This window comes from Parageobacillus thermantarcticus (assembly GCF_900111865.1).
GTDB classification, from domain to species: Bacteria; Bacillota; Bacilli; order Bacillales; family Anoxybacillaceae; genus Parageobacillus; species Parageobacillus thermantarcticus.
In genome coordinates this window covers 1-55304 of record NZ_FOJS01000019.1, presented here as the reverse complement: position 1 = coordinate 55304, position 55304 = coordinate 1, and the positions used below count along the sequence as shown (strand labels likewise).

Below are 55304 nucleotides of genomic sequence, written 5' to 3'. Positions count from 1 at the left end.
CGAAAAATGGATGTCAGGGCGCAAATACTTGGATATGTCCGAATATTGGCAGTGGCGGAAAACGAAAGAGCAAGAAGCTCGATCGGTGAATCAGGAAGTTTCGGAGATGAAAAGAGTAGGGTAACCCCTTCGCTGTGTCAAGGAGAACGTGGAATACCGGAGCGAAGCGAGGATATGCCGCGAAAGCTCCTTGACACGCCTGTTCCTTGACAACATGATCGTTTGTCCGGGAAGGCGACTGGCAGGGAGACTTGCCGGACTTGCCTACCATACGTCAAGTCATCAGGTCCATGTTGTCTATCAAAGGGGAATTTACACAATAATTAGGACTTGACCCTAGCTTCAGAGGCGTGGGTATTATCCGTTGTCCAATTCCTCCACCTTTTTAGCCATTTTATCGTTAATTTTGGATTATTTGATCTAATCTTCGACAAAGCTCAAGAGACAGGCACTGTGGTACCATAGCTCCTATTTTTTATAGACTTACAGATTTAGTTGACGAAGTTGAATTTGCTTAGAAATATGTTCCCCATTAATGATACCCAATCCTTCGAATTTCAATCTTTTCAAATTTCTCTCAGAATTAGACGCATTTTTTTGAAAAGTTGCAAACAGTATAAAAAAATCTTTGCTGTCTTTAAAATATTCTAATAAAAGCTCCATGAGCGCGCTTTGCTTGCTCTCCACCCGGCATGAAAATAGCCGCTCCAAGCGCGCATTTTCATAGAAAAAAAGACGCTGCTAGAAGAAACACATCCTTCCAGCAGCCAAACCATTATTTACTCACAGAGAAGCAATTTGCTTCTACTTCTTCCCACGTCATATAAATGCGAACAATATCTTCCTCAATTAACTGTGTTCCTGTTTGCACTTCGATAAATTCTAAATCAGTAATCGCTTTAATTCCATGCTTTGCACCAACAGGAATTTCAAGCACATCACCCGGCTTCACGCGACGAATTTCTCCGTTAAAAGCAAATTCTCCTTCACCTTTAATAATGGTCCACACTTCACTGCGATGATGATGCATTTGGTAGCTTAAATTTTTCCCTGCGGTAACACCGATTCGTTTTATTAATACTTCTCGTCCATCCTCAAACTTGGTATAATCTAATACCCGATACCAACCCCAGCGGCGTTCTTCGTACATTGGACGCTGATCAAAATTGTTCACTAACTCTTTAATTTTTGGGCTCTTCGCTTTGTCAGCGACTAAAACACCATCTGGACTTACTGCAACAACCGCATTAGATATCCCTAATACAGCTACAGGAATATCAAGTTCGTTAATGAGATGGGTATTTTCACAATCATCACTAATAACACCTTTACCAATTTGATTTGTTGCCATTTCCTCTGTTAACGTATTCCATGTACCAAGATCTTTCCAATAACCGTCATACGGCAACACAACAATATTTTCTGTCTTTTCTACGACCTCATAGTCAAAGCTGATTTTCGGTAACTTATCATACTGTTTTAATAACTCATCATATTGAATTGGAAGTCCTTTTTCTTTCAACAATGAAATAATATAGTCAAGTTTAAAAGCAAACACACCACAGTTCCAAAGTGCGCCTTGTTCAATTAATTCCGCTGCTCTTTCTTCGGTCGGCTTCTCTGTAAAATGGCTTACTCTTAAATAACCGCTATCACTAGATTTAGAAGCGGGAACAATATAACCGTACTTCGCAGATGGATACGTTGGCTCAACACCGATTAACGCCAAATCAGCCCCACTTGCAAGTACAGTTTCTTCTAGATCTTTGACTCGATGAAAAAAGCGATCCTCTACATAAGGATCGACAGGTAACACCGCAATGACTTCATCTAAACGAATTCCTTCTACGCTATACAAATAAACCGATGCTAGAGCGATCGCTGGAAACGTATCGCGCCGCATCGGTTCAATAATAATCGGTACATCTTGACCTAATTGACTTTGAATCATATCGACTTGGGATTTGCTTGTAGCAATCACAGCGGAATCAGCTAAGCCAACATTTCCCAACTGACCCCATACACGCTGAACCATCGACTGCAGTTCACCATTTTTGTTTTCTAACACTTTTAAAAATTGTTTCGAACGAGCATCATTTGATAAAGGCCAAAGGCGTTTGCCGGAACCACCGGAAAGTAATACAAGTTTCATTGAAAACCTCCTAATTTTTTAATTACATATGTTGAAGTTTGTTATTTACATAGTCTTGAAACTCTTTTCTAAATCTTTCTGGTGAAAAACGCAATGCATTTTCACGACAGTCTTGATATTGAATATCTCCCGAGATATTCTCAAACAACTGAATAGACTGAATTAATGATGCCACAGTCTGTTCTTTAAAAAATAAACCTGTTGGATTCTCAGCTTGTCCATATCCTCGAATTGTTTCTAATGCCCCACCTTTTCCATAGGCAATAACTGGCGTACCACAAGCTTGCGCCTCAACAGGTGTGATTCCGAAATCTTCTTCTGCGGCAAATACAAACGCTTTTGCCCGTTGCATATAGTCTCTTAAAACTTCAAAAGGCTGATATCCGAGCAACTCCACATTAGAAGCAGCCTTTGCCTTAATTTTATGAAAATCCGGTCCGTCACCTATAACCACTAATTTTTTATCTGGCATCTGTGAGAAAGCCTCAACGATTAAGTCGATTTTTTTATATGGAACCATTCGAGATGCTGTAAGATAAAAATCTTCTTTTTTATCGTGGAAAGTAAAAGCGGACACATCTACCGGCGGATAGATGACATCCGCTTCCCTTCGATACACTTTCCAAATTCTCCGAGCGATAAATTTTGAATTCGATACAAAATAGTCGACACCATTTGCCGTACGATAATCCCAATTTCTTATGTAGTGTAAGATCGTCTTTGCGATCCAGCCTTTCATTCCTCGGTCTAATCTCGCCTCTTTTAAATATTGATGCTGCAAATCCCATGCGTAGCGGATTGGCGAATGAACATAAGAAATATGCAGTTGGTCAGGACCGGTTATCACTCCCTTCGCGACTGCATGAGAACTAGAAATGACAATATCGTATTTTGATACATCCAATTGCTCAATAGCTAACGGCATAAAAGGAAGGTAGCTGCGATATTTTTTCCGAGCAAACGGTAACTTTTGAATAAAAGACGTGTGAACATTTTTATTTAAAATAAAATCCCTTTTGTCTTCGTCTATAAAATCTACTAGACTAAACAAATCGGCATCAGGGTAAACCATTAGCAACTGCTCCAATACTTTCTCAGCGCCTGCATAGGTGACTAGCCAGTCGTGAATGATTGCGACTTTCACTTTGCTAGCACCTCCTCAATCACCTTGATCGTTTCCTCTGCACATTTCTCCCACGAGAACATCTTAGCTCTTTCTAACCCTTTTCTCCGTAATTCCTCTCTTAATTTATCATCCGATAATAGCAATTTGATTTTTTCAGCAATATCCTCTGAACTATACGGATCAATATACAATGCGGCATCACCACAAACCTCTGGCAAAGAAGCTACATTTGAAACAATTACAGGACAGCCGCAAGCCATTGCCTCTAAAGGCGGGAGGCCGAAGCCTTCGTATAAAGATGGGAAAACTAAAGCATGGGCATTTGCAATATACCGCTTTAATGTTTCATTATCAACAAATCCTGTAAACTTAATCCTATCTCCTAGTCTTTCAGCATATTTAATAACTTCTTGATCACCAGTAATAAAACCTTCTTTTTTACCTATAATAACTAAATTGTGAGGAATTTCGTTTTTGATTTTTTCAAAAGCTTTTACTAGAGAGATTAAATTTTTATGCGGTTTAACATTGCCTACATAGACAATATAAGATTTTGAATTATTTAAATCTGTATCTTCATCTCTAAATTCTCTCCAAAAATTATTTACCCCGTTATATATCGTATAAATATTATCTTGATTTTTATTAACAAATTTTAGAAATTCATTTTTTGTAAAATAGGATACTGAAATAATAGCATCCGCCTTTTTGCTAACAGCCTTGAACATTAATTTAGCATATAGCCTTTTGTGGAATCCATCTACAAATTCAGGTTTAGCAAGATGAAATACATCGTGTACTGTTACGAGTATTTTTCCTTTATAGAAAACAGGAATTATATAATGAGGGGACCAAAACAGCACACTATCTTTAGGAATTTTAGATACTAAATGCTGTTGCTCAGATAAAGAATATATCTTTGACTGTAAATTAATAATAGAAACATTAGATTTTTGAGTCCATTCATAATTAAGCAGTATATTTGGGTCACCTAGTAAATAAAAATGATAATTATCTAAGCTATTAATGATATTAGGTAATATATTTTGGATATATACTCCTATACCTGATGCATCTATCATTCTTACGTCTATCGCTATCTTATTTTTCATTATATATATGCACTCTTTCTTGTTTTTTGGTATTAGAGGGTGTTGCAAAACTAGAGTAAAAACTCGAAGTTATGCATAAGGATACAACATAACACATGCAGTACATATCGATGAAACCCATACCATCGCGGCTGTTCCACCCCGTCACTCTTGCAGTGGTGCAGAGATGGAGCTTATATCCTTTAAACCAGTGGTATCGGGTGGACACTCCCCACTTTGCTTGCGAATCGTAAAGACTGCTTCGAAGGGCCGTGCTGTCGATCAGCACGATTTGGTTTGGGGATACCGTACTTCTAAATCTTTGAGCAGTTGTGCATGAAAAACAGGAAATCCCTGTTCCCGGAACCACTTCGCCGCGCGGGAAAACGTAGAAAGAGGAGGAACTTCACTAAGCCCGCTGAAAACAGCGAAAATGCTACAGGACGCGCACTAATTTTCGCAAGGAACGAATGGGAAAAATAGGTTTTCAAAAAGAAACATTTCAACAACGATTTTTTCGACACTGGCGGCCTTTCTGTCACATACGGTGTTTCTGGCAACGATAGAGAGCCAATATATCGAAATAAGGATACTAAAAGTGGATCGATTTCATAAGACTATGCATGTTCACTGTTCCAATTGGAAATCATGATAGTATCCACCCCTTGGTTTTTTAGTCACTGTATATGATTTCCAAGGTGGTGGATTTTTTATATGCATTTATGCATTCGTTATGCGTTTTGCAACACGTTCTAAAAACTAAAAAACCGACAATAACCCTTTCCCAATAAAACCTATTCTCTCTATTTTCCGATCCTGATTCATAATAAATATTTTTAATAACTTCTTTAATGCCTTATAGTATGCATAACAGAAAGCTGTAAGAACTTTCAACCTCTCTTTTTGAGTACGCTTCACAAGCCAATATCCATTCCGAATATCATAAAAGGCTACAATTGGAGATAGATTTTTTTCTCCACCTGAGGACGCTGACACTTTATGATATATGACAGATTGAGGAATATATTTAATTTTCCATCCATGTAGCTTAGCTCGAACGTTCCAATCTGTTTCTTCATAATATAAAAAATAATCCTCATGCATATACCCTACAGTTTCCAATAACTCTCGTCTAAAAAACAAACTGCATCCTGTTATATAATCCACTTCTTTTACTTGATCATACTGCCCTATATCCTCTTCTTTAATTCCTATATGTTTTGTCGTACCAGTCCACGTATTCACCTTCCCGCCCGCAAACCAAATCTTATTCGTACCATAATAGTAAATCTTTGAGCCAACAATCCCTACCTGTTTATCTTTTTCTAAAACTTCCACTAATGGAGTTAAAGCATTTGGATCTACTACCGTATCATTATTTAACATCCAGAAATATTGATATCCTTGATTATAGGCTTCTCTGATTGCAATGTTGTTCCCACCAGCAAAACCTAGATTTGCTCCAGTTTGAATAAATGTAATTTGTATATTAAACTTGCCTTCATTATAATCTTGTTGTAGTTTGTCAAACGAATCATCCTGCGATGCATTGTCTACTAAAAATACATGAAAATAAGGATACGTTAAATGTTCTAGCGATTTTAAACATTCAAACGTATCATCATAAGCATTCCAGTTTAAAATAATAATCGCTACGTCTTTATCAATTACTTGTTTCAAATGTTCATCACTACCTTATAGTTTAATTTGTATTATAAACTCTTTCAACGCTTCTCTCCATTCCCTCATTTCACTAAACCCATTTAACTTTAATGCCATATGCTTAAACACAGAATAAGCTGGTCTTGGTGCTGGTCTTGGGAAGTCTTTTGTTGTACAAGGATTTACCTTAATTTCTATCCCCGCTTCCTCAAAAATTGCTTTCGCAAATTCGTACCAAGAACAATGTCCAGAATTGGAAACATGGTAAACTCCGTATTTTTCCGTTTGAATCAGCTCCAAAATACAATTCGCTAAATCAACTGCATACGTCGGACAACCGACTTGGTCATGGACGACCATTAACTCATCTCGTTCTTGGGCCAACTTTAACATTGTTTTAACGAAATTATTTCCATGCTTTCCATACACCCAAGAAGTTCTGACGATAAAAAACTTGGAATGTAAATCGCGAACAAACCGTTCCCCTGCTAATTTACTTTTACCGTATACACTAAGTGGATTTGTTGGAGCAAACTCGTTATATGGTACATTCGCTGTTCCATCAAAGACATAATCGGTACTGATATAGACAAGTTTAGCTTCCACTGCTTCCGATGCGACAGCAACATTTCTTGTTCCGTAGGCATTAACTAAAAACGCTTGATCCGGCTCAGATTCTGCTAAATCAACTTTTGTATACGCTGCGGCATGAATGACAACATCAGGGTTAAATTCGCTAATGACCTGTTTTACTTGGTCAAAGTTTGTTATATCTAACTCTTCTCGTCCATAACCATAAACTTCATACCCTCTATCAGCGAGTAAATGGACTAAATCTGTGCCAAGCTGACCCTTTGCACCTGTTACAACCACTTTCATAGCTTGTCACCATACTGCTTTTGATAGTAGTTCATATATTCGCCCGATTTAATATTTTTCCACCATTCTTGGTTGTCGATATACCATTGGATCGTTTCTACGATGCCCTTTTCAAAGGTATATTGTGGCTTCCAACCAAGCTCAGTCATAATTTTCGTTGGATCAATCGCATAACGACGATCATGCCCTGGACGATCGGCAACATATTTAATTAAATCTTTCGAAACCCCGAGTTTTTCAACGATTAGATGCACAATTTCATTATTGGTCCGTTCATTATGTCCGCCTATATTGTATACTTCCCCCGGTCTTCCTTTATGAATGACTAAATCAATCGCCGCGCAATGGTCTTTCACATGCAGCCAGTCGCGAATATTTTGGCCGTCACCGTAAATCGGAAGTTCTTTCCCTTCCAGCGCATTCGTGATCATTAACGGAATGAGTTTTTCAGGGAAGTGATATGGTCCATAGTTATTGGAACATCTCGTAATGTTCACATTGAGACCGTACGTTTCATGATACGCTCTTACAAGTAGGTCTCCACCAGCCTTACTTGCCGAATAAGGGCTATTTGGCGCCAATGGCGTCTCTTCTGTAAAATATCCCGTTTCTCCAAGTGTACCATACACTTCATCCGTTGAAATTTGCACATATTTCTTAATATGGTTGGCTTTCGCCACATCTAATAACGCTTGCGTGCCTAATACATTTGTTTTTACGAAAATATCAGGATCTGTAATACTGCGGTCTACATGCGATTCCGCCGCAAAGTTCACAATAACGTCAATCTCGTGCGTTTTAACAAGATAATCCACTAGCTCACGGTTATTGATATCACCTTTCACAAATGTATAGTTAGGATGATTTTCGACATCCTTTAAGTTTTCAAGATTACCAGCATAGGTTAATAAATCATAATTGACTACTTTATAATTTGGATATTTCTCAAGCATGTAACGAACAAAATTACTGCCAATAAAACCTGCTCCGCCTGTAACTAAAAGATTCATGACTGTCTCTCCCATTCAAAGTTGATTTCGGCATCTGCTAATAGTGGATGTTTTGTATCTTTGTCAGAAAGAATTGGATTGGCTGTCGGCCAGTCAATCCCTAACGCCGGATCATTCCAAAGAATCCCGCGATCATGTTCCGGAGAATAGTATTCATCCACTTTATACTGCACTTCCGTATTTTCCACCAACGTACAAAAACCGTGCGCAAACCCTTTCGGCACAAGCAATTGCCGTTTATTCTCCGCGCTTAAAATGAACCCTTGCCATTTGCCAAACGTCGGCGAACCTTTGCGGATATCAACGATAACATCATAAATGGCGCCTCTAGTGACTCGGACGAGTTTCGTTTGCGCTTTCGGGTTTAACTGATAATGAAGCCCGCGGATCGTTCCCGCTTGTTGCGACAACGAATGATTATCTTGAACAAAATCGAAATCAAGCCCGTATTCCACAAAAAGCTTTTTATTGTAGCTTTCCATAAAAAAGCCGCGGTGGTCGCCGAATACTTTCGGTTCAATCAACAACACACCGGGCAGTGAAGTCTCGATCACTTTCATAACAAGCACCCCGCCATTTTATAAATAGATTGGTTTCTTCTTCTGATTCGCGATATCTATTAAATATTGGCCGTACTGGTTCTTCTTTAACGGCTCCGCTAACTTTAACAATTGTTCCCGCGTAATATATCCTTTTACATAAGCGATTTCCTCAAGGCAAGCAACCTTTAAGCTTTGGCGTTTCTCGATTGTTTCGATAAATTGCGAAGCTTCAAGCAATGACTCATGTGTTCCTGAATCTAACCAAGAAAAACCACGACCTAAAATTTCAACATGCAATTCGCCAAGTTCCAAATATTTTTTATTCACATCCGTAATCTCTAATTCCCCACGTGCAGAAGGTTTAATGCTTTTAGCAATTTCAATAACACGATTATCATAAAAATATAACCCAGTTACCGCGTAATTGGACTTAGGATTTTGCGGTTTCTCTTCAATAGAAATTACTTTCCCATTCTCATCAAACTCCACAACACCAAAACGTTCAGGATCCTTGACATAATAGCCGAAAATCGTTGCCCCAGTTTTGCGCTCAACCGCTCTCTGCAACAACTGTGTCAAACCGTGACCGTAGAAAAGATTGTCACCTAAAATAAGCGCAACATTATCATCACCGATAAACTCTTCACCAATAATAAATGCCTGTGCCAAACCGTCTGGAGAAGGTTGCACGGCATAGGATAATGAGATTCCTAAGTTTGATCCATCTCCTAGCAATTCTTGAAAACGCGGCGTATCACTTGGAGTAGAGATAATCAAAATATCACGGATACCAGCTAACATTAAAACAGATAGTGGATAATAAATCATAGGTTTATCATAGATAGGCAATAACTGTTTAGATACAGCCTTTGTTAAAGGATAAAGGCGAGTACCACTGCCGCCTGCTAAGATAATACCTTTCAAATGAAATTCACATCCTTTTCTAAGTTATGGAGCAAAATTTTACATAAATAAACATAAGAAATCCGGTACGATTTTAAATCATATTTGCTTTTGCCTAACCGTAAAATTAGGTAGAAAACAAATAAAATTCCCTTAAAAATTAGAACGCTCATACAATAATTAGATTTTATTTACTATTATATTTTTATATTGTTAATACCGGTGGTGCTAGATAAAGATCGTTGAACATTAATTATACTGACATCAGTGTTTTTATTACAAAAGTAGAGATAATCAACCAATGCTAATAAAATAGGAAAACCTATAATTCTTTGAGGATCCATTATTATTAATGTCCACAAAGAAAAAACTACAAATAATAAAAGGGAAAGTATTTCGTAATTATCATTTATTGACTTTTTTTGTACAGATAAAATAATAATCCTAGTTACTCTCCCTAACATTAATATGAACCAAACCAAACCAATTAAGCCAAATGTATTCATAAATCCTATTATTCCGACATCGTCTCTGTAATAATTATCATAAGGTCCTCGTAGAATCATATCTGTAAAACTTGAAGCGTTGTAAGGAATAAAACTCATGCCGAACAACATGTTCTCACTAAATTGCTTTAGATAAAATGCAATTTCTGCTTGCCTTATTGTATATGAATTATCGTCGGTAGAAAAAGAACTTTTATATTCGCTAAAGAGAGAAGTATTTTGTACAATTCCAATTATAATAAGTAAAAAAAGTATAAATAAGTATAATCTCCCTATTCGTTTTATATTCTTTACCAAGTAAACTAAAACACAAGTTAAGATTATACATAAGAGTACCATTCTAGTTTTTTGTACAAAAATAGCTTCAAGCAATCCTATTATAAAAGTTAAATAAGGTAATACCCTAAACTTAAAATTCTTGTTTATTAAACTACCGAATGCTATTACTATCCCAATATTGATAAGTCCTTCACCTTCATAGATTCTTAATGACGAAAATCTAAAGCCATATCTCATTATATTAAGAAATAACCCATATTTCGGATATAAAAAGTATTGTAAAAGCATCACTATCGAACATATCAAAGAAAACAACATAACAATATTAACAAATTTATTTTTATCTTTCTTTCTAATATAAAAACTAAAAATATAATAAGCCATAATTATAAAAATGTATTTAGCTACCGCAAAAACACTTATAATACTTAGGCTGTATCTATAGACGCTAATTACTATCTCTACAAAGCTATATATTATAAAAAATAAAATAAACTTATTAAAAATAAATTTTTTCTCTTTTGAAAAAAAACATTTAATTAATAGTAATACACAAGTTATTAATGTTACACAGCTTAATAAAACCTTTAAAGCATTGTTCGTAGTTAAGTAAAAAAGATCTGCTTCTAACAAAAAAATACCAAACACTGATAAAATAGCAATTAATTTATAAAGATTAATCTTTTTCTTCAATGTTTTCCCTACTCTCCCCTATAAGAAGTGAATTTTTCTTATTTTCAAAATAAACACCTTTTTTATAAATAACTTAGCTGTTCGGTAATAATTCGGAAACAAAGATAACTTGTTCAACCAATAAACTTTAATGAAGAGGAGGGGGTGAGTTCTGCCATCCCACTTTTCCCAAAACTTTTACATTGTTTTTAATCAAAATAATAATCATTAACCCCTTTACTTTATAGTATTAGATTGGCTATCACTCATAAAATGCTAAACGAGATTAAGAAAGGTAATTGATACTTATCTAATAGTTAGTCCGTTCATTTTCCTCTATATATGTTACTATATAAATGTACCTTGAAAAGTTAACCATTGCATCACGCTACACACCCCAAGCGTCGAAGCACGTCTTTGGGGCGTTGGTCAATATAATTCATAAACCGGGCAATGGCCCCGTCAATATCCATTTGGTCTTTGTGAAACACATTCGCAATGACCGATCTTTGAGCCATTTCCACAAGCGTTCGATGGGATTCAGCTGTGGGGAATAAGGAGGTAAAAAGATCAAGTGAAACGATTCCCCTTCTTGGCGCAAGAAATCTCTCACCATTTTGGCATGGTGGATGCGAGCATTGTCAAGCCTGAGCACGATCAGCTTGTCTGAATAACGGCTCTTCGAGATCTTTAAAAAACCCAAAAACGTCGTGGCATTCGCGGCGGCCGCTCGATGAAGAACGGTGTCCCCATCGAGAAGATTCACCACCTCAAATACAGAAACGTGGGCATGGTGGCCATACATGGGCACCTGTTTTTGCCGGCCGATTTCCGACCAAGTAGCCCGCAGGATTTGATACGATCGGACGTGGGGCTCATCGGCATACAAAAGAACCGTATCGGGATTGATCAATTTTTTTATGAGCTCCATTTGTTTCTCAAACGCCTGCTGTTGTTCGGCATAGCCTTTCGCCAGGGTATAGGTGGGCCGAGTTCAAGAGAGTCTCATTCGATGTAAAAGTTTACGAATACCTTCCCGGGACATGGTCACCCCGTAGCGCTCGCGAATGTAAGACTGAATGATCCGAGTGTTCCAAGAAGAAGCGATATCTCAACCGAGTTCGGCCGAGGTGCGGGGCAAGATGGTCTGTTTCAGTTCCTGTTGCTGTTCCGGCGTCAAAGACGGCTCCCGGCCCGGCGGACGTTTCCGATCGAGCAGGAGATCGAGTCCTCCTTCGTTGAATAAGGATACATAAAACGCTACGCTTTGGCGGCACAGATTGAGCATGGAAGCGACCTCTTTGCAGATACCTTTCCATGACGAGGCGAACGGCCATGACGCGTTGACGAAGGGAAACATTTTTGATTTTTCGCTCTTCCTTACGAAGCTTTCGTGGCGTCCATTCATGGTCGTTGGTGATTTTCAATTGTTTCATTCCGTTTCCGCTCCTTTTCTTAGTGAAATACCTAGGAGCAGTATAACTAGGTGTTTTTTGCAAGGAAAAAGTGCAGAGTATTGCAGTATATAAATTCGTTTATATTGCATAAAAATTCAATCTGAATTCTCGCTATTGAGGGCTTGACATGGAGCCTCTGCAGCCATGATTCTTTTGCCAAGCGGCCAGCTGTAACAGATTTGGCAAACCCAAACAGGTTATCATGACTGCCCCTCCATGTAAAGCCCCTCTGCATAACCATTTGCATAAAAATTTTGCACATCTCTGCACTTTAATTTTGCAATAAACAACTAGGGTGGAAGCCACTTATACGGACGTTAACGTTTCGATGTACATCTATATAAATAAATCCCCCTGCATCACAATGCATCATTAAAATATTCTTTATGCTTTTACCTTTTGAAATACTTTTCTCAAAGAAATTCCTAATAAAATCGATAGTTTAGCTAAAGTAGAAATTGGGAACTTGTAATGCTTATAACAATACTTTATTCTATTCTCATGTAAATTTTTATTGTTAACCCATGCAACTCCCCCTTGGGATCCACCCCCAAAATGAATTATTGCATGGCGAGGGTCATAAATAATCCGATATCCTGCTTTCCTCACTCGCGCACATAAATCAATATCCTCTGCATTAAAATAATAATCTTCGTCGAACATACCTATATCCATAAATAGGCTTTTTTTAATAATCATAAATGCACCAATGACTGATTCTACTTCTGCTACATCATTAAACTGTTTTTTATAATGATTTGTTAATTTGCCGAACAAATATTCACTTACAATATCAATAAAACGCGGCAACTTAGCATATGAAATTTGTAGTGTTCTATCTTCATTTAAGAGTTTACATGCCGAAAGACCAATTGTGTTATCATTCTCCATTTTATTAATCAAACCTACAATAGCTTCCTTTTCTAGAATTAGTGTATCGCTATTAAGGAACAATAAATATTTTCCCTTAGCTAGTTTTGCTAACTCATTATTTCCACGTGAAAAGCCTAAATTTTCTGCATTAGAAACAACTAATATATTTTTATATTCACTATATTTGCTGCTTAAATATTCATAAGAGCCATCATCACTACAATTATCAGCAATTAACACCTCATAGGTTATGCTCCCATCTAAATGCTTTATTACACTATCAACACATTGAGAAGTTAAAAAAGGCGTTTTATAGTTTAATATAATTATGCTTAATTGCACACTTCCACCTCATTTTTAAATAAACATATATTGCCATTAAAGTAATAAACAACTCAATAATCACATATAAACATACTAGCGATGTTAAATTACCATTTCTCAATACAATCGGACCTGAGATTACATTAAGCAATCCTGCAGCAAAATATATATACATGCTGTACTTAATAATTCCTTCATTTAACATTAAAATATTTATAAAAATATAAGCAACCGTAGTAATAAGCGGCAATAAAGACATTAATTTCACATATTTAATCGTTTCTTTAGATACATCACCAAAAACCAGATTGACTGCTGGTTCTATAAACAATAGAATCCCTACAGTAATCAACAGATTAAATAATATAAGGAAAAAAGTTACCTTATATGTTAATTTTCTTCCTTCCTCTACAGATTTGTTAAAAACTGTGGACAAATAAGGAAGGAAAGCCTGCAATATTGGTTGTGTTAATGAAGTAAAAACTTGAATTAATTTTAATGAGATAGAAAATATCCCTACTTCTCTCGGCCCCAAAAATAAACCGATGATTATAGTATTATATGATGTATAAGATATAATTGAAATCCCAGACAAAAATATAGAAAATCCCTTTTTCAATTGGTCGATAATCATTTGCGGTTTAATCAATTTAAATTTAAAAATTCTCTTTGTAACCCAGAAGCTTATAATACCAGGTACTAGTGATCCAAAAGATTGTATTAATGCAGCTATCAAGTAATCGGATTGTTCATTTACAAAAATAAAAATTCCTAAAACGGACAGGGTACGCGCAACCAAATTAAATATTGTGATATACCTCATTTTTTCTATTCCTTGAAAAAACCAAATTGGAAATAAAACATTTCCTAATACTGTTATATAAGTAACAAGGTAAACAGGCCACTCTATTCGCACCTTTTCGATTGAACAAATAATTATTACCATTATAATAAATCCAAGAACCATAATAAAAAACTTTGTAAATATCACTGTACTAAAAATTTCCGATACTTTTTTCGGATTATCCCTATTAACAGCTATTTCACGTGTTGCAGTGATGTTAAAACCGTAATCACTACATACAATAAAATATCCAATAAAGGCTGAGGCAGCTGAAATAATTCCATAACTTTCTTCTCCGATTACGCGAACTAAATAAGGGAAAATAATAAGAGGAATTATATAATTGCTTCCCTGTAAAATTAATAAGGAAATAATATTTTCAATTAATTTTTTTTTATTCGTCATCCATCTGTCACAACCAATCGTTTTTTAAATCTTAAGATTGTAGATAATTTCGTTATACTCATTTCATCCATACATTGACCAAAGTCGATGAATAGAAACAACAAACCTTTCTACTACAAATGAACATGATAAAAAAACATCTATATAAGTTGAAATTTTGTTTTACATCCAACTGATTCCCCGCCATGCTACACCGTATCAGCTCGTATCGAGATGAAAACGGAAACGAAAAATTCGGAAATTCTTTATTGCAACTTATATAATATGTATTAGAAGAAAAATTTCATGTATCCATGACTCGGTTTGGCATCACAAAAATGCTTCATCGTTGGGGATTGAGTTATACATGCCCAACGTATGAAGCGTGCGGACCTTCGAAAACAACAAAAATTTCAAGAAAAAGCCAAGGATTAAAAAACGTCTCTAAAGAATGAAAGATTGAAATTTCCCTTGAAGATGCCGCCTATGACAGTGAAAAAGTCCGTCGAATAACAGAACAAACCAACAACTTTTTTCCGTTTTCCTTCATCCTCGAAATAGTGAAGATAGAAGAGATGGCTATAGTCGAGTGATGCCTCTATTTCTAAAAACACAATTTGGAAATAGTTGTTTCGTCTCTACAACTCGATTGAACAGACATTTAACCGCTTAAAGAATAATGGTTTAGAACTTCTACGTTGTTATCAGCGCTATTTACTACATGTACGATTATACATTCTTATGCAGAATTTTGAGTTTTTGCTCTAGCTTACAACACCATCATTAATATCTAAACTTTTGTATTTTTATATTTTTCTATTTCTCTATTTGCTATTATATCATACTGTCTTAATACTTCTTCTCTAACCTCTTTGCAGGAATATTTTTCAATTAAATAATGCTTTAAAGAAGCACTTAATCTGTAAGTTACCATAAGCATTGAAAGAGCAAAGCCTTGAAATCCATCCGCATAGCCTTTTCTCCTGATAAATCGATTAATGAACTCTTTAAGTATAATTATAAGAAGTTTCGTCACACTAAATTTTTCACCTGCATCAACAGCGTTTTTGGCTTCAATCGTTGTATATCTGTTTAACTTCTCTAAAAAATGTTCAACATCAATATAGTTAAAATGGATAAATCCCAACGATTCATCTTTTAATTTGTAGACACGCGCTGACGGATCGAGATTTGAAAAATTATGGATTCTAGTTCCATAGTTCATAAACTTTTTCTTGAAAAAACGTATATGCATATCCTGTAATGGTCCCCATCCGGTTCCTTTCATTTTGTATCCAAAAAAATAGTTGATGCTGGGGATTAAAACTGCATCATACTTACCTGATTCAGCAATTTCAATAAGCTTGTTCCTTAACCTAATCGGAACTATTTCATCTGCATCAACAACTAGCACCCATTCATTAGAAGCTTTTTCAAGAGCAAATTGTCTTGCAGGATCAGCATATCCCATACGTTCATACATATAAATTTTGTCTGTATACTCTCGTGCAATCTCCACCGTCCTGTCATCGCTATACATATCCACAATAATAATCTCATCTGCCCATTTGACAGATTCTAAACAGTTGCGAATGTTTTTTTCTTCATTAAATGTATTAATTAAAACCGAAATATTAGTATTCATTATGTCTCCCCTCTAAAATCATATTAGTTCTTCCACGACCACCTTATTTCTCTTTAATCTTAATAAGCACTATTCGGTTTAATCATTATTTTAATTGTTTTAAATATAATCTTTATATCATATAATAGTGATCTTTCACGAATATATTTCAAATCTAACTCAACCATTTCATCAAATCCTAAATCATTTCTCCCACTCACTTGCCAAAGTCCTGTACATCCCGGTGTCACAAGCAATCGCTGTTTATCATACTCCGTATACTGCGCTACTTCCCTTGGCAACGGTGGTCGTGGTCCGACTAAACTCATGTCCCCTTTTAATACATTCCATAATTGCGGAAGTTCGTCAATGCTCGTTTTGCGAATGAACTTCCCCACTTTCGTGATACGAGGGTCATCTTTCATTTTGAACATTGCACCGCTTACTTCATTTAAATGAAGCAGAGATTCTAGCAGTTCTTCCGCGTTGGTTACCATCGAGCGGAATTTGTACATATAAAACTCTTTTCCGTCTTTGCCAACGCGGACTTGTTTAAAAAATACCGGTCCTTTTGGGTCTTCTAATTTGATGAGAACCGCGACGATAAGAAACAGCCATGATAAACAAATTAGTCCTATTAGCGCTCCGCATATATCCATAATTCGCTTGGCGATTAAATATCCTTTTTTATCATTTACGATTACTCGATGGTGACGTTTGAGTTCGACGGTCGCGGTATTTCCCGGTTTCTCCAACTCCCAGTCCTCCCTTTATTCCTCTTCCACCTTCACATCATCGTTTAATATTTCTTTCATAAATTGAATAAGGTCGTCTCTTAATTCATCGTACTGCAACGCAAACTCAATCGTTGTTTTGATAAATCCAAGCTTTTCGCCAACGTCGTAGCGCTTGCCTTCGAATTCGTAGGCGAAGACACGTTGAATTTCGTTCAGTTTTTGAATCGCGTCGGTGAGCTGGATTTCGCCGCCGGCGCCGGCTTCTTGTTTTTCAAGGAATAAGAAGATTTCCGGCGTGAGTATGTATCGTCCCATAATCGCCAAGTTGGACGGCGCGGTGCCTGGCGCTGGTTTTTCGACGAATTGACGGACTTGGTAGCGGCGTCCTTGTTGTTCGAGTGGATCGATGATGCCGTAGCGGTGTGTTTCGTTTTCAGGTACTCGTTTGACGCCGATGACAGAGCTAAATGTTTGTTCATATTGGTCGATTAATTGTTTTAAGCATGGCGTTTCCGCTTGAACGATGTCGTCGCCTAAGAGAACCGCGAACGGTTCGTCGCCGATGAAGTTGCGGGCACACCAGACGGCGTGGCCGAGCCCTTTCGGTTCTTTTTGGCGGATGTAGTGAATGTCGACTTTCGACGGCTCTTTCACTTTTTCGAGCAAGTCCAGTTTCCCTTGTTTCATTAATATTTGTTCCAGTTCATAGGCGTTGTCGAAATGGTCTTCGATCGCGCGTTTTCCTTTCCCCGTGACGATGATGATATCTTCGATGCCAGAGGCGATCGCTTCTTCGACGATATATTGAATTGTTGGTTTATCGACGATCGGGAGCATTTCTTTCGGCATCGCTTTCGTCGCTGGCAAAAATCTTGTGCCGAGCCCCGCCGCCGGGATGATCGCTTTGCGCACTTTTTTCACTGAAATCCCTCTTTTCTCTAGATTTTGCGATACGCGCCGACGTATGGGCTATTGGCGAATAGAACATACGTCGATGCGCATCGAATAAAAATAGCCCCTTTGTTGGGACTTAGTTTTGCAAATGGGATTTTAAGTTTAAAATCTCTCTTTCGTGTTCGATCATTTTATCGAACATAACATCTGTCCGTCTTTGTAAATACGCGACAGTTACATCGACGGACTGTTTCATGCTTGTAAGGTCATTCAAAATATGCGCTTGATTGTTTTTCGAGATGCGAAGCTCCTCAAGGATCTTTTCTTGCGTCCGCTCCACATTTCCGAGCGTTTGCTTCATGGCGGCCATATCGTGTTCTAATTTCTGTTGGCCGGGATTTTTGAGATTATTCATCCCCTTCATCCTCTTCCTCGATCTGAAATGCATACGTCTCTTCGTTTAGTTCTAATATGACTTTGTTGAACGTTTCGGCAGGAAAACCGTTTTCCGTTGGAACGAGTTGACCGATGATCGTTTCATTGCCGACATGATGAAACTGATACACTTTTACTTTCTTCGGATCGAGCACGTCTTCTTCCGTATAGCGATACCGCTGCATCAATTGCTCTTTCTTCGGGTGATGATATAGCTTCATTAAATTGTTCACTTGCTGGAGCAAAATATCGCTATGGGTCGTCAGCCATACAGGCATGCCGCGATTGACGAGCTTGACGAGCGCTGTCGCTAAAATGCGCTGCACGCGCGGATGCAAGTGCGCCTCCGCTTCCTCAAAAAACAGCGATCGATACGTCGTCTTCGACTTTAAAAATAGAATGAGTGGTGAAAGTTCGGTTACAAGCGAAGATGTGACATACAGCGGAAGATTCTCTTGTTTTCCTTTCGGACAATAGTAAAACGACGGAATCGGCCCTTTTTCTTGTTTCATTGTGCCATACACAATATGCTCTTCAATAAATCGGCCGACATCTTCATACTTCGATTTCCCATTATCATCCAATCGAAGCAATGCCTGCAGAAAACGATAAACAGGCAACGTAAATTCAAGCAAATGTTCCTCGTTCTCTCCGGCAATCATTCGTTCCATAATGTCTTGCACAAGCGCTTTGTAAGACAGCATAAAACCCGTTCTCGAAGCGGGCAAATAAAGTGCCTCTCCAATTGCCCTTGTTTGAATCCCACCTTGCCTTGCGTGCGGATAAAAAGGAGAAGTAAGTTCGTTCATTAGCAAATTCCATGTAATATATTGCGCCATACGGTATCGTTCCGTCGCTTGTTCTTTGCTTCTCTCAGTGTAAGGAATGCGGATATAGTGCTTGCCGCTCGAAAATCGAGTGCCCTCTAGCGATTCTTTCTTTTCAAAAATAATTTTTAATGGCTGAGAACGGTGGTAGCGTTCCATGCTTAACGAGCCGATTGGAATCTTACGGCGAAAAATCGTTTTAATAAATTCGCCTTTTTTGTTGCGAAGAATGTCGTTAAACCATTGGACAAATAATTGGGCTTCCTTATCCCCAATGAAGCATGTGTTTCCAATCGAGTTTTCGAGAAAGCGATCAATTTCTTGATATGTCCGTGTCGATGGTGGTTCTTTCGGGAACAGCTTGCGTCCCTCAGAAAGCACCCCCCATAACAAAGACATCATATAGCTTTTTCCGCTATTATTGTCTCCAATAAACAACATAAATGGAGCAATTTCAATTTCTCCATTTTTTATTTTTCCAAACCGCTCCACCTTCAGCGCCCAAGATTGTTCCATGCGCGTATCGTCTCTCCTTTACTATTTGCCTATGTTTCTATTATAAACGATACCGCAGCAAATTAATCTTTCCATGAAACATTTTTTCAAAATAAATGGAAAACCGGGCATCTAACCCGCCCTCACACCACACCCTCGACGACTAGCGTCTAAGGTGGCAGGACCGTCATCGTCCCCACCCACGGCATGGCCGAGTGCCTCCATTGATAACGGTAAGGAGACATCACCGAAAAGTGGAAGCGGCTCGTTCATCCCCGAGACGCGCTGGAGGGCCTGCGAGGAGGCTGTCGCCGCCACAGCAGGACCGAAGCGTCGCGAGGGGATAGCCGCTGGAACTAGACATCACCGAAAAGCTGAGCCGCCGCGATTAGCTCTCGAAGCCAAATGTTCTTCGCCCGCGGAAGTGCTTGCACTTCAAGGGCGAAGGTTATTTGGCGCAAGAGAGCTAGGCGGCGAAGCTAGACATCACCGAAATCGAAAAGCGTAGCGCTTAGCCGCGACGGGTAAATGTTCTTCATCCGCAGGGGTGCTTGCATCCCGAGGGGGAAGGTTATTTGACCCCGAGCTGCACCTGCGATTACTCGGCGCATGTCAGCGAAGATGTTGCTCGAAGTAGCTGACAGGCTGACCGCCGTAGCTAGACATCATCGAAAGCCGCCGCGGTTAGCTCCCGAAGCGAAATGTTCTTCGCTCGCGGAAGTGCTTGCACTTCAAGGGCGAAGGTTATTTCGCACAAGGGAGCTAGGCGCCGAGGTTAGACATCACCGGAAATAGTATGTAAACGTTATCGGACTATTCTATTATTCTTTTCTTCTCCATCGTTTACATATGTCACCACCGAATGACCTTTCTTTTCGCAACTTTCGGCATCATTTTCGCCGAGGTTTGTGAAAATCATCGGTCATTCGACAAAGTTGGCGAAAAGAAAAATATGTTTTATGACAACGATCTTATCATAAAACATATTAGAATAAACCTAAAAATTTTTTCCTTTTGATTCGTTCCGGTTCTTCGCGGTAAACGGCCTGCCCGTTGAGGAGAAGTTCGGCGTTTTCTTGAAAGAAGTAGACGGCGCTAATGCCGAATTCATGGTCAATGACATCGTACGCTTCCCGCAGGCGAAACGGCCGGCTTGTCGTGTTGTGCGCGTCGGAGGCGATAAAATGCGCCAAATTCGCTTCGATCAGCTGCAAGGAAAATTTTTTGATGTTTTTTCCGAAATGCCCCGATACGCTCGCGGCCGTCAGCTGCGCCAATACGCCTTTTTTGACAAGTTCGTAAAGCCGATCCGGATTTTCGATGATTTCCGCGTTGCGTTCCGGATGCGCGATGACCGGAACGAGCCCTTTTAATTGCAAGTCAAATAGCAGCCGATCGGCGTAGCGCGGCACGTGGTCGGACGGAAATTCGATCAACACATACTGGCTGTCTCCCGTAATCGGCAACAATTCCCCTTTTTCCAAACTTTCCAGCAAGTCGCCATGAATGCGGACTTCCTGGCCCGGCAATACGGTAAGCGGGATTTTGTGCTGTTTGACCGTTTCGTTGAACCGCGCCACAGCCGCGATAATCGACTGCTTCGCATTGTCATATTTTCCGTTTTTATAATGGGGAGTCGCGATGATCGTCGCAATCCCTTCTTCCACTGCTTCACGCGCCATCGCGATGGCGTCAGCAACCGTTTGCGCGCCGTCATCGACACCCGGCAAAATATGGCTATGTATATCGATCATCGCCAACCCTTCCTTACGCTCCGTTTCAAAATTCTAAACATCTATTATGTTAACATAGGCTAATAGTTCTAGCAATCGACATTTTTTGTTGAATTTTGTCGAAAAATCTTTTTTAACATTAGTTTACGGCGCCGCTTGGCGAAATTCCCAGTTCCCTTTTTCTTTCTGTTGTGCCGCGCGGAAAAACGCTCTATAATCTTAATAGTCCGTCAAAACTTATAGCTAAAGGAAGGTTGTACATGAGAGCGAAACGTCGAAAAAAGAAAAGATGGCTCCGCTGGATTGGCGGGATCGCCGCCGTTCTTCTCGCCGGCGCCGGAATATTCGCGTATTCGATTTACCACAACGTGAAACAGACGGCGAAGCAAATGTATGAAGACGTCGATTGGAAGTCGGAGAAGCGGGACGAGGAAGTATCGGTCAAAGAGAAAACGCCGATTTCGATTTTGCTCATCGGCGTCGATGAGCGGAAAGGAGACAAAGGCCGCGCCGATTCGTTAATCGTGATGACGGTCAATCCGAAGAAAAAGTCGGTGGAAATGGTCAGCGTTCCGCGCGATACGCGCACGAAAATTGTCGGGAGAGGGACGCAGGATAAAATCAACCATTCGTACGCGTTTGGCGGCGTGGAAATGACGATGGCGACCGTCGAGCATTTTTTGGACATTCCGATTGATTATTATATTAAAGTCAACATGGAAAGTTTCCGCGATATCGTTGATGCCGTCGGCGGCGTGACCGTGGACAACCCGTTCGCGTTCACGTATGAAGGCACGCATTTTCCAAAAGGGAAAATTACGCTCGACGGGGAAAAAGCGCTGAAATATTCGCGCATGCGCTACGATGATCCGCGCGGCGATTTTGGCCGCCAAGATCGGCAAAAGCAAATTATCGAGGCGATCATCGAAAAAGGGGCAAGCTTTTCTTCGCTTGCCAATTACGATGACGTGTTGGCGGCGATCGGGAAAAATATCAAAACGAACTTGACGTTTGATGAAATGAAAGAGATTCAAGCCAACTACAAAGAAGCGCGCCGCCATATCGAGCAGCTTCATATTACCGGAAAAGGGAAGATGATTGACGGAACTTATTATTTGCTTGTCCCGGAAGAAGAGAGACTCGCCGTTTCAAACAAATTAAAAGAGCATTTGGAGTTAAAGACGTCGTAATAAAAAGCGCACCTTGAAAGCGAGGTGCGCTTTTATTTCGCGATGAAATAATCGATGAAAAAGTCGGCCCATAGCCGTTGGCCCCGTTCGTTTGGCAAATCCGTATTTTCATCGACGACATCGTTCAGTTTTTCGCTTTTATAGTCCGGCCACGCTTTCCAATGGTCAAGGTAAACGTAGCCTTTTTCGTTCGCGAACGCTCGGAACGCTTCAACTTGCATCGGGTAATATTTCGCGTTGTAAATCGGATGCGGCGGCTGCAGCATAATCACGACGTCCGGCAAAGCGGATGTGATGTTTTCGATCATCGTTTCGATGTCGTCCAACGTTTCGTCGATCGCGACAACGCCGTTGTTATTGAGGATAAACGGCTCCCATAACAAAACGTCCGGCTTCGCGTCGATAATTTCTTTGTCCAAGTTCGCTTCCAACGCCTCTTTTGTCGTCATGTCGCCATATTCTTTGACGATGACGTCAAATACCCGTTTGCCGTATGTAGCTTCCAATTCGTCTTTGAACAAAGCCGGCCAGCTTTTTTCGGCAGAAGAAATCGCTTTGGAACCGACGATGACGAGCCGCACCGGTTTACGTTGATGTATCGCGTCCTTTACTTTTTTTTGCACGTCAGGCGGCAAATTGGCCGCGTATTTCATTACATCGCCGTCTTCTCCCGCCGTTTGTCCGCTTCCTTTTTCTTCCGCGATCGCGCTTTGAACCGATTGATCGACTTTGTTCTGCCAGTATATTTGTCCTATGATCACGAACAAAACGCAGCTGGCAAGAAGCAGCCCCGTGAATAAAACGTTCCGCAAACCTTTTCCCCACCTTGCAGACAAGATTAAAGAGGGCTTCCCGCACAGAGGACGCCCTTTTATTTATATTCGTAATAGTAATAATGTTGCCCTTCGCGATGTTTTCTTTGGTTTAGCACGACGCCGAGCAGCTTGGCGTTCGCCGCTTCCAACAGTTCTTTCGCTTTCACGGCGGCGGCGATTTCCGTTTTGCCGCTGGCGACGACCAATATCGTCCCATCGCATTTATTCGCCAAAATTTGCGCATCGGTTACCGCGAGCACCGGCGGCGTGTCAAATATAATTAAATCAAACTCGCTTTGCAGTTCGCGCAGGCAGTTGTCCATCGTTTTCGAACTAAGCAGCTCCGCGGGGTTCGGCGGGATCGGTCCGGATGTAAGGACGTATAAGTTTTCCGCGCCCGTTTCTTGGCACGCCGATGATAACGATGAAGAATGCGTCAGGACGCTTGTCAACCCCGCGTAGTTGTTTAAGCGAAACGTGTAATGCGCAGTCGGTTTGCGCAAATCGGCGTCGATTAACAACACTTTTTTTCCTTGCTGGGCAAAAACGACCGCCAAGTTCGCCGCCGTCGTCGATTTTCCTTCCGCCGGCCCCGCCGATGTGACCATGAGGGAACGCATTGTTTCGTCAATAAACGAAAATTGAATATTTGTGCGGATTGTGCGATATTGTTCGGAAATCGGCGATTTCGGATCCTCAAACGTAATTAAATTTCTTTCCATTTTTTGAAATTTTTTGCGGTTGCTAACGGCCAACGGTTTCACCCCTTGCTTTTTGCACGCTTATGCCCGTCTTTGCTTTTTTTGTTTTTTGCGAGGAAATGACGCTGACGGAGCCGAGCACCGGCAGGCCGAGATGTTTTTCGACATCGGCTTCCGTTTTCAGCGTGTTATCCAAGTATTCTAGTAAAAAGGCGAGTCCGACGCCTGTCATCAAGCCGACAACGAAGGCGATCGCCATGTTTAACAACGGCTTCGGCTTGATGGGAGCTTGGTTTTCTTTTACTTCCGCTTTCGAGAGGATGCTTACGTTGTCGATGTTCATAATTTTGACGATTTCGTTTTTAAAGACGTCCGCCGTTTTGTTGGCGATTTTTGCCGCCATGGCGGGATCGGGATCCTCAACGATTACGGAAAACACTTGCGAGTCTTTTTCGCTTGATACTTGAATTTGTTCGTTCAGCTCGTCCACCGAACGGTCCAAGTTTAGCTCTTCTTTGACTTTTTCAAGAATCGTCGGGCTTTTGATAATGACGCTATATGTGTTGATGAGCTGCAAATTTGTTTGGATTTCGTTATAGTTGTATAGCTGTTGTTCCGATTTTGCCTGATTAACCAAAATTTGCGTCGATGCTTCGTAAATCGGCGTTAAAAAAAAGTAGCTGACCACGCCGCTGACAAACGTCGCCAAAACGGTAATGGCCACGATAAGCGATAAGCGTTTCCGCAGCGTTTCGAACAGTTCGCGCAAGCTGATCGTTTCTTCCATGATGATGATTGTACCTCCTACAAATAAGTCCCATTACATCCTAACAATATTATACTTTACTATTATAAACAATGAAGGCGGATATATCTAGATCATTCTATCTGTTATAGTTTTCCTTCGCGGCCGAAACGATTGGAGCGTCATCTGCGCTGTTTTTGCCCTTGCCAATAAATAGGCTGCCTGCGCTGTTGCGAGGCAGCCTTGTTGCGTTATTCGTCTTTGTTGTCTTTGTCGTTTGCGTCTTGCGGGTCTTCGATCGGATCTTCGCGATCAGGAACGGCGTCGTTTTCATCGTCGCCAGGCCCATTGTTGGTGTCGTTGCCCGGCGATAGCCGATCGTTTTTATTGTCGTTGATGTCGCCGTTATTGTTCATGTCGTTGTCGGCGTCATCGTTTTGGTTGATGTCATCCGCCGGATTCATATCTTGATCGTTGATGTCGTTTTGGTCGACGTTGTCGTTTGGCGGCGGCGGATTGTCGTTGTTGTCGTTGTCGCCGTTGCATCCCGCTGCAATGAACAGGGCGGCGAAAGCGCTAATCAGTTTGAACAAAAGCCATTTTTTCTTCGTCATCGTCTTTTCTCCTTTCCGTGAATATTGGTGACCTTATGTAAAGACCGGTCCTTGCTTATGTTTCCCAGAAAGGAGAATTTCATGCATTTTATGAGGAATGTTGCATCATTCGTTTGAGGTCTTTGAGTTCGGTTTCTTGGGCGAGGGAACGATAGGAGAGGGTTTCGATCATCCGCTCGTGCTGATGTAATTTGTCATGGATCTCTTCATATCGTTCATCGATATGCTGGGTAATTTGGTCGAAATAAGGAGCTAAGCTGTCAATGATGCTTTGTGAAAGCTTGCCGATCGTTTGTTCGACCCGCGCTTGTCCCTCCTGTAGTTCGGCAACCGCCTCCTGCAGCGTGCGGACATCGGACTCCAGCTGCTTTTGGCTTTGTTTTACTTCGTTTAGGTCCACCCGCATTTCTTTTAACTCAAAAAGAATTTGTTCCATCAACCGTTCCATTGTCTCACCTCCTTCTTGACGTTTATTTTACCATAAACAAAACAAACAGGCTCTCCTTTCATCGGTGAAAGGAGAGCTTCGTTTCAGCCGTTTTGCTTATCGCCAAGGGCAAACATGATTTCCGCTTCGCAGACGAGTTCGCCGTCAACGGTGGCGACGCCTTTTCCTTTGCCGACAGAGCCTTTGGCGCGGATGATCTCGACTTCAAGCCGAAGCTGGTCGCCCGGTTTCACTTGCTTTTTAAAGCGGCAGTTGTCGATGCCGGCGAAGAAAGCGAGGCGGCCGCGGTTTTCTTCCTTTTTCAGCATCGCAACGGCGCCGACTTGCGCCAATGCCTCGACGATTAAGACGCCGGGCATGACGGGATATTCGGGAAAATGCCCGACGAAAAACGGTTCGTTGACGCTTACGTTTTTAATGCCGACGGCGCGCTTTCCGTCTTCAATTTCGAGGATGCGGTCGACTAATAAAAACGGATAGCGATGCGGGATGATCGCCTGAATTTGTTGGCTATCGAGCATAAATCGTCTCCTTTCCGTGTTTGCCGTGTTATTTTTTCTCGACAAAGTCGATGATGTGCTGCCATGTCGATCGTTTGAAAACATCGAGCGGCTTTCCGTCGCCGATCACGCCATAGCCGATCGCCAAGCCGGCGGCGAGGCTGACAGACATTAACACGAGAACAATAAGAAGGCGGAGCCAAATCGGAATGAGGCGGGTGCGCTGAAATTTGCGGCGGCGCGCCGCGCTCGCTTCTTCCTTGTTTTGCTCTTTTTCCTCCCGGTTCTGTTCATTCATATGAGTGTCCCCTTACGATGAACGGATTCCGTTAATTAAACCGAGCATTTGGTCGGAAATCGAAATCGAGCGGGCGTTTAGTTGGTATGAGCGCTCGGTGATCATCATGTCGGTCAACTCCGTGCCAAGGTCGACGTTCGACTGCTCGAGCGCACCTTGCGTCATGCCGATTTGCGCGCGCAAATTGCCAATCATGTTTACCGCCACGTCAGCCGCGTTGACATTCAGCGCGTTTAAATTCGGAAGCGTCAGTATATTATTGCCGACAGACTGCAGCAGCTGCGGACGCAATATCGTCGTCACGCCGATGTTCACTCTTCTTATGACGCGGCCGTCAGGAGCGGTAGCGGTCATCGTGCCGTTATCGGAAATCGCGATGTCTTTATAGCCGTTAGGGATCCAAATCGGCGCGTTGTTTTCGTCAAGCACCGGATGGCCATCGCTTGTGACAAGCATGAGCACGTTTGGATTCCCGGCGGACGGGGTTAAGTAAAACGCGCCGGCCCTTGTGTAACCGATTTGTTGCGCGCCGTTTTCCCCTTGGAGAAGCACGCGGAAAAACTGCCCTTCCTTCGTCAGTGCGATATCTAAAGGACGGTCTGTTTTCATGAGCGCCCCTTGCTTTAATATAAGGTTTGTTGCGGCGAGGCGCGCCCCGACGCCATGCCGCAAGCCGTTTGGCGTAAGGCGGGGCGCCTCGTCACGCGGCAAATCCGTAAACTGTTGGGCGAGCAGCTCACCGAAGCTTGTTTCACGCCGTTTAAATCCGACCGTGTTGCTGTTGGCGATGTTGTTGCTAATGACGTCGAGCTGTTGTTGAAGCTGCGCCATCGTATTGGCGGCGGTAATCATTGAACGTAACACGTGCATATCCCCCTACTCGTTATTTAAGCCGGCCAACTTCGTTTACGGCCTTGTCCATGCTTTTATCATACGCTTGTACAATTTTTTGGTTCGCTTCAAAAGCGCGGTAAGCAGAAAGCATTTCCGTCATCGTGCGGTTGAGGTCGACGTTGGACCGCTCGACAAAGCCTTGTTTGAGCGTGTACGTAATGTTCGGGGCATTCAGCGCGCTCGGCAAGACGCCGGCGGTGCTGCGGAATAAACCGTTGCCTTCTTTAACAAGCACGTTCGGATTCGCCGCAAAAGCAATGTTGATTCTGGCAATGGGATTATTGTTCGCGACGATCGTTCCGTCGGCGTTCACGGTGAAATCTTCGCTTGGCAGCGCGATGCGCCCTCCGTTTTCATCCAGCACGTACCATCCGTCGTTCGTCGTTAAAAAGCCTTGCGGATTCACAGTAAAATTGCCGTTTCTCGTATAGCGAATATCGCCGTTTTCGTTTTGCACGACGAAAAACAGCGTTCCCCCGGCGGCCGGAAGCGTTCCGTTAACGAGAGCGATGTCGGTCGGCCGTCCCGTTTCTTTGATGTCTCCTTGGCGAAAGTTCGGGATCAGTTCTTGCATATAGACGCCGGTATTGATCGAGCCAACCGCCGTGCTGAACGGAAACGAACGCGGCGCTTCTTTCGTCGGTACGGTCGTTTCGTCTAAGCGTGACAGAAGCAATTCCGGAAACGCGCGCAACGCCGCTTGGTCCGCTTTATATCCAGGCGTATTGGCGTTGGCGATATTGTTTGTCAGCATCTCGACGCGGCGCTGCTGGGACAACATTCCGCTGGCCGCCGTATAAAATCCTCGCAACAAGGGCGGTCACCTCGCTTATGATCACGTATTGCTATTTTATATTATAAAGCATTGGGGCGAATTTCACTTGTTCATGGAAAAAGCTACACTAAATTTTGCCTTGGCGCGCGATCAATGTTTTCCAGCATTATTCCTGTCCCGAGCGCGACGCAGTCCATCGGGTTTTCCGCGATCAATACCGGCACTTTCAGTTCTTCGGCAAGCAATTGGTCAATGCCGTGCAACAGCGCGCCGCCGCCGGTTAAAATGACGCCGCGGTCGATAATATCTGCCGACAATTCCGGCGGAGTGCGCTCCAATACGCTTTTGGCGGCTTGTACAATCATCGCGATCGGTTCGCGCAGCGCCTTTTCGATTTCCGCAGAACGGACCGTGATCGTGCGCGGCAAACCCGTAACAAGATCGCGGCCCCGAATATCAATTTCCTCATCGCGTGCGCCTGGGAATACAGTTGCAACTTTGATTTTGATCTCTTCCGCCGTTCGTTCTCCGATTAAGAGCTTATATTCCCGCTTAATGTAATTCAAAATTTCCATATCGAACTTGTCCCCAGCCATTTTAATGGAGGAGGCGGTGACAATGTTCCCCATTGAGAGGACCGCCACATCGGTCGTGCCACCGCCAATATCGACCACCATGTTCCCACACGGCTGGAAAATGTCCATCCCGGCGCCAATGGCCGCTACTTTCGGCTCTTCTTCCAAATATACTTTTTTGCCGCCGCTTTTTTCCGCCGCCTCTTTGATCGCTTTCCGTTCAACAGATGTCGTGTTCGTCGGGCAGCAAATTAAAATGCGCGGTTTGGCGAAAAAGCCTTTGACATCAAGCTTGCTTAAAAAGTGTTTCAACATTGCTTCCGTGATGTCGAAATCGGCGATTACTCCGTCTTTGAGCGGCCGAATGGCAACGATATTCCCAGGAGTACGCCCTACCATTCGCCTCGCTTCTTCGCCGACAGCCAGCACTTTATTCGTGTTTTTATCAATGGCAACGACAGACGGTTCATTTAACACGATTCCTTTTCCTTTGACAAAAATGAGTACGTTCGCCGTGCCAAGATCGATTCCAATATCCCTCGAAAACATATATAATCCTCCTTGCCTCTACCCTCGAATCGTTCCTATTTGATTATTTTACCATATCGCGTTAAGGGAATGATACTATTTTTGCGATGAAGGTGTGACGCAAGGAAGAAGACTTAATTATTTTTGGATGGCTTGTTTTTTATATTTTTTCTTTGTCGCTTCCCCGCCGCGCAAATGGCGAATCGATTTATGATAATCGAGAATTTGTTTGACTTCTTGCGCCAGCTCCGGATTGATCTCCGGGAGCCGCTCTGTCAAATCTTTATGAACCGTACTTTTGGAAACGCCAAATTCTTTCGCGATCACGCGAACGGTTTTCCTCGTCTCCACGATGTACTTTCCAATCTTGATCGTACGCTCTTTGATGTAATCGTGCACACCACTCGCCCTCCCTAAGTTGGATGTGAGGAGTGTGAAATGAGACTCGCCGCGCAGATGATGAACGTTTCTTCTGCTTGTGCATTTTGGAAACATCTAGAACTTGCGTCCGTGCCGTTATGAACGATCCCCACCTCAAACACTCTCGTTGTTGTTCAATTTGTAACATTTTATTAGACAAATCGGGCATATATACCAGAAATATCAAGAAGGACAAAGATTTTTCATCATTTTTTCGTTTCTTGGTAACAAGATGAAAAAAGGGAACGACTATAATAAACATAGATGAAAGGGGGTAAACGATGATGGGAAAAGGGCGGACGATCGGGCTGGTGAGCATGATCGCGGGAGCAGCGGCCGTTAGCATGCTCTTCGCCTCGAACAACGGAGAGCGGCCAAAGGCAAAAGACGATGCTTCGCAAACGAAATCGCAAGCAGAGCGGGGAATTATCGCCGGGACGCTTGAGCCGTCATTAACGTATGAGAAAAAAGACGGAAATTATGTGGTGACGTTTATGGTGAAAAACGAAACCGAACGCGTGCAAACGGTGACGTTTACGAGCGGAAAAAAATATGACTACATTTTGTACCGCGACGGGAAAAAAGTGAAGCAGTTCAGCGAAGGAAAACTGTTTGCGCAAATTTATGAGGAGCGCCCGTTAAAACAAGGGGAAGCGCTCGTTTTTCAGGAAACGTTTGCTAATTTACCAAAAGGAAAGTACAAGCTCGAGTGGTGGCTTGCCGATAAAAACTGGCCAAACGCCAGAGCGGCGATTGAGTTTACGGTGGATTAAACGTGAAAAAACCTGCCTTTTCCAACAAGGCAGGTTTCGCTTTTTAAGATAAAAACAACGCTCCGTATCGTTCAACGACTTCTTGATGAACAAGAGGGATTGCCGACGGCCCTCCCCCGTACCCAAGCATGCCGACACGAAAAAAAGCGAGAAATAATTGCAGTTGGTTCATCGTTTTTTCATCCCTTTACCATGCCGCGATCGCTCCATCGGTGCGCGGTTCCGTTCCTCCGATGAGCACCCCGGTGTTCGGATCGCGCCAAATGATTTGACCGCGTCCGAATGTTCCCGAATCAAGGGAAACATGGATTTCGTGTCCTTTTCGCGCCAGCGCTTCGGCGATATGATGCGGAAAATGGTGTTCGACGAGCACCTTTTTACCTTCTATCCATTGCCATCTTGGCGCATCGAGTGCCGCTTGCGGATTGAGATGGAAGTCGATCGTGTTCATCACGACTTGCAAATGCCCTTGCGGCTGCATAAATCCGCCCATGACGCCGAACGGTCCGACCGGCTCGTTTCCTTTTGTTAAAAACCCCGGAATGATCGTATGGTACGGTTTTTTTCGCGGCGCCAGCCGGTTGACATGATTTTCATCAAAAGAGAAATTATGCCCGCGGTTTTGCAGGGCGATGCCGGTGCCTGGCACGACCAACCCCGATCCAAATCCCATGTAGTTGCTTTGAATGAAGGACACCATATTGCCGTCGCCGTCCGCTGCCGCCAAATAGACGGTTCCGCCTGTTGGCGGCGTCCCCGGCGCCGGAAGCAACGCTTCTTCGCCAATAAGCGCCCGCCTCGTTTCGGCAAACGGCTCGGATAGCAATTCCTCGACGCGATGCTCCATATGCTTGCGGTCCGTGATATACGCCTGTCCATCAGCAAACGCCAGTTTCATCGCTTCGATTTGCTGATGGTATGTCTCGATTGTCGGCGCTTCCGGAACGGCAAACCCTTTCATGATGTTTAACGCCATTAACGCAACAAGCCCTTGGCCGTTCGGCGGAATTTCCCATATGTCATAACCGCGGTAATGAATGGAAATCGGCTCGACCCATTCCACTTCGTATTCCGCTAAATCGTTGATATCTAAAAAGCCGTTGTATTGTTTAGAGTACGCCGCGATTTTTTCCGCCAATTCGCCGCGGTAAAAGCTTTCCGCGTTCGTTTCGGCAATAAGGCGGAGCGTATTGGCGTGGTCTTTGGACGCCCATATTTCCCCGATTTTCGGCGCGCGCCCGTTTGGCGCGAACGTCGCAAACCAGCTGGAAAACTCCGGACCTTTTAACGTTTTTTCATACGTTTGGAATGCGGCCTGCCAGTACTTTCCTAACGTTGGAGACACCGGGTAGCCGTTTTCCGCATATTCGATCGCCGGCTTTAGCACTTCGGTAAGCGGCAGCTTCCCGAATCGCTTCGACAGCGCCGCCCAAGCTGCCGGAGCGCCGGGAACGGTAACCGGAATCCAGCCGTGTTTTGGAATTTCGGTATATCCCCGTTCTTTTACCGCTTCGATCGAAATCGACTTAGGCGAATAACCGCTCGCGTTTAATCCATACAGCTTGCCGTTTGTCCAGACAATCGCAAACGCGTCGCCGCCGATGCCGTTTGAAGTCGGCTCGACGACCGTCAGGCACGCGGCGGTTGCGATCGCCGCGTCAATGGCGTTGCCGCCTTTTTTTAATATTTCCAAGCCAGCCTGTGCCGCCAGCGGCTGTGACGTCGCCACCATGCCATTCGCCGCGAACATCGTCATTCGCCGCGACGGATGCGGATAATGTAAGTAGTCCATCGTACTCCCTCCCCCTTTGCGCTTAGTTTATCTATCGCTATTTATTCGCTTTCCGAAACATTTTTTCCTTTTCCATTTTTCATAAAAAAATCGCCTGCTTCCGTCCTTTTCGATTAAGGAAGGAAACAGGCGATCGTTTATTACGCTCTTGCCATGCCAATCGAGGCATCCGGTGTTTTGGAGGAAGAAGCGTCATCTTGCTTTTCCTCGCTTGGCGTCGTTGCGCCTTCATCGGTTGACTGCTCCGTTGACGGCGCTTCTTCATTCAACTGGCTTTGTTCATCGGCTGAAGATGGTTCGTTTTCTTTCGTTTGTTCATCGGTTGACGCCGCATCGTTTTGTTCAGGCGCGGTTTCAGTTCCGGCTTTTTGCTTCGTTAGGGCAGTGACCGGTTTGTCCATGTAATCGATCGGATTGACCGGCTTATCATCTTTGCGGATTTCAAAGTGCGCGTGAATGCCGGCTTCTTGGTTAAATTGGCTTTGCCCCGCTTTTCCGATCACTTCCCCTTGTTTTACCTCATCGCCGGCTTTTACTTTCACGTCGGCAAGCGACTGGTAAACGGTGACAACGCCGTCTTCATGGTCGATTTCGACGACATATCCTAAAATCGGGTCTTTTTCCGCTTTTGTTACCGTGCCGCTTAATGAAGCGGTGACGTCAAACGTTTTGCCGTCTTTGCGCACAATGTCGATTCCGCGGTTTGGATGATACGTATGATCATAAAAGACGAGAGCTGCTTCCTGTTCTTCTTTGGACGCGTTGTAATCGTAGAACGGTGTTTGGATTTCCACGGAATTTGGATCAAGAACCGGCATCGCAAAGTTTTCCACTGCTTCGTTCACTGGAACGGCCGGCTCGTTTTGCCGCGAAGTGCCCGTTTGGCTGTATTCATATTCATCTTTTCTAGGTTTTTCGTCTTGCTTGTTTTGGAACCAAAGCGCTCCTGCCAAAACGAGAGCGGCGCACGTTAAATAAATGGCCGGAAATACCCAACGCTTTCTGAACAAACGATGCAAACTTCGTTTTTTTGGAGAAATTTGTTTCTTTTCTTCCTCTTTCATGTTCATCACCTCAGCAACCATTTTGAACAGAAAGAGGAAAATATATACGCGCAAAAAACAATTTTTTCGTTTATTTTTTGAAAAAACGCGTCATTTTATACAAAAAAACAGAGGCGATTGCCTCTATTTTTTCACGGTCAGCTGATTTAAAAAAGCGGTCGCGGAGGAAATGTCGACACCCCGATAATAATATTTGACGATTTGGTCGTACGTCTTTCCTTGTTTCGCCATGAAATTGGCGCCGTATTGGCTCATGCCGACGCCATGTCCGTATCCTTTCGTCGTAATGACGATCTCATCGCCTTTTCGCACCCACGTAAAATCGGTCGATGTCAAACCTAATTTTTCCCGTACTTCTCTTCCTTTTATTTTTTTGCCGTTAATCTCTACAACATCAACGCGTTTTCCCGGCGTGCGCGATAGCACGACGCCGACAGAACCGTCTTTTGGAAGATTGACACCCAACTTTCGTTCAAACTCGGCGATCGACATTACTTTTTGATGGTAAAATTTTGGCGATTTTTCGTCCCATGGGCTAGCAACGCTTTTTAAATACGGGAATTCGTTTTCCCAGTACGCTTCGGAATTTTCGGTAAAACCGTTGCTTGTCGAAAAAAACGACGCTTCAATCGGCTTATTGCCGTATGTTAAAATTTGCCCGCGCGTCGCCTGCACCGCTTCCGTAATCTTCTTTACTTTCCATTCATAATCGCTGCCCCACAGACGTTTCAATTCATCATCGCTATAGTACACTTGATGCATGACCGTATCCGTTACATTCGCCCCTTTTGGCAGGCTGATTGGCCGATCGTTTAATAATTGCTTGACAATGTACGTTCTGGCGGTAAGCGCTTGTGCCTTCAACGCTTCTAGTTCAAATTCGGCCGGCATTTCCGCTGCGACGACGCCGACGACATATTGCTCGAGCGGAATCCGCTCGATCTTCCGTTCTTTACTTCGGTATACCGCCACTTCCACATCCGGTCCGCTTTCCGTCGCTTTTACGCTTTGCGTTGTCCCCCGCTCGCGAAGTTCTTCCGCCAATTTTCCCATTTCGCGATCGTTGAATGGAACGACTAATACTGTTGGAATGAGCAATACGACGACAAATAAAAAGGAAAGAAGCACGATAAGTGGTTTTATCCGTTTCATAACCCCGAGCCTGGTTACTAAAATCTATAAAAATCGATTCATCGCAATGGAACCAGGAAACACCGCTTGCCGCCCAGGAAACACCTGAGTTCCATCAGGAAGGGAATTTCCCTTGTCATTCACCTACTGTGAAAGACAGCCCGTGGATCGCTGTTAGCGACGGCGCCTGTCGTGCACCATTCCTTCCATTGGTCAGTACACGACAACGATTTTAGCAACCAGGTCTACCCCTCCTTTAGTTGAATTTGGTACTGGTTCAGCCAACAACATTTGTGCAATATGTTCCATAATGACCATTCATGCTCTTGTTTGAAATTCTCGATTTTGTGTAACATCATCGCGATATATTGGCGTTGTTTCTTGCCGCGTTGGTAGTCATCGATTTTCTTTTCGGTTTTTTCGATTTTCGCCTGCACATCCTCTAAGCGCATTGGAAGCAACTCACGTTGAGAAGAAATCAGCGATTGAGCAAGCAAGACCGCATCTTCGGCAAACCGTTTGTTGAGCCGAAATTGGCGCGGAAGGTGCTTGATGATGTCTTTTGCGTTCCTTCCCTCCAGCAAACGGTTGAACGCGTATCGCTTCGCGGAACAAAAGACGCGCATCAACTCATCTAATGAACGAAGGTGTGATGCATCATGAGAAACGATTTTCATCATCCGAACCGTTTTCATCCCCTTGCCTTCCCCCTTGTTTTGATCCTTAAGAACATATATTCGCTACATCTTCTTCCTTTCCTTTTTACATGAGGAAGGGGGAGATGATTTTTTATCATCAGACAGGGGACGATGGAAAAGAGGGAGAACATCCACCTCTTTACGTTCAATAACAGGAGATATTTACATGATTTTATGCATTTTTATAGATGTTTAACAAACTGCTTATACCTCCAATATTCATTTTTCAAGCACAAGCGGAAATCCGTTCCCGTCTAGGCGCAGTCGCATATGGCAATTAGGGACACTTTGTTTGTGCTTTTATTCGTTATATAGTTATGGGCTCGGACAAGTATATATGACAACTTCTTTTTATTCGCTCTTTTATAATATGCTATGAGGCGGGAAAATGAACGCATGGGCATACTCGGATCATGGCTTCCCGAATGTCAAAAAAATAAAAACGACCATTCACTACGTATGTAGTTGACGGTCGTTTTTATTTTTATACATTGAGGTCCTTCACTTTTACGCTCTCCACCGCCGCTTCGCTTTCGTCATTGACGCGCACGATGTCGGCACCGAGCGCCGCCAATTTCTCATGAAAGCGGACATATCCGCGGTCGAGATGTCTAAGTTCCGTCACGCGCGTGTAGCCTTCCGCCGCCAAGCCGGCCAAAATCAACGCCGCCGCGGCCCGCAAATCCGTCGCAGCCACTTCCGCGCCTTGCAAATTGCAAGGGCCGTTAATAATAACAGAACGGCCTTCGATTTTAATATCCGCGTTCATGCGGCGAAATTCTTCGACATGCATAAAGCGGTTTTCAAACACCGTTTCTGTTACCATGCTCGTTCCTTCCGCTTTTAGCAACAGCGCCATCATTTGCGATTGCATGTCGGTTGGAAATCCTGGATACGGCATCGTTTTAATATCCACCGCTTTTAATTTTTCCGGGCCGATTACCCGCAATCCGTTTTCTTCTTCGATAATGGTGACACCCATTTCTTCCATTTTGGCAATTAAGGAACTTAAATGCTCTGGAACAGCACCTTGTATTAAGACGTTTCCTCCCGTAATGGCCGCCGCGACCATAAACGTGCCTGCTTCAATGCGATCAGGAATGACGGTATGAGAGGTCCCAGTCAACTCGTCTACTCCTTCGATGCGAATCGTGCCGGTTCCAGCCCCGCGCACTTTCGCTCCCATCGCGTTTAAAAAGTTGGCTAAGTCGACGATTTCCGGTTCTTTCGCGCAGTTTTCAATGACGGTGGTGCCTTCCGCCAAAACCGCCGCCATCATAATATTTTCCGTTGCCCCAACGCTTGGAAAATCTAAATAAATTTTCGCGCCGCGCAATCTTCCTTTTACTTCAGCGTCAATAAATCCGTTGCCGACTTTCACGGAGGCGCCCATCGCTTCAAATCCTTTTAAATGCTGGTCAATTGGGCGCGAACCGATCGCACAGCCTCCAGGTAGCGCGACGCGGGCCCGGCCGTTTCGGGCGAGCAGCGACCCCATCACAAGAACGGAAGCCCGCATTTTTCGCACATATTCAAACGGCGCTTCCAATTTTAAATCTTGTGACGCGTCGACAGTAATGGTGTTTCCTTCTATCTTTACATCTGCGCCTAAATAACGCAATACTTCGCTGATTGTATATACATCGGAAAGAGCAGGCACATCATGAATAATACTTTTTCCTTTACTGGCTAATAGCGTTGCGGCGATTACAGGCAAAACGGCATTTTTCGCTCCTTCCACTTTCACGGTGCCGCTCAACCGTTTTCCGCCACGGACGATGATCTTTTCCAAGGTATTCCCCTCCGCGTCCAATTTCTCTATATTAATATTCAATCGTAATGATTGGGGTTCCTACGACGATCGAGGTCTTCCCGCCCAATCTTTCTCGCAATGCAAGTTGAATGTTCATTGGATGATCGTTGGTTGGAAGAACGCTGTCCCACTGCTCAGTATATGCAGACAAGGAAACGAGTGACTCTTCCTGTAATGACTCGACTGGCGTTGCTTGAAATTCACGTAAAAGATGTAAAGCATTATGGAACAAACCACCTTTCATATTACCACTGAATTCGCCATTCATACAAGTGAAAAATGTAGGCTGCTTCACAAATAATTGATTCGATTTTTTCTCTATCTCTTTAGTCGCTTTTTCCCATATTTTTTCGCTCCAATTTAGTCCTTTGACTTCATAGAGGATATACGTTTGGGGCTTGTCTTTTGTGGCGGTCATAATAAGTTGAATTTTTTCTTGAAAAAAGGGGCGTTTATATATGCCCGTTGCTTTTTTCACATGGTGGCTTGCCTCGAAAGACCAGCGAAAGGCGCGATTTTCCCTCTTTAGTTCATCTAGCTTTTGAAAAAAGGCCGCATCATTTTGAATTTGCTGGGAATACTCTCTTGTGTAAACGATCCATTGTTTCGGCTCGATTCCATTGTTTTGCAGAACGCGCGCGATCGTTCGCAATGGCCGGAGCGACTCGTTCCCCGCCGCTTCTCCGGGTGAATATCGGCACGTTCCAACGATCATAAATAATAACGCCAATAAAAAAATAAATGGATACGCTTGTTTTTTCATATCCGTTTCACTTCCTCTCCTTCACTGTTATTGTTGCCAGATTGGAAGTGAACATACATAAAAAAAATCGACAAAAACAAAAATGAAAACGCTTTCTATAAAACGCGGAAAAAGCGAGTAATATGGCATTACTCGCCGCCAAACAGAAACGGAAGCTGTTTTGACCATGATAGATAGTCGAGAAAAAAGTTGGCGACCGTCGAACCGATCATGATCGTTAATAAAATGTAAAGCAGCCGTCCTTGAAATACGCGGTTTGGCCTTAATATCGCTTCAAGGCGTACTCCTTGCAGCGTCCACCATGTAATCGCGATAAACACGAGATGGACAATGATGCTGACTAACGCTTGCTGGCCTAACATGGGCATCATCGTTTTTCGCTCCTTTCTTTTGATTCGCAGTGATATGTTGCGATCCATTTACAAATAGAAGAAGGAGGAAATCCTCCTCCCTTATTGTAACGTTATTGAAGAAAATCGCCAAAATGCTCGAATTGTCCGAGAAAATGATAAGCCAGCCCTGGAACGACGCCGAACAGCAGCGTTCCAAGCGCGCAAACGACGACGATGAGCGTCAATCCGATCGGCAGTCTCAACGATGACGTTTCAGCGGCGGGACGGAAAAAGATTTGCACAAAAATGCCGAAATAGTATACATACGATATAACCGTTGTGGCGATCATCACCGCCGCAAGCACATAGTGGCCCGGCTCCGTCATGAGCGCCCCGAGGAAAATGTTCCATTTCGCAATAAAACCGGCCGTACCGGGAATGCCAGCAAGCGACAGCAAGAAAACTCCCATCGCGACAGCAAGAAGCGGGCTCCGCTGATAAAGGCCGGCGAAGCGGCTGATATCGTCAGAATCGGCTTCATCAGACATTCGCTGCAATATCGCAAACGCGCCAAAATTCATCAGCAAATACGCCAGCAAATAAAACCAAATCGAATCGATCATCACCCATGACATCGCGGCGAACCCGACAAGAACGTACCCGGCGTGGGCAATGCTCGAATACGCCAACAGCCGCTTCATGCTCCGCTGCTTTAAGGCAACGATATTCCCGACGATCATCGTCGCGCCGGCTAAAAAGGCGATATAATCTTGCATCGACAATAACATCGACGACGTATCTTTTCCTCGCGCCGGCGCCGCGGCAAAAATCGTGATCAACAGCCGCAAGACGATGGCAAAGCCTGCCGTTTTGGAAACGACACTTAAAAACGCGGTCACTGGAGTCGGCGCTCCTTGATAGACGTCCGGCGTCCACATATGGAACGGAACGGTCGAAATTTTAAACGCTAAACCGACAAAAAGCAGCAAGAACGCGAGCGCCAAAATATACTGATATTCGCCATCGGTCAGCTTCTGCGCTTCCACAGCGATTTCCTTTATATTCGTCGTGCCTGTTAAGCCAAAAATATAGCTCATCCCAAACAGCGTCATCGCCGTCGAAATACCGCCGTTAATGACATATTTCAGCGCCGCTTCATTCGCCTGCACCGACGTTTTCCGCAACCCCACCAAGATGTATGAGGAAATCGACAATAACTCCAGCCCGACAAATAAAGTGATCAAGTCGCCGCTCGATGTCACGATCATCGCCCCAAGCAGCGCGCACAGCATTAAATAGGAAAATTCGCCGCGGTGTTTCAATCCTTCTTTCGGGCGATAATCAAACGCAAGCAACAGCGAAAGCGCTCCTCCCGCTAATAAAAGTAGCTTAAAGGCTTTGCCGAACGCGTCCAAGCGAAACGTATCGTGCAAAATCGACGTCGTTTCCGCCGGAATGAGCCCGATTGTCGCGACAAAAGCAATGGCAACTCCGACAAAGGCGATCCATGCAAGCGGACGGCGGTCTTTGTCATCTGGCATCAACAAGTCGACAAGCGAGAGAATGAGCGCTGTTCCAATAATAATGAACTCCGGCGTCATCACGCCCCATTCGTATCGCAGTAACGTGTGCATGCTCATGTCTCTCACGCTCCTAACCCATTCATCATCATTTTAATCGCCGCTTGCAATGGCTCCGCCAAAATACGCGGGTATACCCCGACCATGATGATCAACGCAAGCAATACGAACACCGGAACGGCTTCCGTCACGCTCATATCGAGCGCTTGCGCAGCGCCGCTCTTGGAGGCGCCAAACGTCATGTTCAATACGGCGCGCAGCAAGTAAACAGCGGTCATAATAATGCCGAGCGTGCCAATCGCCGCGACGATCGGCGCGGTTTGAAACAGCCCGAAAAACGCGGTAAATTCGCTCACAAACCCCGACATTCCCGGCAATCCGAGCGACGCCATCGCCCCTGCCAATAAGCTCCCTGCCGTCAGCGGCATCGCCTTCGCCAGTCCTCCTAGGCGGTCGAGTTCCGTCGTGTTCGTTCGTTCATATAAAATACCGACGAGCAGGAACAATAGCGCCGAAATAAATCCATGGGAGACGGTTTGAAAAATCGCGCCTTGCATTCCCGCTTCATTGAGCGCCCCCAATCCGATCAGCACAATTCCCATATGAGAAACGCTCGAGTACGCAAGCACCATTTTAAAGTCGTCTTGGATGAACGCTAAAAACGCCCCGTACAATAAGTTGACAATCCCTAAAATCGCAATCAAAAACGAGAAATCACGGAATTGGTCAGGGAATAGGCCGATGCCGAACCGAATCAAACCGTACGCCCCAATTTTCAACAACACGCCGGCGTGCAGCATGACAACCGCTGGCGGCGCTTGTACGTGCACGCGCAAAATCCAACGATGAAACGGAACGATCGGCAGCTTAATCCCAAATGCGATCAATAAAGCGATAAACAGCGATAAGCGCAAACCGTCCGGGATCGGTGCGATGAGCTGCGCCCTAGCCGCTGGGTTATGAAGCATTTCTTTCAACAGCTCCATATTCGACGTCCCGGCGCGGGCGAACAAAACGGCAATAACAATAAGCAAAATCGCCGACCCGACCCCGTTGTAAAGCAAGTAGCTGTATGCGGCGCGCTCCCGTGCAAAACCGCCCCATTTTCCAATTAAAAAGAACATTGCAACGAGAGTAACTTCCAAAAAGATAAAGAACAACACCATATTTCCCGCCGCAAATACGCCAAGCATGCCGATTTCTAACAGGAGAAACAGCATAAAATAACCTTTCCACTCTTTTTTTATATGAATGGAAGCGATCGCGGCAAGCGCCGCCAACAGCGACGCAAGCACGATCATAACAAGCGAAAGTCCGTCGATATTCAACTCGTAGCGAACAACAAACGTGGATTCCGTCAAAAACGGAAAATCGGCGAAACGAATCCAATCGCGCTTTTCCGCCAAATGCTCGAGGCGATAGCCCCGCAAATATTGAAAAAAAGCAAATAGCGATAAAATGAGCGATGGCAGCGTCGATAAAAAGCCAAGCCATTTCATCGTCCGCTCTTGCGTCTTTGGCGTAAACGCAAGCAAGAGAATGCCGAGCAACGGGGAGAAAACGAGAAGCGAGAGAAAATACGGCCCATTCATTATAAGTACCCCCCTGTAAACGCGAGAATGGCGACGAGAAGCGCAAGACCGATAAATGTCACCGCGCCGTACGTCTGCACTTGCCCGTTTTGCATGCGCGACCCAAGCGACGCGGCCGCGTTTACTGTCGCCGTGATCAAACTTGCGATCCCTTCGATGACAAAACGATCGACATAATAGAATAATCGGCTGATGGCATTCGCAACGTAGCCAACCGTCCATGCATAAAACTCATCGATGTAATATTTGTTCAACAACACGTTGTACGTAAGCGGAGCGCGCGAACTGAGCCAATCCCGCGCGAGCGAGCGCTTTCCGTACATCAGCCACGCAAGGAAAATGCCGAGCAAGGAAACAATCGCAGCAACAATCATCATCCAGCTTGGCGTTTTTTCATGGGCGTAACCGCCGTCTGTCAGCCAATCGCCAAGAAACGTCCCAAACCAAGGGGTATGAATGTACCCGGCGGCAACGGAAAGCACGGCCAAGACAAGCATCGGCAGCGTCATGACCGCCGGCGATTCATGAACATCTTTCGCACCATGCCGCTCCTCGCCGCCAAAGACGAGGAAAAAGAGGCGGAACATGTAAAACGCAGTGAAAAACGAAGCGACGACCGCGATCCAGAATAAGACGCCATGCCCGTGCATCCAAGCGGCAGCGAAAATTTCGTCTTTGCTAAAAAAGCCCGATAAGAGCGGAACCCCGCTGATCGCTAACGCCCCGACCAAAAACAGCGCTGCGGTAAGCGGCATTTTTCGCCAAAGCCCGCCCATCTTTTCAATGTCCTGCGTACCGACGGCATGGATGACGCTTCCCGCCGCTAAAAACAAGAGCGCTTTAAAGAATGCGTGCGTCGTTAAATGAAATATCGCCGCGACATCGCTGCCCGAACCGAGCGCAAGCATCATGTAGCCGAGCTGGCTCACCGTCGAATAGGCAAGCACGCGCTTTATATCTGTTTGCACAAGGGCGATGGACGCGGCGAAAATCGCCGTGAACCCTCCGACAACCGCGACCGTCAGCAGCGCCGTTTCGCTCGCTTCATACAACGGGAACAACGCGGCTACTAAATAAACCCCCGCAGCCACCATCGTCGCAGCGTGGATAAGCGCTGAAACCGGCGTTGGGCCTTCCATCGCGTCTGGAAGCCACGTATGGAGCGGAAACTGGCCGGATTTCCCGACCGCTCCCACGAAAATGAGAATCGCCGTTAACGTCACCATCGGCTGTGAAAGCGTTCCGTCTTGCACCGCTTTGAAAATATCACTATATTCGAAACTGCCGACTTGCAAGAATAATAGAATCATGCCGATAAAAAAGCCGACATCGCCGACGCGCGTCATAATAAACGCTTTTTTCGCCGCCGCTTTCGCCTCTTCTTTATAGAAATAAAATCCGATTAAGAGAAACGAACCGAGACCGACAAGTTCCCAAAACATGTATGTCTGCAATAAGTTCGGCGAAATGACAAGGCCGAGCATCGCGAAAGTGAACAGCCCCAAATACGCGTAAAAAACGGAGAATCGCTCATCACCTTGCATATACCCTTTCGCGTACATATGTACTAGAAAGCTGACGAGAGACACAATGACGAGCATCCACGCATTTAGCGCCGTCACTTCAAAACCAACGGTCAATTTCGCGCTGCCGATCGCAAGCCATACTTGTTCGGCTTTGTAAGTCGACCCTCCAACGCGATCGGCCAGCACAGCGCTGGCGACAAGGAAAGAAACGAACGTCGCCAACATGCCGACGTAAGCGCTCGCTTCTTTCATTTTTTTGCCTGCAAGCAGCAACAGGAAAAAGGAAAACAGCGGAAAAAGCGGCACGATCCAAGCCATTTCCATCATCGTATCACAATCCCCTTTTTATGAAGAGCTTTTTGTGAAAGCTCTTTTCATTTTCCATCCTATACCTTAATGCTTCATCGAATCGATCTCATCGATATGAACGGTTTTGCGGTTGCGATAAAGCGCCATTAAAACCGCAAGCCCGACCGCCGCTTCGGCAGCCGCGACAGCGATGGTAAACAAGGCGAAAATTTGTCCAGCAACGCCGGGATGCGCCCCGTATTTCGCAAAAGCGACTAAATTAATATTAACGGCATTCAGCATTAATTCGATGCAAATGAGCACAACGACGATGTTTCGTTTTGTCAGCGCGCCGTACAGCCCGATGCAAAACAAGATGAGCGCCAGCACGAGATACGCGGATAATGGAACGGAACTCATTTTTTCTGTGCCTCCCCGTCATCTTTTTTCGCTAATATAATCGCGCCGACAAGCGCAACAAGCAAAATAACCGAGATAATTTCAAACGGAATGATATAATGAGAATATAGCGCGGTGCCGATTTGCTCCGCGTTTTTTTCATGGAGGCGCGCGGCGTTCTCGCCAAAATCAAGCTGATAAACGCCGAGATAAACGGCAGCGCCAAAGGCAAAAACGGAGATGGCGGTCAGCGCTTTTCGCCAAAATCCCCCCGTTGTCGTTTTTTCTTTATCTTCCTCGCGATGGCGCGTCAACATAATGCCAAATAGCATGATAATCGTAATGGCGCCAGAGTAAATCAACACTTGCACAGCGGCGACAAACTCCGCCGATAACAGCACGTAAAGCCCGGCGATGCTAATGAACGTAAACACAAGCGCGATCACCATATGAACGACTTTCGACAAATTCAGCATCAGCACGCCGCCGATGATCGCGACAAGAGCGAGCGCCAAAAAGGCGAGATACTCTCCGCTCACGGCTTATTCTCCTTTCGAATGTTTGTGTCGTTTTCATCAAGCCACGCCAAATCTTTATAAAGGGCATCACGGCTGTATTCCGCCAGCTCAAAATTGTTCGTCATGACGATCGCTTCCGTCGGGCATACCTCTGTGCAAAGATCACATAAAATGCAAATTTCAAAGTTAATGCTGTACGTATCGATGATCTTCCCTTTTTTCGTCGGATCGGGATGCTTTTTTCCCGTCAATTGAATACAGTCGGTCGGACAAATGTTGGCGCATTGGTTGCAAACGATGCATTTTTCCGGGTAAAATTTTTGGATGCCGCGAAACCGATCCGGAAGCGGAAGCGGTTCGTTCGGATAGTCGTACGTTACTTTTTCCTTAGTTAAATTTTTCAACGTATACGCCAACCCTTTGGCTAAACCGATCATGCACGCCACCCCATTTCATTAAAAAAACAGTTCTTTGACCAACGCGGTAACCAAAACGTTCGCCAGCGCCACGGGAAGCAATACTTTCCATCCTAATTCCATAAGCTGGTCGGCTCGCAGGCGTGGAAACGTGACGCGAAACCAAATGAGCACGAAAACAACGACGCTAAATTTCAGGGCAAACCAAACCGCTCCCGGAATGAAATCGAAAAACATCACCGGATGCCATCCACCTAAAAATAATACCGTCGTAAGCGCTGCTATAGCAAAAAGATATACATATTCCGCAAGCATAAAGAACGCCCAGCGGAAACCGGAATACTCGACATGAAATCCGGCGACAAGTTCCGATTCCGCTTCCGGCAAATCGAACGGAGTACGGTTTAACTCGGCGACAGCGGCGATGAAAAACACGATGAACGCGATTGGCTGTATAAAAATATACCATACGTTTTTTTGCGCTTCGACAATATCGTTTAAGTTTAAGCTGCCTGCCAACAACACGACGCCGAGCACAGACATAACAAGCGGAATTTCGTATGAGATCATTTGCGCCGCCGCGCGCATCCCGCCGATGAGCGCATACTTATTGTTCGACGCCCAGCCGCCGGTAACGACGCCGATCGTCGTTAGCCCCGACACGGCGATGTAATATAATAAACCGACCCCAATATCGGCAAATTGAAACGCGTCGGTAAACGGCAACGTCGCCAATACCATAAACGCCGGCGCAAAGGCGAGAATCGGCGCTAATATGAACAGCGGCCGGTCAGCGGCTTTCGGAATCGTATCTTCTTTTAAAAGCAGCTTCAACACGTCGGCGACCGTTTGCAACAGCCCCCATCGTCCCCCGACTTGGTTCGGGCCGTAACGGCCTTGCATAAATCCCATTACTTTCCGTTCCGCCAAAATGCCGTATGTCACAAAGGCGAGAACGACAAGCAGCAAGGCGGCGCCAAGCCCGAAAAAGACAGCGAGGTTCGTCCAGCTTGGATCAGAATTCAACAGCCGTTCCATCACCCGTCGACCTCCCCGAGCACAATATCAATCGAGCCAAGAATCGCAATCACGTTCGCAATATTTTCGCCTTTTAACAGTTTCGGGAGTATTTGCAAATTGTAAAATGAAGGTCGGCGGAATTTGATGCGGTACGGCTCTTTCTTTCCATCGCTGGCGATGTAGCAGCCGATTTCGCCGCGCGGTGATTCAATGCGGACAAACGTTTCTCCCGGCGGCGCTTTAATGATGCGCGGCACTTTCTCCATAATTTCCCCGCCTTTTGGAAATTGTTCACACGCCTGTTCGATGATTTTCAATGATTCTTCGATTTCTGCCAAACGACATTCATAGCGGGCGAAGCAATCTCCGTCTTCGCGCACTGGAACGTCGAAATCAAAGCGGTCATAAATCGAATACGGCTCGTCTTTGCGCAAATCCCGTTTTACGCCGGTGCAGCGAAGGTTCACCCCGCTTAACGAATAGTTGATCGCTTCTTCTTTCGTATATTTGCCAACGCCAATAACGCGGCGGAGGAAAATTTCGTTGCCTGTGACAAGATCATGATAACCGGCGAGTTTTTCCCGCATATACGGGACAAACCGTTTCACTTTTTCCACCCATCCGTCCGGTGCGTCCCATTTCACGCCGCCGATGCGCATGTAGTTGAACGTCAGGCGCGCTCCTGACAATTCATTTAATAGATTAATAATCATTTCCCGCTCGCGGAACGCGTAAAGAAACGGGCTTGTCGCGCCAAGGTCGAGCAAATACGTCCCCCACCAGACGAGATGGCTGGCGATCCTGCCAAGTTCCATCGCTAAAACGCGCAAGTACTCCGCTCGTTCCGGAACTTCGATGCCCATCATCGTTTCCACCGCATGACAAATGACATAGTTGTTGGTCATTGCTGATAAATAATCCATCCGGTCCGTATACGGGATGATTTGCGTATATTGCAAGCTTTCCGCCAACTTTTCCGTTCCGCGGTGGAGGTAGCCGATCACCGGCGTCGCTTCTTGAATTCTTTCCCCGTCTATTTTTAAAATAAGGCGAAACACCCCATGTGTGCTCGGATGCTGCGGGCCCACGTTTAAAATCATTTCCTCTGTTCGAAGCATGAGCTATACCTCCACGTCGTATGGTTCGTAATCTTTGCGAAGCGGATGGCCGACCCAATTTTCTCCTAAAAAGATGCGGATTAAATTCGGATGCCCTTGAAAACGGATGCCCAGCAGATCGTACGCCTCACATTCCGGCCAATTTGCTCCTTGCCAAAGCGGAACGAGCGAAGCGATTTCCGGATGGTCGCGGTCGATCTTCGCCTTGAGCGCGACCGATTGGCGGTTTTGATAAGAATATAAGTGCACGTATACTTCCATATGTGTTTGAAAATCGGTCCCGTGCAGCTCCGACAAGTAATCGAAGCGAAGCTGCTCATTATATTTCAAAAACTCGGCGACTTTATAATATGCATCCTTTTTCACGACCAACGTCGGAACGTCTTTGGCAAGACGGTTAATATAGGCATCTTCCAGCACATCTTCGCCGAGATGTTCGCGAATCACTTTGACGTATTTATCAAGAAGCGGCTGATTTGGCGACGGGAATTCTTCTTTTTCCGCCGATTTCCCCGAGCCTCCTGCGGCTTTTGCTTTTGCCAGCGCTGCGGCTTTCGCTTTTGCCGCCGCGACTGCTTTTGCTTTCGCCTTTGCGAGATCGTCTTCGCTTTCGCCGGCAGTGCCGCTTGCTTGTTGTTTTGCCAGCGCCGCCGCTTTCGCTTTTGCAGCGGCTGCTGCCTTTGCCTTCGCTGCCGCGATCGCTTTTTGTTTGGCAAGGTCATCTTCCGTTCCGTCGCCCGCTGCTTCTTTTGCTTTTTGCTTCGCCAACGCCGCAGCTCTTGCTTTTGCCGCCGCTGCCGCTTTTTTCTTCGCGAGTGCGATATCTTCTTCTAAAGTCTCTTGTTTTTCGTCTTCTACTTGCTGCGCTTCTTGCGCTTTTTGCTTCGCAAGTACGATGTCGTCCGCAGCTTTCTTGTCAGCAGCTTCTTCCCTTTGTTTCCGCAACTCCGCTGCTTTTGCCCGCGCTGCTTCCGCGGCTTTTTTCTTCGCTAGTGCGATGTCGTCTGCGGCCTCGGCTGCGTCTTTTTTGCCTGCTGCTTCTTCTCTTTGCTTCCGCAACTCTGCCGTTTTCGCCCGCGCTGCTTCCGCGGCTTTTTTCTTCGCAAGCGCTAAGTCGTCTTCGGCTTGCGCTTGCGTGTCTTCGAGCGGCTGTTCAGTTTGTTCGGCGGCCCGCTTTGCCGCCAACCGTTCACGCGCCAGCTGTTTCGCCCGTTCTGCCGCCTCTTTTTTCCGCTGCTGCAAATCTTTTTCTTCGCTCATCGATTACAGCACCTTCTTCCCCGTCTTTGCTTCATAACGGATTTTTTCTTTTAACTTATTAATCCCGTAAATTAACGCGGCTGGGTTCGGCGGGCAGCCAGGAATATAGACATCCACCGGCACGATTTGGTCGACCCCTTTGACGACACTGTACGATTTCACATACGGCCCTCCTGCCGTTGCGCATGACCCCATGGCGATCACCCATTTCGGTTCCGGCATTTGGTCATATAAGCGGCGAAGGAGCGGCGCCATCTTTTTCGTCACCGTGCCGGAGACGATCATAACATCAGACTGGCGCGGCGAAGCGCGGAAAAACGAACCAAATCGGTCTAAATCGTAATGAGATCCGCCGACTCCCATCATTTCGATGGCGCAGCAAGCAAGGCCGAACGTCAGCGGCCAGAGAGAATTGCTGCGGGCCCATGCCTTTAATTGTTCAAGCGTAGATAAAAACACACTTCGCTTTAACTCTTCCACATCTCCTTCCGGCACATCCAGCCATTTTACATCCATCGTAACACCTTCTTTTTCCAAGCGTAGACAAGTCCAAGAACGAGCATCAACACGAAAATAAACATCTCTATGAAAGCAAATAATCCTAGCTTGTCATAAGCGACCGCCCAAGGATACAAAAACACCGTTTCCACATCAAAAATGACAAATAACAGTGCGAACATGTAGTAATGGACTTGAAATGGAACGCGCGAATCATGGAACGGATTGTTACCGCTTTCATAAGTCGTTTGCTTTGCCTCATCCGGAACGTGCGGCCGTAAAAAACGTCCCATCGCTAATGCGCCAACAGGAAGTAAAACGCCGATGCATAAAAACACAAAAACGATCACATAGTTATTGACGTACACGTTCAGCAACGCGACGTTCGCCCCCTTTGTTGCATCGTGTTCTTATTTTTTGAAATATCTTATAATTTTGAATTATATTCAGCATCATTATAACATTTATATCCAGAAATGTCGACAGAACCTCAAATTTTACTTATAACGATAGTGACAAAACTAATAAAAAAGACGGGAGAAAATGGATTCTCCCGTCTTTTTATTTCATGTTCGCTACATTCAAGCGATTGATCGCACGTTTCAATGCCAATTCCGCACGTCTAAAGTCGATATCATCCTCTTTGCTTTGTAGACGTCGTTCCGCGCGTTCTTTCGCTGCTTTCGCGCGATCGACATCAATGTCTTCCGCTCTTTCCGCCGCTTGTGCCAAAATCGTCACTTTGTCAGGGCGGACTTCCAAAAATCCGCCGCTGACCGCGATATATTCTGTTTTTCCGCCTTGTTTCAGGCGGACTGCGCTGATTTCAAGCGGAGCAACAAGCGGAATATGCCCCGACAAAATGCCAAGCTCTCCGCTTTTTGCTTTCGTGCTCACCATCTCTACGTCCGCTTCATATACCGGGCCATCAGGAGTAACGACACTGACTTTGATCGTTTTCATCACAAAATCCTCCTATGTCCCTCAATTAAACTTCTACGCCCATTTGCTTCGCTTTTTCCACAACTTCTTCAATGCGCCCTACTAAGCGGAAAGCATCTTCTGGCAGATGGTCATATTTTCCTTCCAAAATTTCTTTGAAGCCGCGTACCGTTTCTTTAATCGGCACGTATGAACCAGGCTGGCCTGTGAATTGTTCGGCAACGTGGAAGTTTTGCGATAAGAAGAATTGAATGCGACGAGCGCGATGCACAACAAGCTTATCTTCATCGGATAGCTCATCCATACCGAGAATCGCGATAATATCTTGCAATTCTCTATAGCGTTGCAACGTTTGTTGCACTTTGCGCGCTACTTGGTAATGCTCTTCGCCGACGATTTCAGGCGCAAGCGCACGTGATGTGGACGCGAGCGGATCCACCGCCGGATAAATCCCCATTTCCGCAAGTTTCCGTTCGAGGTTCGTCGTTGCGTCCAAGTGCGAGAACGTTGTCGCCGGAGCTGGGTCCGTATAGTCGTCTGCCGGTACGTAAATTGCCTGAATCGATGTGATAGAACCAGTGGATGTAGAAGTAATCCGCTCTTGCAATTGACCCATTTCTGTCGCAAGCGTCGGTTGGTAACCTACGGCAGAAGGCATACGGCCTAATAGCGCCGAAACTTCGGAACCAGCTTGCGTGAAACGGAAAATGTTGTCGATAAAGAGCAACACGTCTTGTCCTTGCTCGTCGCGGAAATATTCCGCCATCGTTAACCCTGTCAACGCGACGCGCATCCGTGCGCCAGGCGGCTCGTTCATTTGTCCGAATACCATCGCAGTTTTGCTGATAACGCCGGAATCTTTCATTTCGTGATACAGGTCGTTTCCTTCACGAGTGCGTTCCCCAACGCCAGCGAATACGGAAATACCGCCGTGTTCTTGCGCGATGTTATGAATCAACTCTTGGATTAAAACGGTTTTCCCTACACCAGCACCGCCGAATAGACCGATTTTTCCACCTTTAATGTATGGAGCGAGCAAGTCAACGACTTTAATTCCCGTTTCCAAAATTTCCACTTCTGTTGCAAGTTCTTCAAATTTTGGCGCTGGACGATGGATTGGATCGCGGCGCGCATCAGCCGGAATTTCCCCTTGCATGTCGATCGGTTCTCCTAATACGTTGAATACGCGACCAAGGGTGATCTCTCCGACCGGAACAGAAATTGGCGCACCTGTGTCAATGACTTCCATGCCGCGAATAAGCCCGTCTGTCGACGCCATCGCGATCGTCCGGACCGTATCGTCGCCAAGGTGAAGCGCTACTTCCAACGTCAAGTCAATGTCGACTTCGTTTTCGTTGCGCGCTTTATGTTGAATTTTCAATGCGTTGTAGATCGCAGGAAGATGCCCGTTCTCAAACTTTACGTCTACAACCGGACCCATAACTTGAATAACGCGTCCTTTTGTCATCGTTTTCCCTCCTAACTTGCTAGTTGAACATCAGTACTTCATTGCCGCTTCCGTTCTACCGTTATTGCAACGCGTTTGCTCCCGCCACGATTTCCGTGATCTCTTGGGTAATCGCCGCTTGACGAGCGCGGTTGTAGGAAAGGGTAAGCGTACGAATAAGTTCGTGCGCGTTGTCCGTCGCGTTTTTCATCGCCGTCATCCGCGCCGCGTGTTCGCTCGCTTTCGCATCTAACAGCGCGCCGTAAATAAGGCTTTCAGCATATTGCGGCAAAAGCACATCTAAAATTTCTTCTTGGGAAGGTTCAAATTCATATGTTGTCCGTTGTTTGTTATCGGCCAAATCCGTTAACGGCAATAGCTTTCTTTCCGTCACTTCTTGTTGGATCGTATTGATGTAATGGTTGTAGTACATATACAACTCGTCAAACGTGCCATCAATAAACAAACCGACCGCCTTGTTCGCAATTTCTTTAATATCGGCAAAAGACGGCTGATCCGGCAACCCGGTAATATTTAAAACGACCGGGAAATTTCTTTTCTTGAAAAAGCTTAAACCGATACGTCCAATAGCAATAATCGCATATTCATCCGGCGATTGATGGCGTTGTTGAATCGTTTGGTATACAGTGCGAAGAACGTTGCTGTTATACGCTCCCGCCAAGCCGCGGTCAGAGGTGATCACTAAATAACCCGTCTTTTTGACAGGGCGCGCCACCAGCATCGGATGTGTCGCATTGCCGGCGCCAAGGGCGATGTTCGCAACGACTTCTTGCATTTTCTCCATATATGGAACAAACGATTTCGCGTTAATTTCCGCTTGGTTTAATTTCGCAACGGAAACCATCTCCATCGCCTTTGTAATTTGGCTCGTTTTCTTCGTCGCGTTGATGCGCATCTTAATGTCGCGTAATGACGCCAAAGGTTTCACCACCTTTTTTCTGCACGAAATCTAAGAATAGAGGGGAACAGAAGCTGTCATCCTTCTGTTCCGCCCTCGTTTATTGGGAAACGACAAACGTCTTCTTGAACGCTTCGATCGCTTTGTTGAAATCTTCTTCGTTTGGAAGATCTTTTGTTGTGCGAATATGTTCAAGCAAGTGCTGACCGTTTTGATCGAGCCATATGAAGAACTCTTTTTCAAAGCGGCGAATATCTTCAACTGGAATGTCGTCCAAGAAACCGCGGGTGAGCGCGTAAATGATCGCCACTTGCTTTTCTACCGGAATCGGCGCGTGCAAATCTTGTTTTAGCACTTCCACCGTGCGGGCACCGCGAGCGAGCTTCGCTTGCGTCGCTTTATCAAGGTCGGAACCGAACTGCGCGAACGCTTCAAGTTCACGATACGCCGCTAAGTCCAGACGAAGCGTACCAGATACTTTTTTCATCGCTTTAATTTGTGCCGCGCCACCGACGCGGGATACAGAAAGACCAGCGTTGATCGCCGGACGGACGCCGGAGAAGAACAAGTCGGATTGCAAGAAAATTTGTCCGTCTGTAATGGAGATGACGTTCGTCGGAATGTAAGCGGAAATGTCGCCAGCTTGCGTTTCCACGAACGGAAGCGCCGTTAGCGAACCGCCGCCTTTGGCATCGCTTAATTTTGCCGCGCGCTCTAAAAGGCGAGAGTGCAAGTAGAAGATATCCCCCGGATATGCTTCACGGCCTGGCGGACGGCGAAGCAAGAGCGACAATTCGCGGTAAGCCGCCGCTTGTTTCGATAAATCGTCGTAAACAACAAGCACGTGCTGGCCTTTATACATGAAATATTCACCCATCGCCACGCCCGCATACGGCGCAAGGAACAATAATGGCGCTGGCTGCGATGCGGATGCCGTCACAACGATCGTATAATCTAGCGCACCGTGTTTCCGCAATGTTTCGACAACCGAGCGAACCGTTGATTCTTTTTGCCCGATCGCGACGTAAATACAAATCATATTTTGATCTTTTTGGTTGATGATCGTGTCGATTGCGATCGATGTTTTCCCTGTTTGGCGGTCTCCGATGATGAGCTCGCGCTGACCGCGACCAATCGGCACCAACGCGTCAATCGCTTTAATTCCTGTTTGCAGCGGTTCATGAACTGATTTCCGGTCCATAACGCCTGGCGCCCGGCTTTCAATTGGACGAGTTTCCGTCGTTTCGATTGGGCCTAAACCGTCGACCGGCTGTCCTAACGGGTTAACGACGCGGCCGATTAACGCTTCCCCGACAGGCACTTCCATAATCCGGCCTGTACGGCGCACTTCATCGCCTTCTTTAATTCCTGTATACGGACCTAAAATAACGATACCGACGTTGTTTTCTTCCAAGTTTAACGCCATTCCCATGACGCCGTTGGAAAACTCGACAAGCTCCCCTGCCATGACGTTATCCAAACCATGGGCGCGCGCGATACCGTCACCGACTTGAATGACCGTGCCGACATCGCTTACTTGAATTTCCGACTCGTAATTTTCGATTTGCTGCTTAATGAGCGCGCTTATTTCTTCCGCTCTGATGCTCATTCACTTCACCCCTATCTTCAAATCTTAGCCGATAAGCTGTCGTTGAATTTGTTTCAATTTTCCGCTGATGCTACCGTCATAAATGCGATTGCCGATGCGCAACTTCACGCCGCCGATTAAGCTTGGGTCGACGATATTCTCAATGCGAAGCGTCGCTTTACCCATTTTTTTCGCAAACACATCCGAAAGTGCGCGCTTTTCTTCTTCCGTTAACGGACGAGCCGAATATGCGATCGCCTCAGCGACGCCGCGCGCTTCGTTCACCAAATCGATAAACTGCTGCGCCAGTTCTGGAACGATATCAATGCGATGACGTTCCAACAAAAGCAACAATGTATTTCGCAATGGCGTTGACACCGCCGCGAACGTTTCCTTTATTAACGCTTTTTTCTTTTCCAATGATAGCTTCGGATATGTCAATAGCGACAAAAACTCATCATTTTCCGCAAGCGCTTGCCAAACGGCACGAATTTCTTCCTCCAATTGCTCAAGAAGCTGCTTTTCTACGGCGATTTGAAAAAGAGCCAACGCGTACCGCTTTGCTATCGTTTCTTTATTCATCGACCTTCTCCTACCTCTTGAATGTACTCGCTAATCAACTTCGCTTGATCTTGTTCAGTCAACTCTTTTTCAATCACTTTCGAAGCAATCAATACGGACAGTGAAGCAACTTGCTCGCGCAACGCGGCCATCGCTTGCTCTTTTTCGCGTTCGATTTCTTTTTTCGCTGTTTCTTTTAAACGCTCCGCTTCCGCACGGGCAGACGCGATAATCTGCTCTTTTTGTTCCTCAGCAAGCTTGCGCGCGTTTTCAATGAGTTGCTGTGCTTCTTGGCGGGATTGTTTCATCAGTTCGCGCTGTTCTGCCAATAGCTTTTCCGCTTCTTGGCGATGTTTTTCCGCTTGATCGATTTCGTTTGCGATATGCTCTTCACGCTGTTTCATCACGCCCATTAATGGACCAAGCGCATATTTACGGAGCAGTAACAATAATAGCAAAAACATCACTAGCTGGAATAACATATCGCCGCCATTGAACCCATGACCAGCAGCTCCTAATATGAAAAAGTTCGTCATTACAAGTTTCACTCCCTCTTCAAGAGTCGCCCTCTAGACCTATTTTTCCCGCCTGTTGCCATTGCTATCGTCATCTTTGATGAAATGAACATAAAGGAATGGCGAAGGTTCGCATGGAATGATCTTCGCCATCATGAACGACTTTGTTTATCTTATCGATTTTTACGTTGATGAACAAGCGCTGCACAAAAATTAGCGCCCTTGAACCATGAACGCAATAACAACCGCAATAATCGGAATCGCTTCAACTAACGCAACGCCGATAAACATCGTTGTTTGAAGCATACCGCGCGCCTCTGGCTGACGTGCGATTCCTTCTACTGTACGAGATACGATTAAACCGTTACCAATACCTGCACCAAGTGCAGCCAAGCCAATTGCGATTGCTGCAGCTAATACACCCATTGAAAAGTCCTCCTTTTAGTATTTATTAACCCGTGGTGCTAGTTGAGCGTCAGCGCTCAACCAGCCCTAGTGTGACCAAGGAATAAGCCAACAAGATGCCATCGAGTGCCACTTCAAACCCGGCAATGGAATTCGCTCGAATGTCGGTGATCCGGTATTGGTCTACGAGAATCGAAAACACCGTCTCGATGACTTTGCGTTTTTTCCTGATCCATTCTTCCCATGCCTTGGATGGGCCGTGCTTTTGATTGTGTCGAGACGGTGTCCAGAACGCGGCTTGGTGTTCTTCGTACAGCTTTTCTCGAAGAGCGTGGCTGATGTACCCTTTGTCCCCAAAGTTGTAGGGATGAGGGATTTGAGTCATCACCGTTTC

60 protein-coding genes and 3 pseudogenes are annotated in these 55304 nt (G+C 44.9%); 4 read left to right on the top strand and 59 right to left on the bottom strand.

Annotated elements, in window-relative coordinates; genetic code table 11:
• Positions 1–775 precede the first annotated feature (775 nt).
• The 15 genes and pseudogenes from BM278_RS10645 to BM278_RS10585 all read right to left on the bottom strand — a co-directional run bounded on the left by BM278_RS10645 (position 776) and on the right by BM278_RS10585 (position 14725).
• Entirely contained in the window at positions 776–2152 is a 1377-nt protein-coding gene (locus tag BM278_RS10645) for a sugar phosphate nucleotidyltransferase (RefSeq protein ID WP_090949586.1), read from the bottom strand.
• A gap of 22 nt (positions 2153–2174) precedes the next feature.
• Positions 2175–3296 (bottom strand): glycosyltransferase family 4 protein, encoded by a 1122-nt coding sequence (locus tag BM278_RS10640; protein WP_090949584.1) that lies wholly within the window; start codon positions 3294–3296, stop codon positions 2175–2177.
• On the bottom strand, positions 3293–4390 hold the full coding sequence (locus BM278_RS10635) for a glycosyltransferase family 4 protein (protein ID WP_208601796.1): 1098 nt from the start codon (positions 4388–4390) through the stop codon (positions 3293–3295). Before BM278_RS10635 ends, BM278_RS10640 begins: the two co-directional genes overlap by 4 nt.
• A gap of 154 nt (positions 4391–4544) precedes the next feature.
• A pseudogene (locus tag BM278_RS19255) lies at positions 4545–4977 on the bottom strand (ISNCY family transposase); the annotation flags it as partial.
• A 151-nt stretch (positions 4978–5128) separates the two neighbouring features.
• Complete coding sequence (locus BM278_RS10625; protein WP_090949582.1) at positions 5129–6049, bottom strand: glycosyltransferase family 2 protein; 921 nt, start codon at positions 6047–6049, stop codon at positions 5129–5131.
• Between the two features lie 15 nt (positions 6050–6064).
• The gene (gene rfbD, locus BM278_RS10620; protein ID WP_090949581.1) at positions 6065–6910 is read right to left on the bottom strand and encodes a dTDP-4-dehydrorhamnose reductase; all 846 of its coding nucleotides are present in this window, start codon (positions 6908–6910) and stop codon (positions 6065–6067) included.
• Positions 6907–7920, bottom strand: coding sequence for a dTDP-glucose 4,6-dehydratase (rfbB, locus tag BM278_RS10615; RefSeq protein ID WP_063210500.1), 1014 nt, complete (start codon positions 7918–7920; stop codon positions 6907–6909). The genes rfbD and rfbB overlap by 4 nt, the downstream gene beginning before the upstream one ends.
• Positions 7917–8480 (bottom strand): dTDP-4-dehydrorhamnose 3,5-epimerase, encoded by a 564-nt coding sequence (rfbC, locus tag BM278_RS10610; protein ID WP_090949579.1) that lies wholly within the window; start codon positions 8478–8480, stop codon positions 7917–7919. Before rfbC ends, rfbB begins: the two co-directional genes overlap by 4 nt.
• Positions 8481–8498: 18 nt before the next feature.
• Positions 8499–9386 (bottom strand): glucose-1-phosphate thymidylyltransferase RfbA, encoded by an 888-nt coding sequence (gene rfbA, locus BM278_RS10605; protein WP_090949577.1) that lies wholly within the window; start codon positions 9384–9386, stop codon positions 8499–8501.
• Positions 9387–9562: 176 nt separating this feature from the next.
• Positions 9563–10843 (bottom strand): hypothetical protein, encoded by a 1281-nt coding sequence (locus tag BM278_RS10600; RefSeq protein ID WP_090949575.1) that lies wholly within the window; start codon positions 10841–10843, stop codon positions 9563–9565.
• 418 nt (positions 10844–11261) lie between these two features.
• A complete protein-coding gene (locus BM278_RS19675; RefSeq protein ID WP_208601795.1) occupies positions 11262–11753 on the bottom strand; it encodes an IS630 family transposase in 492 nt (163 codons plus the stop codon).
• A 63-nt stretch (positions 11754–11816) separates the two neighbouring features.
• Positions 11817–11873 (bottom strand): hypothetical protein, encoded by a 57-nt coding sequence (locus tag BM278_RS19670; RefSeq protein ID WP_425272980.1) that lies wholly within the window; start codon positions 11871–11873, stop codon positions 11817–11819.
• Between the two features lie 60 nt (positions 11874–11933).
• Positions 11934–12110, bottom strand: coding sequence for a helix-turn-helix domain-containing protein (locus tag BM278_RS19665; protein WP_425272978.1), 177 nt, complete (start codon positions 12108–12110; stop codon positions 11934–11936).
• Positions 12111–12663: 553 nt separating this feature from the next.
• A complete protein-coding gene (locus BM278_RS10590) occupies positions 12664–13494 on the bottom strand; it encodes a glycosyltransferase family 2 protein (RefSeq protein WP_090949574.1) in 831 nt (276 codons plus the stop codon).
• Positions 13463–14725, bottom strand: coding sequence for a flippase (locus BM278_RS10585; protein ID WP_090949572.1), 1263 nt, complete (start codon positions 14723–14725; stop codon positions 13463–13465). Before BM278_RS10585 ends, BM278_RS10590 begins: the two co-directional genes overlap by 32 nt.
• A 293-nt stretch (positions 14726–15018) precedes the next feature.
• On the opposite strand from BM278_RS10585, the gene BM278_RS19660 reads away from it, so the two are divergent.
• Positions 15019–15159 (top strand): helix-turn-helix domain-containing protein, encoded by a 141-nt coding sequence (locus BM278_RS19660; protein ID WP_090949569.1) that lies wholly within the window; start codon positions 15019–15021, stop codon positions 15157–15159.
• Between the two features lie 335 nt (positions 15160–15494).
• On the opposite strand, the gene BM278_RS10575 is transcribed toward BM278_RS19660, so the two are convergent.
• From BM278_RS10575 to BM278_RS10555, 5 genes and pseudogenes are all read right to left on the bottom strand, one after another.
• Positions 15495–16349, bottom strand: coding sequence for a glycosyltransferase family 2 protein (locus BM278_RS10575; RefSeq protein WP_090949567.1), 855 nt, complete (start codon positions 16347–16349; stop codon positions 15495–15497).
• Between the two features lie 59 nt (positions 16350–16408).
• Positions 16409–17083: a sugar transferase gene (locus BM278_RS10570; RefSeq protein ID WP_090949564.1), complete on the bottom strand. Its 675-nt coding sequence runs from the start codon at positions 17081–17083 to the stop codon at positions 16409–16411.
• Positions 17084–17098: 15 nt separating this feature from the next.
• A complete protein-coding gene (gene galU / locus BM278_RS10565; protein WP_090949562.1) occupies positions 17099–17986 on the bottom strand; it encodes a UTP--glucose-1-phosphate uridylyltransferase GalU in 888 nt (295 codons plus the stop codon).
• 109 nt (positions 17987–18095) lie between these two features.
• A pseudogene (locus BM278_RS10560) lies at positions 18096–18353 on the bottom strand (hypothetical protein); the annotation flags it as partial.
• A 13-nt stretch (positions 18354–18366) separates the two neighbouring features.
• Positions 18367–19737 (bottom strand): AAA family ATPase, encoded by a 1371-nt coding sequence (locus BM278_RS10555; protein ID WP_090949560.1) that lies wholly within the window; start codon positions 19735–19737, stop codon positions 18367–18369.
• A gap of 588 nt (positions 19738–20325) precedes the next feature.
• Here BM278_RS10555 and BM278_RS18360 point away from each other — a divergent pair.
• Positions 20326–20511 (top strand): hypothetical protein, encoded by a 186-nt coding sequence (locus BM278_RS18360; RefSeq protein ID WP_143093439.1) that lies wholly within the window; start codon positions 20326–20328, stop codon positions 20509–20511.
• Between the two features lie 191 nt (positions 20512–20702).
• Here BM278_RS18360 and BM278_RS10550 read toward each other — a convergent pair whose 3' ends face one another.
• Positions 20703–21470: a tyrosine-protein phosphatase gene (locus BM278_RS10550; RefSeq protein WP_090949558.1), complete on the bottom strand. Its 768-nt coding sequence runs from the start codon at positions 21468–21470 to the stop codon at positions 20703–20705.
• Positions 21471–21709: 239 nt separating this feature from the next.
• Here BM278_RS10550 and tagU point away from each other — a divergent pair, with 239 nt between their 5' ends.
• Positions 21710–22639, top strand: a complete 930-nt coding sequence (gene tagU / locus BM278_RS10545) for a polyisoprenyl-teichoic acid--peptidoglycan teichoic acid transferase TagU (protein ID WP_090949556.1) — start codon at positions 21710–21712, stop codon at positions 22637–22639.
• Positions 22640–22671: 32 nt separating this feature from the next.
• On the opposite strand, the gene BM278_RS10540 is transcribed toward tagU, so the two are convergent.
• The 11 genes from BM278_RS10540 to spoIIID form a co-directional block, all read right to left on the bottom strand.
• Positions 22672–23451: an SGNH/GDSL hydrolase family protein gene (locus tag BM278_RS10540; protein ID WP_090949554.1), complete on the bottom strand. Its 780-nt coding sequence runs from the start codon at positions 23449–23451 to the stop codon at positions 22672–22674.
• 59 nt (positions 23452–23510) lie between these two features.
• Positions 23511–24209, bottom strand: coding sequence for a CpsD/CapB family tyrosine-protein kinase (locus BM278_RS10535; RefSeq protein ID WP_090949553.1), 699 nt, complete (start codon positions 24207–24209; stop codon positions 23511–23513).
• A complete protein-coding gene (locus tag BM278_RS10530; RefSeq protein ID WP_090949551.1) occupies positions 24199–24942 on the bottom strand; it encodes a YveK family protein in 744 nt (247 codons plus the stop codon). The genes BM278_RS10535 and BM278_RS10530 overlap by 11 nt, the downstream gene beginning before the upstream one ends.
• A gap of 209 nt (positions 24943–25151) precedes the next feature.
• Positions 25152–25514 (bottom strand): hypothetical protein, encoded by a 363-nt coding sequence (locus tag BM278_RS10525; RefSeq protein WP_090949549.1) that lies wholly within the window; start codon positions 25512–25514, stop codon positions 25152–25154.
• A gap of 88 nt (positions 25515–25602) precedes the next feature.
• Positions 25603–25962, bottom strand: a complete 360-nt coding sequence (locus BM278_RS10520) for a hypothetical protein (RefSeq protein WP_090949548.1) — start codon at positions 25960–25962, stop codon at positions 25603–25605.
• 83 nt (positions 25963–26045) lie between these two features.
• A complete protein-coding gene (fabZ, locus tag BM278_RS10515; RefSeq protein WP_090949546.1) occupies positions 26046–26483 on the bottom strand; it encodes a 3-hydroxyacyl-ACP dehydratase FabZ in 438 nt (145 codons plus the stop codon).
• Between the two features lie 28 nt (positions 26484–26511).
• The gene (locus BM278_RS10510) at positions 26512–26760 is read right to left on the bottom strand and encodes a DNA-directed RNA polymerase subunit beta (RefSeq protein ID WP_090949544.1); all 249 of its coding nucleotides are present in this window, start codon (positions 26758–26760) and stop codon (positions 26512–26514) included.
• 12 nt (positions 26761–26772) lie between these two features.
• Positions 26773–27624 (bottom strand): flagellar hook-basal body protein, encoded by an 852-nt coding sequence (locus tag BM278_RS10505; protein WP_208601794.1) that lies wholly within the window; start codon positions 27622–27624, stop codon positions 26773–26775.
• A gap of 19 nt (positions 27625–27643) precedes the next feature.
• Positions 27644–28468: a flagellar hook-basal body protein gene (locus tag BM278_RS10500; RefSeq protein WP_090949540.1), complete on the bottom strand. Its 825-nt coding sequence runs from the start codon at positions 28466–28468 to the stop codon at positions 27644–27646.
• 83 nt (positions 28469–28551) lie between these two features.
• Positions 28552–29553: a rod shape-determining protein gene (gene mreB / locus BM278_RS10495; protein WP_090949538.1), complete on the bottom strand. Its 1002-nt coding sequence runs from the start codon at positions 29551–29553 to the stop codon at positions 28552–28554.
• A 117-nt stretch (positions 29554–29670) separates the two neighbouring features.
• Complete coding sequence (gene spoIIID, locus BM278_RS10490; protein WP_090949536.1) at positions 29671–29931, bottom strand: sporulation transcriptional regulator SpoIIID; 261 nt, start codon at positions 29929–29931, stop codon at positions 29671–29673.
• Positions 29932–30236: 305 nt separating this feature from the next.
• Between spoIIID and BM278_RS10485 the strand changes: the two genes are divergently transcribed.
• The gene (locus tag BM278_RS10485) at positions 30237–30725 is read left to right on the top strand and encodes a BsuPI-related putative proteinase inhibitor (RefSeq protein WP_090949533.1); all 489 of its coding nucleotides are present in this window, start codon (positions 30237–30239) and stop codon (positions 30723–30725) included.
• 64 nt (positions 30726–30789) lie between these two features.
• On the opposite strand, the pseudogene BM278_RS10480 reads toward BM278_RS10485, so the two are convergent.
• The 27 genes and pseudogenes from BM278_RS10480 to BM278_RS10350 all read right to left on the bottom strand — a co-directional run.
• Positions 30790–30897: pseudogene (locus BM278_RS10480) on the bottom strand (chromate transporter); the annotation flags it as partial.
• A gap of 15 nt (positions 30898–30912) precedes the next feature.
• The gene (locus BM278_RS10475) at positions 30913–32517 is read right to left on the bottom strand and encodes a gamma-glutamyltransferase family protein (protein WP_090949529.1); all 1605 of its coding nucleotides are present in this window, start codon (positions 32515–32517) and stop codon (positions 30913–30915) included.
• Positions 32518–32657: 140 nt separating this feature from the next.
• The gene (gene spoIIQ / locus BM278_RS10470; protein ID WP_090949528.1) at positions 32658–33581 is read right to left on the bottom strand and encodes a stage II sporulation protein SpoIIQ; all 924 of its coding nucleotides are present in this window, start codon (positions 33579–33581) and stop codon (positions 32658–32660) included.
• Between the two features lie 123 nt (positions 33582–33704).
• Complete coding sequence (gene spoIID / locus BM278_RS10465) at positions 33705–34733, bottom strand: stage II sporulation protein D (RefSeq protein WP_090949526.1); 1029 nt, start codon at positions 34731–34733, stop codon at positions 33705–33707.
• Between the two features lie 224 nt (positions 34734–34957).
• Positions 34958–35407 carry a hypothetical protein gene (locus BM278_RS10460; protein WP_244151142.1) on the bottom strand — a complete coding sequence of 150 codons (450 nt, stop codon included), beginning with the start codon at positions 35405–35407 and terminating at the stop codon, positions 34958–34960.
• Positions 35408–35894: 487 nt separating this feature from the next.
• The gene (murA, locus tag BM278_RS10455; RefSeq protein WP_090949525.1) at positions 35895–37202 is read right to left on the bottom strand and encodes a UDP-N-acetylglucosamine 1-carboxyvinyltransferase; all 1308 of its coding nucleotides are present in this window, start codon (positions 37200–37202) and stop codon (positions 35895–35897) included.
• Between the two features lie 31 nt (positions 37203–37233).
• Entirely contained in the window at positions 37234–37986 is a 753-nt protein-coding gene (locus tag BM278_RS10450; protein WP_090949523.1) for a YwmB family TATA-box binding protein, read from the bottom strand.
• Positions 37987–38114: 128 nt separating this feature from the next.
• The gene (locus BM278_RS10445; RefSeq protein WP_064552771.1) at positions 38115–38357 is read right to left on the bottom strand and encodes a DUF1146 family protein; all 243 of its coding nucleotides are present in this window, start codon (positions 38355–38357) and stop codon (positions 38115–38117) included.
• Between the two features lie 92 nt (positions 38358–38449).
• Positions 38450–39958: an NADH-quinone oxidoreductase subunit NuoN gene (gene nuoN / locus BM278_RS10440; RefSeq protein ID WP_090949521.1), complete on the bottom strand. Its 1509-nt coding sequence runs from the start codon at positions 39956–39958 to the stop codon at positions 38450–38452.
• Positions 39959–39963: 5 nt separating this feature from the next.
• Positions 39964–41490, bottom strand: coding sequence for an NADH-quinone oxidoreductase subunit M (locus tag BM278_RS10435; protein WP_090949520.1), 1527 nt, complete (start codon positions 41488–41490; stop codon positions 39964–39966).
• On the bottom strand, positions 41490–43343 hold the full coding sequence (gene nuoL, locus BM278_RS10430) for an NADH-quinone oxidoreductase subunit L (protein WP_090949518.1): 1854 nt from the start codon (positions 43341–43343) through the stop codon (positions 41490–41492). The genes BM278_RS10435 and nuoL overlap by 1 nt, the downstream gene beginning before the upstream one ends.
• A gap of 66 nt (positions 43344–43409) precedes the next feature.
• Positions 43410–43724 carry an NADH-quinone oxidoreductase subunit NuoK gene (gene nuoK / locus BM278_RS10425; RefSeq protein ID WP_090949516.1) on the bottom strand — a complete coding sequence of 105 codons (315 nt, stop codon included), beginning with the start codon at positions 43722–43724 and terminating at the stop codon, positions 43410–43412.
• Positions 43721–44242: an NADH-quinone oxidoreductase subunit J gene (locus BM278_RS10420; RefSeq protein ID WP_090949514.1), complete on the bottom strand. Its 522-nt coding sequence runs from the start codon at positions 44240–44242 to the stop codon at positions 43721–43723. Before BM278_RS10420 ends, nuoK begins: the two co-directional genes overlap by 4 nt.
• Positions 44239–44658, bottom strand: a complete 420-nt coding sequence (gene nuoI / locus BM278_RS10415) for an NADH-quinone oxidoreductase subunit NuoI (RefSeq protein WP_090949512.1) — start codon at positions 44656–44658, stop codon at positions 44239–44241. The genes BM278_RS10420 and nuoI overlap by 4 nt, the downstream gene beginning before the upstream one ends.
• Before the next feature lie 18 nt (positions 44659–44676).
• Entirely contained in the window at positions 44677–45678 is a 1002-nt protein-coding gene (nuoH, locus tag BM278_RS10410; RefSeq protein WP_090949511.1) for an NADH-quinone oxidoreductase subunit NuoH, read from the bottom strand.
• Complete coding sequence (locus BM278_RS10405; protein ID WP_090949509.1) at positions 45675–46775, bottom strand: NADH-quinone oxidoreductase subunit D; 1101 nt, start codon at positions 46773–46775, stop codon at positions 45675–45677. The genes nuoH and BM278_RS10405 overlap by 4 nt, the downstream gene beginning before the upstream one ends.
• A 3-nt stretch (positions 46776–46778) precedes the next feature.
• The gene (locus tag BM278_RS10400) at positions 46779–48035 is read right to left on the bottom strand and encodes an NADH-quinone oxidoreductase subunit C (protein ID WP_090949507.1); all 1257 of its coding nucleotides are present in this window, start codon (positions 48033–48035) and stop codon (positions 46779–46781) included.
• A 3-nt stretch (positions 48036–48038) separates the two neighbouring features.
• Entirely contained in the window at positions 48039–48551 is a 513-nt protein-coding gene (locus tag BM278_RS10395) for a NuoB/complex I 20 kDa subunit family protein (RefSeq protein ID WP_143093438.1), read from the bottom strand.
• Positions 48542–48910 carry an NADH-quinone oxidoreductase subunit A gene (locus BM278_RS10390; protein ID WP_090949502.1) on the bottom strand — a complete coding sequence of 123 codons (369 nt, stop codon included), beginning with the start codon at positions 48908–48910 and terminating at the stop codon, positions 48542–48544. The genes BM278_RS10395 and BM278_RS10390 overlap by 10 nt, the downstream gene beginning before the upstream one ends.
• Before the next feature lie 184 nt (positions 48911–49094).
• The gene (locus BM278_RS10385) at positions 49095–49496 is read right to left on the bottom strand and encodes a F0F1 ATP synthase subunit epsilon (RefSeq protein WP_090949501.1); all 402 of its coding nucleotides are present in this window, start codon (positions 49494–49496) and stop codon (positions 49095–49097) included.
• Between the two features lie 25 nt (positions 49497–49521).
• Entirely contained in the window at positions 49522–50943 is a 1422-nt protein-coding gene (gene atpD, locus BM278_RS10380; RefSeq protein WP_090949500.1) for a F0F1 ATP synthase subunit beta, read from the bottom strand.
• Between the two features lie 61 nt (positions 50944–51004).
• Positions 51005–51862, bottom strand: a complete 858-nt coding sequence (locus BM278_RS10375; protein WP_090949498.1) for a F0F1 ATP synthase subunit gamma — start codon at positions 51860–51862, stop codon at positions 51005–51007.
• A 79-nt stretch (positions 51863–51941) separates the two neighbouring features.
• Positions 51942–53450, bottom strand: a complete 1509-nt coding sequence (gene atpA / locus BM278_RS10370; RefSeq protein ID WP_090949496.1) for a F0F1 ATP synthase subunit alpha — start codon at positions 53448–53450, stop codon at positions 51942–51944.
• Between the two features lie 24 nt (positions 53451–53474).
• On the bottom strand, positions 53475–54011 hold the full coding sequence (locus BM278_RS10365; RefSeq protein ID WP_090949494.1) for a F0F1 ATP synthase subunit delta: 537 nt from the start codon (positions 54009–54011) through the stop codon (positions 53475–53477).
• Positions 54008–54526: a F0F1 ATP synthase subunit B gene (gene atpF, locus BM278_RS10360; protein WP_090949493.1), complete on the bottom strand. Its 519-nt coding sequence runs from the start codon at positions 54524–54526 to the stop codon at positions 54008–54010. Before atpF ends, BM278_RS10365 begins: the two co-directional genes overlap by 4 nt.
• 192 nt (positions 54527–54718) lie before the next feature.
• Positions 54719–54931 carry a F0F1 ATP synthase subunit C gene (atpE, locus tag BM278_RS10355; RefSeq protein ID WP_003253662.1) on the bottom strand — a complete coding sequence of 71 codons (213 nt, stop codon included), beginning with the start codon at positions 54929–54931 and terminating at the stop codon, positions 54719–54721.
• A 49-nt stretch (positions 54932–54980) separates the two neighbouring features.
• On the bottom strand, positions 54981–55304 hold a 324-nt coding region (locus BM278_RS10350), incomplete at its 5' end, for a transposase (protein ID WP_143093437.1).

Excerpts from the sequence above, each read along its gene's own strand:
- BM278_RS10645 (WP_090949586.1), bottom strand. The coding sequence starts at position 2,152 with ATGAAACTTGTATTACTTTCCGGTGGTTCCGGCAAACGCCTTTGGCCT.
- BM278_RS10635 (WP_208601796.1), bottom strand. The coding sequence starts at position 4,390 with ATGAAAAATAAGATAGCGATAGACGTAAGAATGATAGATGCATCAGGT.
- rfbD (WP_090949581.1), bottom strand. The coding sequence starts at position 6,910 with ATGAAAGTGGTTGTAACAGGTGCAAAGGGTCAGCTTGGCACAGATTTA.
- rfbB (WP_063210500.1), bottom strand. The coding sequence starts at position 7,920 with ATGAATCTTTTAGTTACAGGCGGAGCAGGTTTTATTGGCAGTAATTTT.
- rfbC (WP_090949579.1), bottom strand. The coding sequence starts at position 8,480 with ATGAAAGTGATCGAGACTTCACTGCCCGGTGTGTTGTTGATTGAACCG.
- BM278_RS19675 (WP_208601795.1), bottom strand. The coding sequence starts at position 11,753 with ATGGAGCTCATAAAAAAATTGATCAATCCCGATACGGTTCTTTTGTAT.
- BM278_RS19665 (WP_425272978.1), bottom strand. The coding sequence starts at position 12,110 with ATGCTCAATCTGTGCCGCCAAAGCGTAGCGTTTTATGTATCCTTATTC.
- BM278_RS10585 (WP_090949572.1), bottom strand. The coding sequence starts at position 14,725 with ATGACGAATAAAAAAAAATTAATTGAAAATATTATTTCCTTATTAATT.
- BM278_RS19660 (WP_090949569.1), top strand. The coding sequence starts at position 15,019 with ATGACTCGGTTTGGCATCACAAAAATGCTTCATCGTTGGGGATTGAGT.
- BM278_RS10575 (WP_090949567.1), bottom strand. The coding sequence starts at position 16,349 with ATGAATACTAATATTTCGGTTTTAATTAATACATTTAATGAAGAAAAA.
- BM278_RS10555 (WP_090949560.1), bottom strand. The coding sequence starts at position 19,737 with ATGGAACAATCTTGGGCGCTGAAGGTGGAGCGGTTTGGAAAAATAAAA.
- BM278_RS18360 (WP_143093439.1), top strand. The coding sequence starts at position 20,326 with ATGTCAGCGAAGATGTTGCTCGAAGTAGCTGACAGGCTGACCGCCGTA.
- BM278_RS10550 (WP_090949558.1), bottom strand. The coding sequence starts at position 21,470 with ATGATCGATATACATAGCCATATTTTGCCGGGTGTCGATGACGGCGCG.
- tagU (WP_090949556.1), top strand. The coding sequence starts at position 21,710 with ATGAGAGCGAAACGTCGAAAAAAGAAAAGATGGCTCCGCTGGATTGGC.
- BM278_RS10530 (WP_090949551.1), bottom strand. The coding sequence starts at position 24,942 with ATGGAAGAAACGATCAGCTTGCGCGAACTGTTCGAAACGCTGCGGAAA.
- BM278_RS10525 (WP_090949549.1), bottom strand. The coding sequence starts at position 25,514 with ATGACGAAGAAAAAATGGCTTTTGTTCAAACTGATTAGCGCTTTCGCC.
- BM278_RS10520 (WP_090949548.1), bottom strand. The coding sequence starts at position 25,962 with ATGGAACGGTTGATGGAACAAATTCTTTTTGAGTTAAAAGAAATGCGG.
- fabZ (WP_090949546.1), bottom strand. The coding sequence starts at position 26,483 with ATGCTCGATAGCCAACAAATTCAGGCGATCATCCCGCATCGCTATCCG.
- BM278_RS10510 (WP_090949544.1), bottom strand. The coding sequence starts at position 26,760 with ATGAATGAACAGAACCGGGAGGAAAAAGAGCAAAACAAGGAAGAAGCG.
- mreB (WP_090949538.1), bottom strand. The coding sequence starts at position 29,553 with ATGTTTTCGAGGGATATTGGAATCGATCTTGGCACGGCGAACGTACTC.
- BM278_RS10485 (WP_090949533.1), top strand. The coding sequence starts at position 30,237 with ATGGGAAAAGGGCGGACGATCGGGCTGGTGAGCATGATCGCGGGAGCA.
- BM278_RS10475 (WP_090949529.1), bottom strand. The coding sequence starts at position 32,517 with ATGGACTACTTACATTATCCGCATCCGTCGCGGCGAATGACGATGTTC.
- spoIIQ (WP_090949528.1), bottom strand. The coding sequence starts at position 33,581 with ATGAAAGAGGAAGAAAAGAAACAAATTTCTCCAAAAAAACGAAGTTTG.
- spoIID (WP_090949526.1), bottom strand. The coding sequence starts at position 34,733 with ATGAAACGGATAAAACCACTTATCGTGCTTCTTTCCTTTTTATTTGTC.
- BM278_RS10460 (WP_244151142.1), bottom strand. The coding sequence starts at position 35,407 with ATGAAAACGGTTCGGATGATGAAAATCGTTTCTCATGATGCATCACAC.
- BM278_RS10450 (WP_090949523.1), bottom strand. The coding sequence starts at position 37,986 with ATGAAAAAACAAGCGTATCCATTTATTTTTTTATTGGCGTTATTATTT.
- BM278_RS10445 (WP_064552771.1), bottom strand. The coding sequence starts at position 38,357 with ATGATGCCCATGTTAGGCCAGCAAGCGTTAGTCAGCATCATTGTCCAT.
- nuoN (WP_090949521.1), bottom strand. The coding sequence starts at position 39,958 with ATGAGCATGCACACGTTACTGCGATACGAATGGGGCGTGATGACGCCG.
- BM278_RS10435 (WP_090949520.1), bottom strand. The coding sequence starts at position 41,490 with ATGAATGGGCCGTATTTTCTCTCGCTTCTCGTTTTCTCCCCGTTGCTC.
- nuoL (WP_090949518.1), bottom strand. The coding sequence starts at position 43,343 with ATGATGGAAATGGCTTGGATCGTGCCGCTTTTTCCGCTGTTTTCCTTT.
- nuoK (WP_090949516.1), bottom strand. The coding sequence starts at position 43,724 with ATGAGTTCCGTTCCATTATCCGCGTATCTCGTGCTGGCGCTCATCTTG.
- nuoI (WP_090949512.1), bottom strand. The coding sequence starts at position 44,658 with ATGATCGGTTTAGCCAAAGGGTTGGCGTATACGTTGAAAAATTTAACT.
- BM278_RS10405 (WP_090949509.1), bottom strand. The coding sequence starts at position 46,775 with ATGCTTCGAACAGAGGAAATGATTTTAAACGTGGGCCCGCAGCATCCG.
- BM278_RS10400 (WP_090949507.1), bottom strand. The coding sequence starts at position 48,035 with ATGAGCGAAGAAAAAGATTTGCAGCAGCGGAAAAAAGAGGCGGCAGAA.
- BM278_RS10395 (WP_143093438.1), bottom strand. The coding sequence starts at position 48,551 with ATGGATGTAAAATGGCTGGATGTGCCGGAAGGAGATGTGGAAGAGTTA.
- BM278_RS10385 (WP_090949501.1), bottom strand. The coding sequence starts at position 49,496 with ATGAAAACGATCAAAGTCAGTGTCGTTACTCCTGATGGCCCGGTATAT.
- atpD (WP_090949500.1), bottom strand. The coding sequence starts at position 50,943 with ATGACAAAAGGACGCGTTATTCAAGTTATGGGTCCGGTTGTAGACGTA.
- atpA (WP_090949496.1), bottom strand. The coding sequence starts at position 53,450 with ATGAGCATCAGAGCGGAAGAAATAAGCGCGCTCATTAAGCAGCAAATC.
- BM278_RS10365 (WP_090949494.1), bottom strand. The coding sequence starts at position 54,011 with ATGAATAAAGAAACGATAGCAAAGCGGTACGCGTTGGCTCTTTTTCAA.
- atpF (WP_090949493.1), bottom strand. The coding sequence starts at position 54,526 with ATGACGAACTTTTTCATATTAGGAGCTGCTGGTCATGGGTTCAATGGC.
- atpE (WP_003253662.1), bottom strand. The coding sequence starts at position 54,931 with ATGGGTGTATTAGCTGCAGCAATCGCAATTGGCTTGGCTGCACTTGGT.